Origin of the sequence: Meridianimarinicoccus marinus, from assembly GCF_040689105.1 — a bacterium.
Classification (GTDB): Bacteria; Pseudomonadota; Alphaproteobacteria; order Rhodobacterales; family Rhodobacteraceae; genus Meridianimarinicoccus; species Meridianimarinicoccus marinus.
The window spans coordinates 1-56,757 of record NZ_JBFBVU010000005.1 but is presented as its reverse complement, the minus strand read 5'-3'; the positions used below and the strand labels follow the sequence as shown (position 1 = coordinate 56,757).

General features: G+C 64.7%; 49 protein-coding genes, 2 tRNA genes and 2 pseudogenes (1 of these 53 only partly in view). 30 read left to right on the top strand and 23 right to left on the bottom strand.

The features are described from left to right. The 5 genes from AB0T83_RS05910 to AB0T83_RS05890 form a co-directional block, all read left to right on the top strand. Positions 1-1,643: the 3' portion of a sensor histidine kinase gene (locus AB0T83_RS05910; protein ID WP_366192122.1), read on the top strand. The gene continues 178 nt to the left of window position 1, outside the view; only the last 1,643 of its 1,821 coding nucleotides appear in the window; its start codon lies off the left edge, out of view; the stop codon is at positions 1,641-1,643. Next, positions 1,640-2,863: a sigma-54-dependent transcriptional regulator gene (locus AB0T83_RS05905; protein ID WP_366192121.1), complete on the top strand. Its 1,224-nt coding sequence runs from the start codon at positions 1,640-1,642 to the stop codon at positions 2,861-2,863. The genes AB0T83_RS05910 and AB0T83_RS05905 overlap by 4 nt, the downstream gene beginning before the upstream one ends. Before the next feature lie 51 nt (positions 2,864-2,914). Continuing rightward, entirely contained in the window at positions 2,915-3,832 is a 918-nt protein-coding gene (rarD, locus tag AB0T83_RS05900; RefSeq protein ID WP_366192120.1) for an EamA family transporter RarD, read from the top strand. Positions 3,833-3,929: 97 nt separating this feature from the next. After that, positions 3,930-5,252, top strand: coding sequence for a LysM peptidoglycan-binding domain-containing protein (locus tag AB0T83_RS05895; RefSeq protein WP_366192119.1), 1,323 nt, complete (start codon positions 3,930-3,932; stop codon positions 5,250-5,252). Between the two features lie 52 nt (positions 5,253-5,304). After that, positions 5,305-7,158: an ABCB family ABC transporter ATP-binding protein/permease gene (locus AB0T83_RS05890; protein WP_366192118.1), complete on the top strand. Its 1,854-nt coding sequence runs from the start codon at positions 5,305-5,307 to the stop codon at positions 7,156-7,158. A gap of 65 nt (positions 7,159-7,223) precedes the next feature. On the opposite strand, the gene AB0T83_RS05885 is transcribed toward AB0T83_RS05890, so the two are convergent. Further along, a complete protein-coding gene (locus AB0T83_RS05885; protein WP_366192117.1) occupies positions 7,224-10,832 on the bottom strand; it encodes an efflux RND transporter permease subunit in 3,609 nt (1,202 codons plus the stop codon). Beyond that, the gene (locus AB0T83_RS05880; protein ID WP_366192116.1) at positions 10,829-11,956 is read right to left on the bottom strand and encodes an efflux RND transporter periplasmic adaptor subunit; all 1,128 of its coding nucleotides are present in this window, start codon (positions 11,954-11,956) and stop codon (positions 10,829-10,831) included. Before AB0T83_RS05880 ends, AB0T83_RS05885 begins: the two co-directional genes overlap by 4 nt. Before the next feature lie 210 nt (positions 11,957-12,166). Between AB0T83_RS05880 and AB0T83_RS05875 the strand changes: the two genes are divergently transcribed. From AB0T83_RS05875 to der, 3 genes are read left to right on the top strand one after another with little or no spacing between them, the layout of a single operon-like run. Further along, positions 12,167-12,817 (top strand): hypothetical protein, encoded by a 651-nt coding sequence (locus tag AB0T83_RS05875; protein WP_366192115.1) that lies wholly within the window; start codon positions 12,167-12,169, stop codon positions 12,815-12,817. A 2-nt stretch (positions 12,818-12,819) separates the two neighbouring features. Continuing rightward, positions 12,820-14,247, top strand: a complete 1,428-nt coding sequence (locus tag AB0T83_RS05870) for a PQQ-like beta-propeller repeat protein (RefSeq protein WP_366192114.1) — start codon at positions 12,820-12,822, stop codon at positions 14,245-14,247. Positions 14,248-14,298: 51 nt separating this feature from the next. Continuing rightward, positions 14,299-15,741 (top strand): ribosome biogenesis GTPase Der, encoded by a 1,443-nt coding sequence (der, locus tag AB0T83_RS05865; RefSeq protein WP_366192113.1) that lies wholly within the window; start codon positions 14,299-14,301, stop codon positions 15,739-15,741. A 37-nt stretch (positions 15,742-15,778) separates the two neighbouring features. Here der and serS read toward each other — a convergent pair whose 3' ends face one another. Beyond that, positions 15,779-17,071 (bottom strand): serine--tRNA ligase, encoded by a 1,293-nt coding sequence (serS, locus tag AB0T83_RS05860; RefSeq protein WP_366192112.1) that lies wholly within the window; start codon positions 17,069-17,071, stop codon positions 15,779-15,781. A gap of 450 nt (positions 17,072-17,521) precedes the next feature. On the opposite strand from serS, the gene yajC reads away from it, so the two are divergent. Genes yajC through AB0T83_RS05810 form a run of 10 tightly spaced genes read left to right on the top strand, consistent with a single transcriptional unit; the run spans position 17,522 to position 24,380 of the window. Further along, positions 17,522-17,803 carry a preprotein translocase subunit YajC gene (gene yajC, locus AB0T83_RS05855; RefSeq protein ID WP_366192235.1) on the top strand — a complete coding sequence of 94 codons (282 nt, stop codon included), beginning with the start codon at positions 17,522-17,524 and terminating at the stop codon, positions 17,801-17,803. A 34-nt stretch (positions 17,804-17,837) separates the two neighbouring features. Beyond that, a complete protein-coding gene (secD, locus tag AB0T83_RS05850; RefSeq protein ID WP_366192111.1) occupies positions 17,838-19,505 on the top strand; it encodes a protein translocase subunit SecD in 1,668 nt (555 codons plus the stop codon). A 1-nt stretch (position 19,506) separates the two neighbouring features. Next, the gene (gene secF / locus AB0T83_RS05845; RefSeq protein WP_366192110.1) at positions 19,507-20,478 is read left to right on the top strand and encodes a protein translocase subunit SecF; all 972 of its coding nucleotides are present in this window, start codon (positions 19,507-19,509) and stop codon (positions 20,476-20,478) included. Next, complete coding sequence (locus AB0T83_RS05840) at positions 20,471-21,223, top strand: sulfite exporter TauE/SafE family protein (protein ID WP_366192109.1); 753 nt, start codon at positions 20,471-20,473, stop codon at positions 21,221-21,223. Before secF ends, AB0T83_RS05840 begins: the two co-directional genes overlap by 8 nt. A gap of 4 nt (positions 21,224-21,227) precedes the next feature. Then, complete coding sequence (locus AB0T83_RS05835; RefSeq protein ID WP_366192108.1) at positions 21,228-21,587, top strand: Mth938-like domain-containing protein; 360 nt, start codon at positions 21,228-21,230, stop codon at positions 21,585-21,587. A gap of 49 nt (positions 21,588-21,636) precedes the next feature. Continuing rightward, the gene (gene ccmA, locus AB0T83_RS05830) at positions 21,637-22,251 is read left to right on the top strand and encodes a heme ABC exporter ATP-binding protein CcmA (RefSeq protein WP_366192107.1); all 615 of its coding nucleotides are present in this window, start codon (positions 21,637-21,639) and stop codon (positions 22,249-22,251) included. Then, a complete protein-coding gene (gene ccmB / locus AB0T83_RS05825; RefSeq protein ID WP_366192106.1) occupies positions 22,248-22,904 on the top strand; it encodes a heme exporter protein CcmB in 657 nt (218 codons plus the stop codon). The genes ccmA and ccmB overlap by 4 nt, the downstream gene beginning before the upstream one ends. A gap of 51 nt (positions 22,905-22,955) precedes the next feature. Then, on the top strand, positions 22,956-23,684 hold the full coding sequence (locus tag AB0T83_RS05820) for a heme ABC transporter permease (RefSeq protein ID WP_366192105.1): 729 nt from the start codon (positions 22,956-22,958) through the stop codon (positions 23,682-23,684). After that, on the top strand, positions 23,681-23,842 hold the full coding sequence (ccmD, locus tag AB0T83_RS05815) for a heme exporter protein CcmD (RefSeq protein ID WP_366192104.1): 162 nt from the start codon (positions 23,681-23,683) through the stop codon (positions 23,840-23,842). Before AB0T83_RS05820 ends, ccmD begins: the two co-directional genes overlap by 4 nt. Next, a complete protein-coding gene (locus tag AB0T83_RS05810) occupies positions 23,835-24,380 on the top strand; it encodes a DsbE family thiol:disulfide interchange protein (protein ID WP_366192103.1) in 546 nt (181 codons plus the stop codon). Before ccmD ends, AB0T83_RS05810 begins: the two co-directional genes overlap by 8 nt. Positions 24,381-24,745: 365 nt before the next feature. Here AB0T83_RS05810 and acnA read toward each other — a convergent pair whose 3' ends face one another. Further along, the gene (gene acnA, locus AB0T83_RS05805) at positions 24,746-27,436 is read right to left on the bottom strand and encodes an aconitate hydratase AcnA (protein ID WP_366192102.1); all 2,691 of its coding nucleotides are present in this window, start codon (positions 27,434-27,436) and stop codon (positions 24,746-24,748) included. 218 nt (positions 27,437-27,654) lie between these two features. Here acnA and AB0T83_RS05800 point away from each other — a divergent pair, with 218 nt between their 5' ends. Continuing rightward, complete coding sequence (locus AB0T83_RS05800) at positions 27,655-28,359, top strand: DUF1223 domain-containing protein (RefSeq protein WP_366192101.1); 705 nt, start codon at positions 27,655-27,657, stop codon at positions 28,357-28,359. Here the strand turns inward: AB0T83_RS05800 and AB0T83_RS05795 are convergent. The 4 genes from AB0T83_RS05795 to purB all read right to left on the bottom strand — a co-directional run bounded on the left by AB0T83_RS05795 (position 28,311) and on the right by purB (position 31,984). Then, positions 28,311-29,228, bottom strand: a complete 918-nt coding sequence (locus AB0T83_RS05795; protein ID WP_366192100.1) for a lysophospholipid acyltransferase family protein — start codon at positions 29,226-29,228, stop codon at positions 28,311-28,313. The genes AB0T83_RS05800 and AB0T83_RS05795 overlap by 49 nt on opposite strands. Positions 29,229-29,301: 73 nt before the next feature. Beyond that, positions 29,302-30,378, bottom strand: a complete 1,077-nt coding sequence (locus AB0T83_RS05790) for a flagellar motor switch protein FliG (protein WP_366192099.1) — start codon at positions 30,376-30,378, stop codon at positions 29,302-29,304. 74 nt (positions 30,379-30,452) lie between these two features. Next, the gene (locus AB0T83_RS05785) at positions 30,453-30,617 is read right to left on the bottom strand and encodes a hypothetical protein (protein WP_366192098.1); all 165 of its coding nucleotides are present in this window, start codon (positions 30,615-30,617) and stop codon (positions 30,453-30,455) included. A 65-nt stretch (positions 30,618-30,682) separates the two neighbouring features. Further along, positions 30,683-31,984: an adenylosuccinate lyase gene (purB, locus tag AB0T83_RS05780; RefSeq protein ID WP_366192097.1), complete on the bottom strand. Its 1,302-nt coding sequence runs from the start codon at positions 31,982-31,984 to the stop codon at positions 30,683-30,685. A gap of 135 nt (positions 31,985-32,119) precedes the next feature. Here purB and AB0T83_RS05775 point away from each other — a divergent pair, with 135 nt between their 5' ends. Beyond that, positions 32,120-32,677, top strand: coding sequence for a pyridoxamine 5'-phosphate oxidase family protein (locus AB0T83_RS05775; protein WP_366192096.1), 558 nt, complete (start codon positions 32,120-32,122; stop codon positions 32,675-32,677). A gap of 64 nt (positions 32,678-32,741) precedes the next feature. On the opposite strand, the gene gltA is transcribed toward AB0T83_RS05775, so the two are convergent. Next, complete coding sequence (gene gltA, locus AB0T83_RS05770) at positions 32,742-34,037, bottom strand: citrate synthase (RefSeq protein ID WP_366192095.1); 1,296 nt, start codon at positions 34,035-34,037, stop codon at positions 32,742-32,744. A 79-nt stretch (positions 34,038-34,116) separates the two neighbouring features. Then, positions 34,117-35,520 (bottom strand): glutamate--tRNA ligase, encoded by a 1,404-nt coding sequence (gene gltX, locus AB0T83_RS05765; RefSeq protein ID WP_366192094.1) that lies wholly within the window; start codon positions 35,518-35,520, stop codon positions 34,117-34,119. Positions 35,521-35,673: 153 nt separating this feature from the next. On the opposite strand from gltX, the gene AB0T83_RS05760 reads away from it, so the two are divergent. Then, positions 35,674-37,767: a ComEC/Rec2 family competence protein gene (locus AB0T83_RS05760; protein WP_366192093.1), complete on the top strand. Its 2,094-nt coding sequence runs from the start codon at positions 35,674-35,676 to the stop codon at positions 37,765-37,767. Here AB0T83_RS05760 and lexA read toward each other — a convergent pair. From lexA to AB0T83_RS05730, 6 genes are all read right to left on the bottom strand, one after another. After that, the gene (gene lexA, locus AB0T83_RS05755) at positions 37,761-38,462 is read right to left on the bottom strand and encodes a transcriptional repressor LexA (protein WP_366192092.1); all 702 of its coding nucleotides are present in this window, start codon (positions 38,460-38,462) and stop codon (positions 37,761-37,763) included. The genes AB0T83_RS05760 and lexA overlap by 7 nt on opposite strands. A gap of 77 nt (positions 38,463-38,539) precedes the next feature. Further along, positions 38,540-39,718: a molybdopterin molybdotransferase MoeA gene (locus AB0T83_RS05750; RefSeq protein WP_366192091.1), complete on the bottom strand. Its 1,179-nt coding sequence runs from the start codon at positions 39,716-39,718 to the stop codon at positions 38,540-38,542. A 2-nt stretch (positions 39,719-39,720) separates the two neighbouring features. Further along, a complete protein-coding gene (gene moaC, locus AB0T83_RS05745; RefSeq protein WP_366192090.1) occupies positions 39,721-40,197 on the bottom strand; it encodes a cyclic pyranopterin monophosphate synthase MoaC in 477 nt (158 codons plus the stop codon). Next, positions 40,194-40,997 carry an indole-3-glycerol phosphate synthase TrpC gene (trpC, locus tag AB0T83_RS05740; RefSeq protein ID WP_366192089.1) on the bottom strand — a complete coding sequence of 268 codons (804 nt, stop codon included), beginning with the start codon at positions 40,995-40,997 and terminating at the stop codon, positions 40,194-40,196. Before trpC ends, moaC begins: the two co-directional genes overlap by 4 nt. Continuing rightward, the gene (gene trpD / locus AB0T83_RS05735) at positions 40,994-42,016 is read right to left on the bottom strand and encodes an anthranilate phosphoribosyltransferase (RefSeq protein WP_366192088.1); all 1,023 of its coding nucleotides are present in this window, start codon (positions 42,014-42,016) and stop codon (positions 40,994-40,996) included. The genes trpC and trpD overlap by 4 nt, the downstream gene beginning before the upstream one ends. Continuing rightward, positions 42,013-42,594, bottom strand: coding sequence for an anthranilate synthase component II (locus AB0T83_RS05730; protein ID WP_366192087.1), 582 nt, complete (start codon positions 42,592-42,594; stop codon positions 42,013-42,015). The genes trpD and AB0T83_RS05730 overlap by 4 nt, the downstream gene beginning before the upstream one ends. 725 nt (positions 42,595-43,319) lie before the next feature. Between AB0T83_RS05730 and AB0T83_RS05725 the strand changes: the two genes are divergently transcribed. Further along, a complete protein-coding gene (locus AB0T83_RS05725) occupies positions 43,320-43,757 on the top strand; it encodes a hypothetical protein (RefSeq protein WP_366192086.1) in 438 nt (145 codons plus the stop codon). Position 43,758: 1 nt separating this feature from the next. Here AB0T83_RS05725 and trpE read toward each other — a convergent pair whose 3' ends face one another. From trpE to fabI, 5 genes are all read right to left on the bottom strand, one after another. Next, positions 43,759-45,267 (bottom strand): anthranilate synthase component I, encoded by a 1,509-nt coding sequence (gene trpE, locus AB0T83_RS05720; protein WP_366192085.1) that lies wholly within the window; start codon positions 45,265-45,267, stop codon positions 43,759-43,761. Beyond that, entirely contained in the window at positions 45,264-47,108 is a 1,845-nt protein-coding gene (locus tag AB0T83_RS05715) for a peptidylprolyl isomerase (protein WP_366192084.1), read from the bottom strand. The genes trpE and AB0T83_RS05715 overlap by 4 nt, the downstream gene beginning before the upstream one ends. Positions 47,109-47,210: 102 nt before the next feature. Next, the gene (gpt, locus tag AB0T83_RS05710) at positions 47,211-47,714 is read right to left on the bottom strand and encodes a xanthine phosphoribosyltransferase (RefSeq protein WP_366192083.1); all 504 of its coding nucleotides are present in this window, start codon (positions 47,712-47,714) and stop codon (positions 47,211-47,213) included. Between the two features lie 25 nt (positions 47,715-47,739). Next, complete coding sequence (locus AB0T83_RS05705) at positions 47,740-48,354, bottom strand: LysE family translocator (RefSeq protein ID WP_366192082.1); 615 nt, start codon at positions 48,352-48,354, stop codon at positions 47,740-47,742. Then, complete coding sequence (gene fabI / locus AB0T83_RS05700; RefSeq protein ID WP_366192081.1) at positions 48,351-49,157, bottom strand: enoyl-ACP reductase FabI; 807 nt, start codon at positions 49,155-49,157, stop codon at positions 48,351-48,353. The genes AB0T83_RS05705 and fabI overlap by 4 nt, the downstream gene beginning before the upstream one ends. A gap of 157 nt (positions 49,158-49,314) precedes the next feature. Between fabI and pdxH the strand changes: the two genes are divergently transcribed. The 6 genes from pdxH to AB0T83_RS05670 all read left to right on the top strand — a co-directional run bounded on the left by pdxH (position 49,315) and on the right by AB0T83_RS05670 (position 52,449). Then, the gene (pdxH, locus tag AB0T83_RS05695; RefSeq protein WP_366192080.1) at positions 49,315-49,920 is read left to right on the top strand and encodes a pyridoxamine 5'-phosphate oxidase; all 606 of its coding nucleotides are present in this window, start codon (positions 49,315-49,317) and stop codon (positions 49,918-49,920) included. A gap of 114 nt (positions 49,921-50,034) precedes the next feature. Beyond that, complete coding sequence (locus tag AB0T83_RS05690) at positions 50,035-50,568, top strand: cold-shock protein (protein WP_366192079.1); 534 nt, start codon at positions 50,035-50,037, stop codon at positions 50,566-50,568. A gap of 5 nt (positions 50,569-50,573) precedes the next feature. After that, the gene (locus AB0T83_RS05685) at positions 50,574-51,044 is read left to right on the top strand and encodes a DUF192 domain-containing protein (RefSeq protein WP_366192078.1); all 471 of its coding nucleotides are present in this window, start codon (positions 50,574-50,576) and stop codon (positions 51,042-51,044) included. A 46-nt stretch (positions 51,045-51,090) separates the two neighbouring features. Continuing rightward, positions 51,091-51,167 (top strand) — tRNA-Pro (locus AB0T83_RS05680). Between the two features lie 83 nt (positions 51,168-51,250). After that, positions 51,251-51,334, top strand: a tRNA-Leu gene (locus tag AB0T83_RS05675). A 131-nt stretch (positions 51,335-51,465) separates the two neighbouring features. Further along, entirely contained in the window at positions 51,466-52,449 is a 984-nt protein-coding gene (locus tag AB0T83_RS05670) for a tyrosine-type recombinase/integrase (protein WP_366192077.1), read from the top strand. A gap of 208 nt (positions 52,450-52,657) precedes the next feature. Here AB0T83_RS05670 and AB0T83_RS05665 read toward each other — a convergent pair whose 3' ends face one another. Further along, positions 52,658-53,071, bottom strand: a complete 414-nt coding sequence (locus AB0T83_RS05665; RefSeq protein WP_366192076.1) for an ester cyclase — start codon at positions 53,069-53,071, stop codon at positions 52,658-52,660. Positions 53,072-53,240: 169 nt separating this feature from the next. Between AB0T83_RS05665 and AB0T83_RS05660 the strand changes: the two genes are divergently transcribed. Then, positions 53,241-56,015, top strand: a complete 2,775-nt coding sequence (locus AB0T83_RS05660) for a helix-turn-helix transcriptional regulator (RefSeq protein WP_366192075.1) — start codon at positions 53,241-53,243, stop codon at positions 56,013-56,015. Between the two features lie 182 nt (positions 56,016-56,197). Here AB0T83_RS05660 and AB0T83_RS05655 read toward each other — a convergent pair. After that, positions 56,198-56,365, bottom strand: a pseudogene (locus AB0T83_RS05655) (integrase core domain-containing protein); the annotation flags it as partial. 79 nt (positions 56,366-56,444) lie between these two features. Between AB0T83_RS05655 and AB0T83_RS05650 the strand changes: the two are divergent. Next, positions 56,445-56,681: pseudogene (locus tag AB0T83_RS05650) on the top strand (transposase); the annotation flags it as partial. Positions 56,682-56,757 lie beyond the last annotated feature (76 nt).

Sequence of the window (56,757 nt, the reverse complement as noted above, 5' to 3'; positions counted from 1 at the left end):
TTCAGGAACTGGCGGTGCTGATCTCGGATCACCCGACACTGGCGGCACGGCTGCGGGCCGGGGATGCGGCCTCGTCCGAGCTGTCCGCCGATGCGGGGGCGCTGCTGCTGTCGGTGGCCGACAAGACCGGGGTCTACAACATCATCCTGCTGGATCAGTTGGGGCGCATTCAGGCCGCCGCCCACCCGCAAGCGGCCGCACGGATCGATCACGTCGACCAAAGCTACTTCCAGCGGGCCATGAGCGGGGCGTTGGGAACTTACCATTCGGTCCTGCCGGGCGAGAGCCGCCGCAGTTTCTCGGTCGCGGCGCCGGTGCACGGGGTGGGCGGGCCGCCGCTGGGCGCGGTGGTGGTGGTGGCCGACATCGAAAGCACCGAGGCCGAGTGGCGCGGCGACGCCCCGGTGGTCATGTTCCGCGACGAATTGGGCGTGGTCTTCCTGTCGTCCCGCAGCGAGTTGGTGCTGACCCGCGACCTGTCGGTGCCGCTGCCGCGCGCGTTGTCGGCCAGCTATGACCCCGATCACCTGAAACCTTTTCCGGACTACCGCAGCCGCATGGTCGGGGAGTTCGAGGTCTGGAACATCAACTCTGGCCCCTATGTACCTGAAACAGCGATACATATTTCCAAGGATTTGCCGGTGATCGGCTTCGTGGCCGAGGGTCTGGCCAATGCCGCCCCGGCGCGGCGGCTGGCGTTGTTGCAAGCACTACTGGCGGTCGGCCTGTATGTGACCGCCTTCGCCCTCGGCCTGTACCTGCTGAACCGGCGTCGGCGCATCAACAAGCGGCTGTCGGATCAGGCCGCGGCACAAGAAATGCTCGAACGCCGGGTGGCCGAACGTACCGTGGAGTTGTCGCGCACCAACCGGGCCTTGCGCAGCGAGGTCGATGACCGCATCCGGGTTGAAGAGGAATTGCGCCGCACGCAGGCCAGTCTGGTGCAGGCGGGCAAACTGTCGGCGCTGGGGGAAATGTCGGCGGGCATCAGTCACGAGTTGAACCAGCCGCTGATGGCGATCCAGACCTTTGCCGAAAACGGCACCCAGTTCATCGAGATGGGCAAGACCGAGGTGGCGGCGGCCAATCTTGGCAAGATCTCGGAACTGGCGCGCCGCATGGGACGGATCATCAAGAACCTGCGTGCCTTCGCCCGGCAGGAGGATGCGCCGCTCAGCAACGTCGATCCCGTTGCGGTGGTGGATGCGGCGCTGGAAATCAGCGCCGCGCGCCTGGCCCGCGCCGGGGTCGAGGTGCTTTGGCAACCGCCCGAACAGACCTTCATCGTGCGGGCGGGCAGCGTGCGGCTACAGCAGGTGGTGATGAACCTCGTGTCCAATGCCGCCGACGCTATGGAGGGTCAGCCCGACAAACGGTTGGAGATTACCATCGCGCCGGAGGGCGACGCGCAGGTGGTGGTTGCGGTGCGCGACACCGGGCCGGGGCTGGACCAGCCCGAAAAGATCTTCGATCCTTTCTATTCCACCAAATCGGTGGCACAGGACTCCATGGGTCTGGGGCTGTCGATCTCTTATGGGCTGGTGCAAAGCTTCGGCGGTGATATCGAGGGAGAAAACCATCCCGACGGCGGCGCCATCTTCACCGTGCGCCTGCCGCGCGTGGCAGAAAGGAGCGCCGCATGAGCCGACGCGTGTTGCTGGTCGAAGACGACGCCCCCGTGCGCGAGGCGCTGGCCCAGACCCTGGAACTGGGCGGCTACAATGCCATCAGCGCGGGCAGTTTCGTGGTCGCCAAGGATCACATCAGCCGCGGCTTCGACGGGGTGATCCTGTCCGACATCCGGATGCCGGGGCGCGATGGCTTCCATCTGCTGGACTATGCCCAGAAGCAGGACAAGGATCTGCCGGTGATCCTGTTGACCGGTGAGGGCGACATCCCCATGGCGGTGCGGGCCATGTCGGAAGGGGCCTTCGACTTTCTGGAAAAGCCCTGTGCCCCCAAGACCCTGATCGCCGTGCTGGAACGGGCCTTGCGGCTGCGGGCGCTGGTGCTGGAAAACCGTGCCCTGAAAGCGCGGGCGACCGAAGGCGACGCGGCCACGCGGATGATCTTCGGCATCTCGAAACAGGCCGAGGCGCTGCGCAACGCCGTGCGCAACGTGGCGGCCAAACCGGTGGATGTTCTGGTGACCGGCGATCCGGGCACCGGCACGCCCAAGGTGGCCGAAGTCACGCATCTGTTGTCGCCGCGCGCGCGCCATCCCTTCGAAAAACGCGCCTCGGCGGGGTTGGGTCCCGACATGCTGTTGGCGGCGCTGGCCGAGGCCGGGCAGGGCAGCCTGTTTCTGGACGAGATCGCCGCCCTGCCGCCCGAGTCGCAATACGTCCTGCGCGAGAAGCTTGAGGAAACGGGCCGGGCGCGGGTGCTGGCCGGGACCTATCGCGACCTTGCCTCGGTCGCCGCCGAGGGCCGGTTCGATCCGGATCTGGGTCTGAAGCTTGGCGCGGTGCAGGTGCGCATCCCGGCGCTGCGCGACCGGCCCGAGGATATCCCGGTGCTGTTTCGCCACTATGTCGCCAATGCCTGCGAACAGGCCGCGCTGGAGGAGCCGCAGGTCACGCCCGACCACATCGCCCGCCTGATGGCGCAGGACTGGCCCGGCAATGCCCGCGCGCTGATGAACGCGGCGATGCGCTTTGCTCTCGGCCTGACCGATCAGGACGAGGCCGAGGGCGAAGGGCTGGCCGAGCGCATGGCACGGGTGGAACGCTCGTTCCTGGTGGATGCGCTGACGCGGGCGCGCGGCAATGCTTCGGAAGCGGCCAAGGATCTGCGCCTGCCGCGAAAAACCTTCTACGACAAGCTTTCGCGCCATGGACTAAAGCCCGAGGATTTCCGATAGCAGGGCGTCGCGCCCCCGGCGCGGACATGCCCCTCGGACAAGGACGCCAGAATGGCATGCTCGCCACAATTGCAAGGCCTTGCGGCCATGATCGCGGCCAGCACCATCTGGGGGCTGTCCAGCCTGTTCTACAAGCTGCTGGCCGATGTGCCGCCGCTGGAGGTGCTGGCGCATCGCACCCTGTGGTCGCTGGTGGCACTGGTCGGGGTGCTGGCGCTGCAGGGCCGGGCACGGCAGATCCTGGCCTGCCTTGCGACACCGCCGCTGTTCCTGCTGACGGTGCTGGCCTCGGTGCTGATCGGCTGCAACTGGCTGGGGTTCATCTATTCGGTGCAGGTGGGCAAGGCGCTGCAGGCCAGTCTGGGCTATTACATTTTCCCGCTGGTCACGGTGATCCTGGGGAGGCTGGTGTTCGGCGACCGGCTGCGCCCGGTGCAATGGGTGGCGGTGGCGCTGGCGGCACTGGCGGTGACGCTCCTGACCGCCGGTCTGGGCATCGTGCCGCGCATCGCGCTGATGCTGGCCACGACCTTTGCGCTGTATGGTGCCCTGAAACGCATGGTACCGGGCGGGGCCGGGGCCTCGGTCGCCGCCGAGGTGCTGGTGCTGGCGCCCTTCGCGCTGCTCTGGCTCGCCGGCGTGCATCTGTGGGGCTGGACCGGGCTGACCGGGCGGCCGGGCGGGGTTTTCGGCACTGATCTCGGTGTCTCGCTTCTGCTGATCCTGTCGGGACCGCTGACCGGGCTTCCCTTGTTGCTGTTTTCCTATGCCGCGCGGCGGGTGTCGCTGCCGACGGTCGGGCTGGTGCAATACCTCAACCCGACCTTGCAGTTCCTGATCGCGGTGCTGATTTTCGGAGAGCCGTTCACGGTCTGGCACATGATTGCCTTCGCGCTGATCTGGAGCGGTCTGACGCTCTATTCCCTCGACAGTCTGCGGTTTCGGCAGCATAGCCGCCCGCCGGTCTGAGCGAAATTCCGGCCATCGGTTGTGACCTGTGGTAAACTACAGGATACAGGGCGAAATTTCGCCCTGACCTTGGACAACCGCAACAGGACCCCGCCCCATGGACCACCGCCCCGCAGAGCAGACCCGGCACCGCTGGCCATTGTGGCTGGCGGCGGCGGTGGGGCTTGGCGTGGGCGGGCTGCTGGTCAGCGGCGTGATCCCACGGCTGGAGGCACCCGAAACGGAGGTGGCCGCGATCCCGCCACAATCGGGGGCGGACGCGGTGCCGGATGATCCCACCAGAACCCCATCGCAGGGCGAACCGAGCTTCGATCTGGTGCGGGTCGAGCCTGATGGCATCACGGTGGTGGCCGGACAGGCCCGGCCCAACGCGCGGGTGGCGGTGGTGCTGGACGGGCAAACCCTGGCCGAAACCCGCGCCGATGCCAGCGGCAGCTTCGTGGTCTTCGTGGCGCTGGAGGCGGGCGATGAGCCGCGCATCATGTGGCTGATGGCCGAAACCGCCGAGGGCGACATGCTGGCCTCGGTGGACACGGTTCTGATCGCCCCGGCGCAGCATAGCCTTGACGCCAGCGCCACTCTGGCCGGGACGCTGGCGCAACGGCCCGGAGAGGATCTGTCGGTGCAGACGGGGCAGACCGATCCGCGTGTCCGCATAGACCAACCGGCGGATCTGGCGTCCTTGCCGAACGGGGATGCGGTGCCAGAGGTTGGACATGTGCCGGAAGTGGCGCAGCAGGCCGTGAACGGGGCCGCCCAGCCGGACGCCAGCCCTGCAGCGCAACCTGAACAGGCGTCTCTCGTCGCGGACACTCCGACCGCCGCCGAAACGGACACTCCGCCGAAAGCCACAACCGAAATCGCTCCGGTCCCCCCCAAAGCCGCCCCCCGCGTGTTGCTGTCCAGCCGCGAAGGCATCGCGGCGCTGGACGTGCCTCGGCTTGATGCGGCGATGGCGCTACGCATCGACACCATCGACTATGGTGCCGACGACACTGTGGTGCTGAAGGGCCGCGCGGGCGCTTCCGGCCCGGTGCGGGTGCGGCTGAACGGCACCCTGCGCGGCACCGGCACCGTCACCGAAGACGGGCTTTGGTCGCTGGTGATTTCCGACGTTGCGCCGGGGCTTTACGACTTGCGCGTCGAAAGCCTCGATCCATCCGGGGCGGTTCTGGGACAGGCCGATGTGCCCTTCCGCCGTGAAACCCCCGGCATCGTGCAACAGGCGCTGAATGGATCCGGCGCCCGGATCGTGACGGTGCAGCCCGGCGCCACGCTGTGGGCCATCGCGCAGGACCGCTATGGCGAGGGCACCCGCTATGTGCAGGTGTTCGAGGCCAATCGCGACCAGATCCGCGACCCCAACCTGATCTACCCTGGCCAGGTGTTCGATCTTCCAGAACCTACCGGCCAGCCGTGACATTCCCGGCCCGAGACCCTAGGTCTTGCGGGTAGTCACTGGCGGAGCCCCCATGAGATCCGATGCATATTCCAGCCCCGCGGGCCTGTCGAAATCGGCCGATAGCGCCGCCGGAGAGCCCACGGCCACCGATCCGGCGGTGATCGCGCGCGTGGCGCCGTACCTCTGGCCGAAGGACGCGCCCGAGATCCGCATCCGCGTGGTGCTGGCGCTGACCGCGCTGATCGTGGCCAAGCTGGTCGCCGTCGGCACGCCGTTCTTCTACAAGGAAGCCGTGGATGCCCTGGCCGGCGATGGCGGCGACGGGCCGCGGATGCTGGCACTGGGAGCGGTGGGGCTGACCGTGGCCTACGGGGTGGCGCGCATCCTGACCGTGGGGTTCCAGCAGTTGCGCGACGCGGTCTTTGCCCGCGTTGGGCAGCGCGCCCTGCGCGCCGTGGCGCTGCAGACCTTCCAGCACATCCACGCCATGTCGCTGCGCTATCACATCACCCGCAAGACCGGCGGGCTCAGCCGGATCATGGAGCGCGGGGTCAAGGGCGTCTCCTTCCTGCTGCGCTTCATCCTGTTTTCCATCGGCCCGCTGGTGCTGGAACTGGCGCTGGTGGGCATCGTTCTGGCGACGCTGTTCTCGGTTTGGTACCTGGTGGTCGTGGGGGTCACGATCGTGGCTTACGTGGCCTTTACCTTCAAGGTCACCGAATGGCGCGTGACGATCCGGCGCGAGATGAACCGGCAGGACACCGACGCCAACCAGAAGGCCATCGACAGCCTGCTGAACTTCGAGACCGTCAAGTATTTCGGCGCCGAGAATCGCGAGGCCGAGCGTTATGACAGCGCCATGGCGGGCTATGAGGACGCGGCGATCCGCACCTCCTATTCGCTGGCCTTCCTCAACTTCGGGCAATCGCTGATCATCTCGGCCGGGCTGATCGCGGTCATGGTGATGGCGGCCCTGGGGGTGCAGAAGGGCACGCTGACCGTGGGCGATTTCGTCATGGTCAACGCCTATATGATCCAGATCACCATGCCGCTGAACATGCTGGGCATGGTGTACCGCGAAATCCGGCAAAGCCTTGTGGACATGGGAGAATTGTTCGGCCTGCTGGACCAGCCCGCCGAAATATCGGATGCGCCCGATGCGGGGGCGCTGAGGGTGACCGAAGGGGCGGTCAGCTTCGACAATGTGGCTTTCGGCTATGACCCGGAGCGGCCGATCCTGAAGGGCGTCAGCTTCAGTATTCAGCCGGGGGAAACGCTGGCCATTGTCGGACCTTCGGGGGCGGGGAAATCCACCATCGGGCGGCTTTTGTTCCGCTTCTATGACGTGTCCGGCGGGGCGATCCGCATCGACGGGCAGGATCTGCGCAGCGTCACGCAGGACAGCCTGCACGCTACCATCGGGATCGTGCCGCAGGACACGGTGCTGTTCAACGACACGCTGTTCTACAACATCGCCTATGGCCGCCCCGAGGCCACCCGGGAGGAGGTCTATGCCGCTGCCCGCGCCGCACATCTGCACGCCTTCATCGCGGATCTGCCCGACGGCTATGACACCCAGGTCGGTGAACGCGGTCTGAAGCTGTCAGGCGGCGAGAAACAGCGAGTCGGCATCGCCCGCACCCTGCTGAAAAACCCGCCCATCGTGCTGCTGGACGAGGCCACCAGCGCGCTGGACACCGCAACCGAACGCGACATTCAGGACAGCCTGCGCGCCATCGGCGAGGGCCGCACGGTCATCACCATCGCGCACCGCCTGTCCACGGTTGTCGAAGCCGACCGTATTGTGGTGCTGGAAGATGGCACCGTGGCAGAGCAGGGCACCCATGCCGACCTTCTGGCGCAGGGCGGCCGCTATGCCACCCTGTGGGAAGCCCAGGCGCGGCAGGGCCGGGACGAGGCCTGACACTGCACGCGTGGCGGACGCGACCAGAAAAAAGGGCGGCCCCGCAAGGCCGCCCGTTTTCCCGTCTATTCCGCCGCGCGCAAGGGGGGTGATCCGTGCGGCTCGATCCGCGTGGCCTGATCCCGCCCGGCCACGTCCCAGACGATTTCCGAGGATTTCATCTTGGCGGCCTTGCGCCGCAGCATCCAGTCCTCGGCAGCGCGCGACCCGCGCCCGCCGGTGACCCTTGCCAGCATCCGGAACAGGGCGTTGACATAGGTCCAGAACCACACCCGCAGCGCCAGCAGGGCCGGGGTGACCACCAGCGTCAGCATGGTCGCGACGCCAAGGCCGAAGACCACCGCTGTGGCCAGCTGCTTCCACCACAGCGCCGTCGGGCTGTCGAGCGTCGAGCCACCGCCAAGGAAGTCCAGCGACAGCCCGAACATCATCGGCGTCAGGCCCGCCATGGTGGTCAGCGTGGTCAGCAGAACCGGGCGGATGCGGGTTTCGGCGGTGCGGATGATCGCCTCGATCCGCGGCATGTAGCGGCTGTATTCCTGATAGGTGTCGATCAGGACGATGTTGTTGTTCACCACGATCCCGGCCAGCGCGACGATCCCGGTGCCGGTCATGATGATCGAGAATGGCTGGTTCATCACCAGCATCCCGATCAGCACCCCGGTGGTGGACAGGATCACCGCCAGCAGCACCAGAACCGAGTTGTAGAAGCTGTTGAACTGCGCCAGCAGGATGATGAACATCAGCCCCAGCGCCCCGGCAAAGGCATTGCCCAGAAAGGCCTGGCTTTCGGCCTGCTCCTCCTGATCGCCGGTCCATTGCCAATCCACGTCCGCGGGCAGGGGGCGGTCGTTCTGCAGCCAGTCGGTCAGTACCGTGATGCGTTCGTTGGCGGTGATCGGCTGGCCGGCGTCATTGGTCAGCCCCGGCAGCACATCGGCCTTGATGTCGTAATAGCGCTTCTGGTCGACACGGTTGATTTCGGCCAGTTTCTTGACCGGGGTGATGGTGATGAAATTGGCCAGCGGCACCAGCCCGTCGCCGGTGCGTACGCGCAGGGTGTCCAGCGTGGACAGCACGCGGTCTTGTTCCGGCAGGCGCACGCGGATGTCGATTTCCTCGTCCGAGCTGTCGACGCGCATGGTGTCCAGCAGCACACCGCGTGTGACCAGTTGCACCATGGTGCCGACAATGGCCACATCGGCGCCAAAACGGCCGGCCTTTTCCACGTCCACGTCGATCTGCCAGTCGATGCCGGGCAAGGGCAGCGTGTCCTCGATGGCGGTGATGCCTTCCATCGATTGCAGCTTGGCGCGGACGGTTTCGATGGATTGCTCCATCGGGCCCCAATCGGTGCCAGAGATCCGAAGATGCACCGGCTTGCCCGAGGACGGGCCGCGCGACAGATCCAGAACTTCGGTCTGAATGCCGGGGATCTCGTCCAGCTGGGCTTGCAGTCGTGCCAGCACCGCGTCGCCGTCGTAATGGGGATCGACCTCTTCGCGCAGGAACAGCTGCTTGAACCAGCCGCCTTGCGCCGCGACGCGGGGGCGGTCGTTCCACGGGGTGATCTCGATCTGGACCTGGCCCACGGTGTCATTGGGCGCTTCGCCGCCACCGGTGTTCTGGTTCAGCCCGCCGTCGCCGGCAAAGGCAAAGGCGCTGTCGACACCATCGGTGGCCAGCACCACCTGTTCGACCTCGTTGACCAGCGCGTCGCGCTCGCGGAGCGACAGGTTGCCCCGCGCCTTGACATAGATGATGGCCTGTTCGGGTTCGCTCTCGACGAAGAATTCGACGCCGTTGTTGTTCTCGCCGAAGTAGGAAAACACCGACATGACGATGAAGCCGACACCGACGATGGTGACCACCGGCATGATCGGGTTGCCCGCGATGAAGGTGATGAACCGGCCAAACGGCGTGCGGCGATAGCCAGCGCGGATCTTGCGCTCGGTCCGCGAGGGTTTGACAGCGGCCATGGCGATGGAGGCGAATGAGGTGCCCACCGAAAACAGGATCAGACCGGGCAACACGCCCATGATCCCCGACGGCGCCCCGTCACCCAGCAGATAGGCGGGGTTCAGAAGCTGCATCGCGCCCATGAAGGCCAGGTACAGGCCCACCGGCACCAGCACGATCCGCAGCAGCAGCGGCCAGCGGCGTAGCCCGTCCGAAATGTGGCCATAGGAGCGCGCCAGACGTCCCGACACGCCGCCCATCACCGGCAGGTAGACCAGCGCCACCACCAGCGAGGCCGACAGCACGAAGATCAGCGTCACCGGCAACATGCCCATGAACTCGCCCGGAACGCCGGGCCAGAACAGCATCGGCAGGAAGGCGCACAGCGTGGTCGCGGTCGAGGACACCACCGGCCAGAACATACGCTTGGCGGCTTCCACATAGGCGTGCATCGGGCCGGTGCCTTCGGAAATGCGCCGGTCGGCGTATTCCACCACCACGATGGCGCCATCCACCAGCATCCCCACGGCCAGGATCAGGCCGAACATGACGATGTTCGAGATCGATATCCCCATCACCGCAAGCAGTGCGAAACACAACAGGAACGAGGTCGGAATGGCAAAACCGACCAAAAGCGCCGGACGCGCGCCGAGAGAGGCCAGCACCACGATCATCACCAGCGCGATGGCGGTCAGGACCGAGCCTTCCAACTGCTTGACCATGGAATCCACCGTGGTGGACTGGTCGTTCGAGGTGGTGACCGACACGGCGTTCTGCAATTCGGGTGGCCAGGTCTCGACCTCGGCGGCAACCTCGGCGCGGACCAGTTCGGCGGTGTCGATCAGGTTGAAGCCCTTGCGCTTGACCACCTGCAACGCCACCGTCTGTTCGCCGTTGAAGCGCGCGGTGCCGGCGCGATCTTCGAAGGTCAGGCGGATATCGGCCACATCGTTCAGCGTCACCACCCGGTCGCCGTTGGTCTTGACCGGCAGGTTGAACACGTCGCGGCTCTCGTCGAAGGACGAGGGGATCTTGACCGAGAACGCACCGCTTTCCATTTCCAGCTCGCCCGCCGCGATCAGCTGGTTGTTGTTGACCACGGCGTTGACCAGATCGGCGGCGGTGATGTTGTAGGCCTCCAACCGCACCGGATCGATGATGACTTCCAGCATCTCGTCGCGATGCCCGGCCAGCGGCGCCTCAAGAATGGCTTCCAGCCCTTCCAGGCGATCCTGAAGATCCTTGGACAGGTGCAGCAACTGCCGCTCGGGCACATTGCCGGTCAGGCTGACGATGATGATCGGGAACTCCGAGAAGTTGATCTCGTTGATCGAATATTTGTCCGCACCTTCGGGGAACTTGCCCTCGGCGGTGTTCATCGCGGCGCGCACATCGGCCAGCGTCTTGGACTTGTCCCAGCCGAATTCGAACTCCAGCCCGACCCCGGCATAGCCTTCCGAGGCGGTCGCGGTCATGGATTTCAGGCCGTCCAGATCGGACAGCTCGGTCTCCATGGTCTTGACCAGCAGTTTTTCGCTGTCCTCGGCGGAAATGCCGCTGAACGGCACCGACACGAAAATGGCCGGAATCTCGATGTCCGGTTCGCCCTCCTTGGGCAGTTTGGAATAGGCAAAGCCCCCCACGGCGAGGGACAGGACGATGAAGGCCATCACCATCCGGGCGCGGGCGGCGGCCCAGTCGACAATTCCGGTCATGCGTTGCTCCCGCGCTTGCCGATTTTCACCCGGACGCCTTCGGTCACATATTCCTGGCCCACGGTGATGATCGCCGCCGTGTCCGGCACGCCGGTGATGATGACGCCGTCCAGCGTGTCGCGCTCAATGCGCACGGGGTAGAATTGCACCACATCGTCATCGCCGACCACGCGCACGCCCATGGTGCCCTGATCGTTCAGGGTCAGGGCCGAAGCCGGGATCAGATGCGCCTTCACGCCGTCCGCGGCAATGGCGATATTGGCGGTCAGCCCGTCGCGGATGCTCAGATCGTCGTTTTCCACCGAGACCTCGACCCGGAAGGTGCGGGTCTGCGGATCGGCGGAGCGGGCGATGAAGGTGACACGGCCGGTGACCTCGCGGCCCGTGGACAGACGCGCCTGCGCCATGGCATCCAGCTTGACCGCATCCACCATGGTTTCGGGCAGATAGGCCACGATCTTGATCGGGTTGAGCTGGATCACGGTCGCGCAATGGGCGCCGGCCTGCATCAGGCTGCCCAACTCGGCGGTGTCGCTTTCCAGCAAACCTGCGAAGGGCGCGGTGATTTTCAGGCGGTCGATCTCGGTCTTGGCGGCTTCGACGGCGGCCTGCGCGGATTGCAGGGTCGCCTTGGCACCAACCGCGCGGGTTTCGGAGGCAAAGCCGCCTTCCGCCAGTTTCGACGCGGCGGTGTTGGAGATCTGCGCTTCGGCCAGACGGGCTTCGGCCTCGGCCAGTTGCGCGGGCCGCGTGCCGGGATCGATCTCGCACAACACCGTGCCCGCCTCGACGAAGGCGCCTTTCTGCAGGGGTTCCGAGATGACCAGCCCGCTGATTTGCGACTTCACTTCGATCTCGCGGTCGGCCTGGGTCTGGCCGCGCAAAACGACCGAGGTCTCGACCAGATCCGCGACACTGTCCAGAACCACCACCGAGACCAGTTCGGCCTGCGTCATGTCACCGGCAATGGTGGTCGGGGCTGCGGGTGCCGCTTCGGGCGTTCCCGAGGCTTGCTCTTCCGCCGGCGGTTTTCCGGCAATCGCCAGAACCCGGTCCCGTTCGAACACGATGGCATACAGGGCAATGCCGACCACAATCGCCGTCAGAATGGAAAGAAACCTCATCGCACAACCTATTTGGGATTCATATACAGGACAATCAGGGCGCAGCATCACTGCTGAACCGACCAGTTTAGATTAGGGCGAGTTAACCCTGTCTTCAAGGGATGTAGCGCGCAGATTTCCAAGGAAAGAGGTGCGGCCATGACCCCTTGACCTTGGCAAAGCGGTCAACGACACGTAGAACCCGATCCATCCGCTTGTGGAGGCAGGAAATTGAGCCAGGCAGACAGCTTTATCGAAGAGGTCACGGAAGAGGTCCGTCGCGACCGTCTTTTCGCATTGGCCCGCAAATACGGCTGGATCCCGATCCTTGCCGTGGTGCTGATCGTGGCCGGCGCCAGCTACCTGGAATGGCAGAAGGCCCGCGAACAGGCCGCTGCCGAGGCTTTGGGCGACTCGATCTTCAGCGCGCTGGAGCGGGACACGGCCCTGTCGCGGCTGACCGCGCTGGAAAGCATCGATGCCGAGGGCGACGCGAAGTCGCTGGTGGCGCTGCTGGCGGCCTCTGAAGCTGCGCAGGTGGATGCGCAGCGGGCCGGGGCCTTCCTGAAGTCGGTGATTGACACGCCGGACCAGCCGCAGATCTATCGCGATCTGGCGGCGCTGAAACTGGCGGGTCTGACCGACTATCCGCTGATGACCGCCGACCGGATTGCCCTGCTGGAACCGCTGACCGCCCCCGGCGCGCCGCTGCGTCTGCTGGCGCAGGAACAGATTGCCCTGCTGCAGATGGAACGCGGCGAGATCGATCTTGCCCGCGATCTGTTGCAACAGGTCTCCGATGATGCCGGCACCGGCTTTGCCCAGCGGCAGCGGATCGAACAGATCCTGATCGTTCTGGGCCCCGCCGACGGAGATTCGTGATCTTGATTCGGACCAAGACGAGTGTTTCGAGGCGCCCGCGCGGGCGCTCGCTTGCCCTGCTGGCCGGTGTGCTGGCCGGGGTGACCGCCTGTGGTCCGGATGAAGTACTGTTGCCCGGCGACCGCTTCGACCTTCGCGAGGTGGATGAAGCGCAAAGCGCCTATGCGGAAGCCGTTAGCGACGGCAGCCTTGCCAACCAGCAGGAACCCGCGCCGCTGCCCAAGGTCATCCCCAATGCTCCTTATACGGTGACCGGCGAAAGCCGGGCCACGGGCTTGCCCGGTGCGCGGGTCAATGCCGATTGGCCGACGGTCAATGGTTCCAACACCCATCAGATCACGCAGCCCGCGCTGGGATCGCCGCTGACCCAGGTCTGGAGCACCAAGATCGGCTCGGCCAGCACGCGCCGTGCGCGCATGACCGCCGATCCGGTGGTGGGCGGCGGCCGGATCTATACCCTGACCGCCTTTGCCCAATTGCAGGCCACCGCGCCCAGCGGGGCGGTGCTGTGGCAGCGCGACCTGACGCCTGAGGGCGAGCGTCCGGGCGAGGCTGCGGGCGGTGGCGTCACCTATGCCGACGGGCGGCTCTACGTGAACTCCCCTTACGGCCGGCTGCAAGTCATTGATGCCACCAGCGGCGCCCCGATCTGGGAGCAGCGGTTGGGCTCGGTCCCCAATGGCGCGCCCGTGGTGTCGGGCGGCATCGTCTATCTGACCACCCGCGACAGCCAGGCCTGGGCCATCGACATCAGGAATGGCCGGGTGCTGTGGCAGGTGCTGGCGCAGGAATCCGGCTCGGTCGTGAACTTCGGCGCGACCCCGGCGGTGACCAGCCGGTCGGTGATCTTCCCGTTCGGCTCCAATGACGTGATTTCGGTGTTGCGGCAGGGCGGCGTGCGGCTGTGGTCCACCACCGTATCGGGCCAGCGTCCCGGGCGCGCTTATACCGCCGTCAGCGACATCAGCGCGTCCCCGGTGGTGGTGGGCAATCGCCTGTACGTCGGCACCAACAATGGCCGTCTGGCGGCCCTGAATGCCGCCTCGGGCGAACGTATCTGGACGGCACAGGACGGCGCGGTCAGTGCGGTGTGGCCCGAAGGCAATTCGATCTACTTCCTGTCCGATCAGGCCGAACTGATCCGGATCAACGCGGCCGACGGCCAGAAGATCTGGTCGGCCAGCCTGCCGCTGTTCACCAAGGATAAGGTGAAGAAACGGCGCGGGGTCTTTGCACATTACGGCCCGGTTCTGGCCGGCGGACGGCTGATCGTTGTCTCCAGCGACGGGCTGCTGCGCGAGGTCGATCCGGCCTCGGGCCAACTGCTGCGCACCATGGATCTGGGCGCGCCGGCGGCGGTCAACCCGATTGTTGCGGGCCGGACGCTCTATGTTGTCACCACCGATGGGCAGCTACACGCTTTTCGTTGACGCGCGAAGGGTGTAAGGCTGCGCGCCTGAGCGCAGTCAGCGGAGTCGCAGATGTTCACCCTAGCCATCGTGGGCCGCCCCAATGTGGGCAAATCCACCCTGTTCAACCGGCTTGTCGGCCGGAAACTGGCGTTGGTCGATGATCAGCCCGGTGTGACCCGTGACCTGCGCGAGGGCGAGGGCCGCCTGGCCGACCTGCGCTTCACCGTGATCGACACCGCCGGGCTTGAAGAAATCACCGACGACAGTCTGCAAGGCCGCATGCGCCGCCTGACCGAACGCGCTGTGGACATGGCCGATGTCTGCCTGTTCATGATCGACGCGCGCACCGGCATCACGCCGTCGGACGAGGTGTTTGCCGACATTCTGCGCCGCCGTTCCAGCCGGGTGATCCTGGCGGCCAACAAGGCCGAAGGCTCGGCCGCCGACGCCGGTGTCATCGAAGCCTATTCGCTGGGCCTTGGGGAACCGCTGCGGGTGTCCGCCGAACATGGCGAGGGCATGAGCGAGTTGATGTCGATCCTGCGCCCGATCTCGGAAGAATTCGAAGAGCTGGCGGAACGCACCGCGCCCGAGACCGAGGTCGCGGTGGACGAGCACGGGGTTGCCGATCTGGACAAGGGCAAGCCCATGCAGATCGCCGTGGTGGGCCGCCCCAATGCCGGAAAGTCGACGCTGATCAACCGGCTGCTGGGCGAAGATCGCCTGCTGACCGGTCCCGAGGCCGGGATCACCCGCGATTCGATTTCCGTGCCGATGACGTGGAAGGGCACCCCGGTGCGGATGTTCGACACCGCCGGGATGCGCAAGCGCGCCAAGATCCAGGACAAGGTCGAGAAACTGTCGGTGTCCGACGGGCTGCGGGCGGTGAAATTCGCGGAAGTGGTGATCGTGCTGCTGGATGCGGATATCCCCTTCGAACAGCAGGATCTGCGCATCGCCGATCTGGCCGAACGCGAAGGCCGTGCTGTGGTGATCGCCGTCAACAAATGGGACGCGGTCGAAGATCGGCAAGCGCGGTTGGCCGAATTGAAAGAGGCGTTCAACCGCTTGCTGCCGCAATTGTCCGGCGCGCCGCTGGTCACCGTCTCGGCCCTGACCGGACGCGGGATGGAGCGGTTGCAGGAAGCGGTGTTCCGCGCCCATGACGTCTGGAACCGGCGGATTCCGACCGCCAAGCTGAACCTGTGGCTCAGCGGCATGCTGGAGGCGCATCCGCCTCCCGCGCCGGGCGGCCGCCGGATCAAGATGCGCTACATGACCCAGGCCAAGACCCGCCCGCCGGGGTTCGTGGTGATGTGTTCGCATCCCGACAAGGTGCCCGAAAGCTACAAACGCTATCTTGTCAACGGGTTGCGCGCCGACTTTGACATGCCCGGCACGCCGATCCGGCTGGTGCTGCGCAGCCAGGCGGACAAGAACCCCTACAAGGACAAGAAGAAAAAAGGGCCCTCGAAGCTGCGCAAGCATCTGGGCCCCAAGCGGGTGGACTGAAATCGGGGCGGCCTTGCGGGGCCGCCCGTTTTCGTTGTCAGACCAGCGTGCCGTCGGCGGCCAGCCGGGTCTTGCCGCCCAGATAGGGATGCAGGCAAGCGGGCAGATCGACACTGCCATCGGCCTGCTGCCCGTTTTCCAGAACCGCGATCAGGGTGCGGCCCACCGCCAGTCCCGAGCCGTTCAGCGTGTGCACGAACTCGGGCTTGCCGCCGCCTTCGGGACGGAAGCGGGCGTTCATGCGCCGCGCCTGGAAAGCGCCGCAGTTGGACACCGACGAAATCTCGCGATAGCTGCCCTGACCCGGCAGCCAGACCTCGATGTCATGGGTGCGCACCGCGCCGAACCCGGTGTCGCCCGAGCACAACACGACGGTGCGATAGGGCAGGCCCAGCCGTTCGAGGATATCCTCGGCACAGCGGGTCATGCGGTCGTGTTCGTCGGCCGAGGCCTCGGGGCGGGTGATCGACACCATTTCGACTTTCTCGAACTGGTGCTGGCGCAGCATGCCGGCGGTGTCGCGGCCCGCCGATCCGGCCTCGGAGCGGAAGCACTGGGTGTGGGCGACGTAGCGGCGCGGCAGGCTCGCATCCTCGACGATCAGCCCGTTGACGATGTTGGTCAGTGTCACCTCGGCGGTGGGCACCAGCCACCAGCCTTCGCGGGTCTGGTAGCTGTCCTCGCCGAATTTCGGCAATTGGCCAGTGCCATAGAGCATCTCTTCGCGCACCAGCACCGGGGTCCAGGTTTCGGTCAGCCCGTTGTCATCCACATGGGTGTTGACCATGAATTGCGCCAAGGCGCGATGGATGCGCGCCACGGCGCCGGACAGCACCACGAAGCGCGCGCCCGACAGCTTGGCGGCGGTCTCAAAATCCATGCCGGGTTTCACGCCGTCCAGATCGTAATGTTCCTTTGGCGCGAAGTCCAAATCACGCGGTGTGCCCCAGCGGCGCAACTCGACGTTCTCGGCTTCGTCGGCGCCATCGGGAACCTCGGCGTTCAGAAGGTTCGGCAGCGACATCAGCAGCGCGCGCAGGTCTTCGTCGGCTGCCTTGGCGGCGGCATCCAGATCCGCGATCTCGGCCTTCTTGGCGGCGACCAGATCGCGCAGGCGGGTGAATTCGGCCTCGTCGCCGCGCGCCTTGGCGGCGCCGACCTGTTTCGAGGCGGCGTTGCGCTCGGCCTGGGCGGTCTCGGAGGCGGTGATCTTCTCGCGTCGGGCGCTGTCGAGCGCCAGAACCTGGGCGGAAACGCCGGACAGGCCGCGGCGTGCCATGGCGGCGTCGAAGGCGTCGGGGGTGTCGCGGATGAAGCGGATGTCGTGCATGGGTCTTTCCGTCTGGCGAGGTCCGGGGGCCTTATGGACGAGATCGACGGGCGGGCCAAGGGCGGTTTGTGGACTGGGCGCACTGCTGCAGGCGGTTGCGCGGTTGTGAGGTGGCGCTGTGAGTATTTTTGCCAAGAAAAAGTCAGGGACGCGGGCGCAGCGCGGCCGCAGGACGCGCTGCCGGACCCAACGGGAGGAGGCGCCCCCAGGGGCGCTGACGACGGGCGGGAGGGCACCAGGAATGGGGGCAGGGCGCGGCCAACTGACCCCACCGTAACGGCAGGTCGGGATCGCCTTGCCAATGGCGCGGGCTGTGCCTAGGTTGCGCGCTAATTCCGGGGCCGGGTGCCGGCCTGCTCACATCTAGGAGATCCCATGTCCGCACGTCTTGCCACGGCCGCTCTGGTCGCCATCGCCGCTACGCCCGCTTTCGCACAGACGAGTGGACCGATGGGCGCCATTTCCAGCTTCGTCCCGCTGATCCTGATCTTTGCCATCATGTACTTCCTGCTGATCCGTCCGCAGCAGAAGAAGGTGAAGGATCATCAGAAAATGGTCCAGGCGCTGCGCCGGGGCGACCAGGTCGTCACCCAGGGCGGCATCATCGGCAAGGTCGTCAAGGTCAAGGACGATGGCGAGCTTGAGGTGGAACTGGCCGAAGGCGTCAAGGTGCGCGTCATCCAGAGCACCATCGCCCAGGTTCTGAGCAAGACCGAACCGGCCAACAACTGAAGCTGAGCCCTCGTCGGGGCCGCGGAGCGCGTTCATGTTACAGATTAGCCTCTGGAAGCGGGTGGTCATCTGGGCGGTGGTAGCCGCCGGGTTGATCCTGGCGCTTCCCAACCTGTTCTATGGACGGGTGGAAGTTCACAATGACGCGCTGGCGGCCATCGAGGCGCAGGGTGGGGTGGCAACGCCCGAGCAGGAGTTGGACGCCGGGTTCTGGCCGTCGTTCCTGCCCTCGGGCATCGTCAACCTGGGGCTGGACCTGCGCGGCGGCGCGCATCTGCTGGCCGAGGTTCATGTCGAGGACGTCTATGCCGACCGGCTGGACGGCATGTGGCCCGAGGTGCGCAACGCGCTGCGCGCAGAACGCGCCGCCATCGGCACGATACGCCGCCAGGACAGCGCCCCGGACGAATTGCGGGTGCGGATCGGCGAACCGGCCGGCATCGATCGGGCCGTGGGCGTTGTCCGTGACCTGGCCCGGCCGATCGTGTCGTTGACCGGGGTTGGGGCGTCAGACATCGAAGTTTCCGCCGAGGGCAGCGATGTCGTCATCCGGCTGTCGGAAGCCGAGCGCGCCGCCACAGACGCGCGCACAGTTCAACAAAGCCTTGAAATCATCCGCCGCCGTGTCGACGAAGTCGGCACGCGCGAGCCGACCATCCAGCGCCAGGGCGAAGATCGGATCCTGATCCAGGTGCCGGGCATCGGCTCGGCCGAGGAGTTGAAGGGTCTGATCGGCACCACCGCGCGGCTGACCTTCCAGTCGGTCGTGGGGCGCACCACCGATGCCGACAGCCGTCCCGGCGCCGGCAACGTGCTGATGCCTTCGCTGGACGAGCAGGGCACCTATTACATTGTCGAGGATCGCGTGGTCGTTTCGGGCGAGGAGTTGACCGACGCGCAGCCCGCCTTTGACCAGAACGGACGCCCGGCGGTGAATTTCCGGTTCAATCCGCAAGGCGCGCGCAAGTTCGGCGAATACACCGCCGAGAACATCGGCAGCCCTTTTGGCATCATCCTGGACGGCGAGGTCATCTCGGCCCCGGTAATCCAGAGCCATATTCCCGGCGGGTCCGGTATCATCACCGGCAATTTCTCGGTCGAGGGGTCCACGGAACTGGCGGTGCTGCTGCGCGCCGGGGCGCTGCCCGCGGGCATGACCTTCCTGGAAGAGCGCACCATCGGTCCCGAACTGGGGCAGGACAGCATCGATGCGGGCAAGGTGGCCAGCGTTGTGGCCTTTGCCGGGGTGCTGGTGTTCATGGCGCTCAGCTATGGGCTGTTCGGACTGATCGCCAACCTCGCACTCATCATCAATGTCGGGCTGATCTTCGGCCTGCTGTCGCTGATCGGCGCCACGCTGACCTTGCCGGGCATCGCCGGGATCGTGCTGACCATCGGCATGGCGGTGGATGCCAACGTGCTGGTGTTCGAGCGGATCAAGGAAGAACTCAAACGCGCCAAGGGCCCGGCCCGCGCCATCGAATTGGGCTATGAAAAGGCCCTGTCGGCCATTCTGGACGCCAATGTCACCACATTCATCACGGCAGCGATCCTGTTCGTCATGGGCTCGGGTCCGGTGCGCGGCTTTTCCGTGACCCTCGGGCTGGGCATCCTGACCTCGGTCTTCACGGCGATCTTCGTGACGCGTTTGATGATCGTGATCTGGTTCGAACGCCGCCGTCCCAAAGTTCTGGAGGTCTGAGATGCGCCTGCGACTTGTTCCCGCAGAGACCAACTGGGATTTCTTCCGCACCTGGAAGATCACCTTCGGCCTGTCGGTACTGGCCGTTCTGGCCTCCCTCGTCGCCTTCGCGGTGATCGGGCTGAACTATGGCATCGACTTCCGGGGCGGCACCACGATCCGCACCGAAAGCAGCCAGCCCATCGATGTGGCCGCCTATCGCGATGCCATCGCGCCGTTGGGTCTGGGCGATGTGTCGATCACCGAGGTCTTCGACGCCGGCTTCGGCGAAGACGAACATGTGGCCCAGATCCGGATCGAGGCCCAAGGCGATGGCGATGCCAGCGTTGCGGCCGAAACCGTGCTGGCGGTCGAGGCGGCCTTGCAGGAGCTGGACCCGTCGATCACATTTCCGTCAGTCGAATCGGTCGGCCCGAAAGTATCGGGCGAATTGGTGCAATCGGCGGTTCTGGCCGTGGTTCTGGCCATCGGCGCGGTGCTTTTCTACATCTGGCTGCGCTTCGAATGGCAGTTCTCGGTCGGTGCTGTGGCCGCGCTGATCCACGATGTGATCGTGACCATCGGCATCTTCTCGGTGCTGCAGATCAAGTTCGACCTTGCGATCATCGCGGCCCTTCTGACCATCGTCGGCTATTCGCTGAACGATACCGTGGTGGTCTTCGACCGGGTGCGCGAGAACCTGATCCGCTTCAAGCAGATGGAGCTGAAGGACGTTCTGAACCTGTCGATCAACGAGACCCTGAGCCGGACAGTGATGACCTCGGTCACCACGCTGCTGGCGCTGATCTCGCTGTTCGTGCTGGGCGGAGACGTGATCCGGGGCTTCGTCTTCGCGATGATCTGGGGCGTTGTGATCGGCACCTATTCGTCGATCTTCGTGGCCTCGGCGGTGTTGCTGAAGCTGGGTGTGAAACGCGACTGGTCCAAACCGGACGCCAAGGCCGGGACGCAGTTCGCCGATATCGATGCCTGACATCCCCTTCCAGGTTCTGGCCTCGCCGGGCCTGGGATGGTTGATCGCAGCGGCGTTCGTCGGCGGAATCGTGCGCGGGTTTTCGGGGTTCGGCACCGCGCTGGTCTTCATGCCTGTGGCGGCGCGGTTTCTGGATCCATTGTGGGCGATCATGGCGTTGATGGTGATGGATATCTTCGGACCGCTTCCCAACCTGCCGCGCGCGGCGCGGATCGCCAACCGGCGCGACATTGCGCTGATGCTGGCGGCAACGCTGATCACCTTGCCACTAGGGCTTTGGGTTCTGGTGCAGGTGCGAGCGGATGTCTTTGCCTGGGCGGTGTCGGGCCTTGCCCTGTTCATGCTGGTCTGCCTGCTGAGCGGTCTGCGCTATCGCGGGCCGGTGGGGCCACGACTGGTGACGGCAACAGGCGGGCTGGCCGGATTTCTGGGCGGGCTGACCGGCATGCCCGGGCCGCCGGTGATCCTGCTGTATCTGGCCGCACCGCATCCGGCGCCGGTGGTCCGCGCCTCGACCATGGTTTACCTGTTTCTCTACGATGTGCTGCTGGTGGCGGCGTTGTGGGTGAAGGGCGCACTGGCGCTGGTGCCGCTGGGTCTGGGGTTGATCCTGACCGTGCCCACGGTGCTGGGCAACATGCTGGGCGGCTGGATCTTCCGGCCCGCGCACGAGCGGCTGTATCGCGGGGTGGCGTTTTCGGTGATCGGGGCGTCGGCCCTGTCCGGGCTGCCGATCTGGAGGTGAACGCATGCGTCTGAATGAAATCCGCTTCAATGACGGACTGCCCGTCGAAGGTTATGGCCCCGGCTTTTTCCGGGTCGGCGGCAAGGTGCTGACCGGCGGGCTGCTGCTGTTGCCCGACCACGATCCGGCGATCTGGCAGGGGTATGACGAATTGGATCCGCTGCTGACGGCATCCGGCGATCTGGATGTGCTGTTCGTCGGCACCGGGTCCGAGATGGCCTATCTGCCCACCGCCTTTCGCGAGGCTCTGGAAGGCGCCGGGATCGGTCTGGAACCGATGGCCAGCCCGCAGGCCTGCCGCAGCTACAACGTGCTGCTGTCGGAAGGACGGCGGGTCGGTCTGGCGGCGAGGCCGGTGACGTGACCGAGCACGGCGCCTGCGAATGGTCCACCCCGAAACAGGTCCTCCGGACATGCTGAGCGTGCGCGGGGTCTGCGTGGCGCGCGGTGGGGTGCCGGTGCTGGAAGGGGTCGATCTGGACCTTGAGGCCGGGCAGGCGCTGGTGCTGCGCGGGCCGAACGGCATCGGCAAGACAACCTTGCTGCGCACTTTGGCGGGCTTGCAACCGCCGGTCGAGGGCCGGATCGAGATCTCGCCGGATCTGGTCGCCTATACCGGCCATTCCGACGGCGTGAAGGCCACCTTGACGGTGGTCGAGAACCTGGAATTCTGGGCGCGGGTGTTCGGGCAGGGCGATATTGCCCCGGCACTGGCGGCCTTCGATCTGGAAGGGCTGGTCGAACGGCAGGCACAGAACCTGTCGGCCGGTCAACGGCGGCGGCTGGGTCTGGCGCGGCTGATGGTGACGGGACGGCCGATCTGGATGCTGGACGAACCGACAGTGTCACTCGATGCGGCCAGCGTGAAGATGTTCGCGGCCTCAGTTCAGGCCCATTGCGACGCGGGCGGGGCTGCCATCATGGCCACGCATATCGACCTGGGGTTGGATGGGCAGGTGCTGGACCTGTCGCCCTATCGCGCCATCGGCCGGATGGCCGCCGGCGGGTTCGAGGAGGCCTTCGAATGATCGCGCTGCTTCGCCGAGACCTCGTGCTGGCGGTGCGGGCCGGGGGCGGTTTCGGCCTTGGGCTGGCGTTTTTCCTTGTTCTGTCGGTACTGGTGCCTTTCGGCGTGGGGCCCGAGGCCGATGTGCTGGCGCGGATCGCGCCGGGCATCCTGTGGATCGGCGCGCTGCTGTCCTGCCTTTTGTCGCTGGACCGCATTTTCGCGCTGGATTTCGAAGACGGCTCGCTGGACCTGCTGGCCACGGCGCCGGTGCCGCTGGAGGGCGTGGCCGTGGTCAAGGCGCTGGCGCATTGGCTGACCACCGGCCTGCCGCTGACCCTTCTGGCGCCGGGTCTGGGGGTTCTGCTGAACCTGCCGCCCGCGGGCTTTGGCTGGCTGGTGATCTCGCTGGCGGTGGGCACCCCGGCGTTGAGCCTGATCGGCGCGTTCGGCGCGGCCCTGACTGTGGGGCTGAAACGCGGCGGGCTGCTGCTGTCGCTGCTCGTCCTGCCCCTGTACGTCCCGACGCTGATCTTCGGCGCGCAGGTGGCCACGCAGGGGGCGGCGGGCCTTGAAGTTGGCACACCGCTGGTGCTTTTGGCCGGGATCAGCGCCGGAACGCTGGCATTGATGCCCTTTGCCGCAGCCGCAGCCCTGCGCATCAATTTGCGCTAACATGCGTGCTTGCATAGAACAGACCCGTGATCTGTAGCACCGGTTTTTGACATGTCGTTCTGGGAATTCGCAAATCCGAAGAGGTTCATGCAGCTGTCGTCACGGCTGTTGCCCTGGGTTGCCGGGGTGTCCTTGGCATGTCTGCTCGTCGGCCTGATCTGGGGCTTTTTCTTCACGCCCGAGGATTACCGGCAAGGCTCGACCGTCAAGATTATCTATCTGCATGTGCCGGCCGCCCTGATGGCGATCAATGCCTGGCTGATGATGCTGGTGGCCTCGCTGGTCTGGATCATCCGCCGCCACCACGTCAGCGCGCTGGCTGCCCGCGCCGCGGCCCCGGTGGGTCTGACCTTTACCGTGATCGCGCTGATCACCGGGGCGATCTGGGGTCAGCCCATGTGGGGCACCTGGTGGGCCTGGGACCCGCGCCTGACATCCTTTCTGATCCTGGCGTTGTTCTACATGGGCTATATCGCCATGTGGGAAGCGGTGGAAAACGGCGACACGGCGGCGGATCTGACCTCGGTGCTGTGCCTTGTGGGATCGGTATTCGCGATCCTGTCGCGCTATGCGGTGCTGTTCTGGAACCAGGGGCTGCACCAGGGGGCTTCGCTGTCGCTGGACAAGGAAGAGAACGTGGCGGACGTCTTCTATCTGCCGCTGCTGGTCTGCATTGCCGGGTTCATCCTGATGTTCCTGGCGCTGGTGCTACTGCGGACCCGGACCGAAATCCGCGCCCGCCGTCTGAAAGCCCTGCTGAACCGGGAGCGGATGGCATGATGCCCGACCTGGGAAAATACGCCGCCGAGGTGGTCTCGGCCTATGCGGTCTCGCTGGGCCTGCTGATCGGCCTGGTCGCGCTGAGCCTGCGCCGCAGCGCCCGGCTGCGCGACGCGCTGCGGCAGGTGGAAGACCGGCAAAGGAAAACCAATGGCTAGGATGTCTCCCTTGATGGTGGTGCCGCCGGTCCTGTTTGCCGGGCTGGCCGCGCTGTTCTTCTTTGGCATGCAGCGGGACAATCCCGATGCCCTGCCGACGGCGCTGGCCGGAAAACCCGCGCCCGTGGTGCAGGTCACGCAACTGGGCGACAAGCCGGTGTTCACAGCCGAGATGCTGCAAGATCCAGGCGTGAAACTGGTCAACTTCTGGGCCAGCTGGTGCGCGCCCTGCCGGGTGGAGCATCCGATCCTCGAGGCGCTGGCCGCCGAGGGCGTGGTGATCCACGGGGTGAACTACAAGGATACCGATGCCAAGGGGCTGGGGTTCCTGGCCGAACTGGGCGATCCCTATTCCTCGATCGGGGCGGATGGATCCGGGCGCATGGGGCTGGAATGGGGCCTGTACGGCGTCCCGGAAACCTTTGTCATCGATGGTAACGGCCGCATCGTGACCCGCTTTGCCGGTCCGGTGACCGAGCGCGCGTTGGAAAGCACAATCCGACCGGCGATGGAAAAAGCGGCTCAATCCGGGGGCTGAACCGGCGCGATCCTGCCGCGATGATCTCTGTGGAGCGCTCATTCGCCTCCCGCAATCCGCATCTCTGGCCCTGCGACGATCTGGGTGACACTCCTATGTCCAGGCAGCTTTCTGGCTGAGTGCATCCTGCGCCGCGCAGAACGTCTTTGGCGACTGTTCCCGGCAGACCTTCTTGCATGGATATTCCTGGACTGCGTGTTCACCCCGGCACGCTCAAATCGGGATTGTTCGCCGGACGGCACGCCACAACGACCTCGGTTTGGATTTCCCGGGCCCATCGGGGCTCGCACCGTCAAGCACAACGAAAAACGCCCCGGAGATGTCTCCGGGGCGCTTCGTTGTGCGGGGTGCGGATTGGCCGCGGATCAGGACGCCTTGGCGAGGTTGCGCAGCACGTAGTGCAGCACGCCGCCGTTTTCGATGTATTCGATCTCGACCGCGGTATCGATCCGGCATTTCAGCGTGATGACCTTGGTGGAGCCATCCGCGAAGGTGATCGTGCAGGGCACTTCCTGCAGCGGCTGGATCGTGTCCAGACCCGAGATCGACACGGTTTCATCGCCCTTCAGACCCAGCGACTTGCGGGTGTCTCCGCCGGTGAACTCGAACGGGATGACGCCCATGCCCACCAGGTTGGAGCGGTGGATCCGCTCGAAGCTTTCCGCGATCACGGCCTTGACGCCCAGAAGGGCTGTGCCCTTGGCTGCCCAGTCTCGCGACGAGCCCGCGCCGTACTGTTCGCCGCCGAAGATCACCAGCGGGGTGCCGGCTTCCTGATAGGCCATCGAGGCGTCGAAGATCGAGGTCTGTTCGCCATCGGGGCCCTTGGTGTAGCCGCCCTCGACGCCGTCCAGCATCTCGTTCTTGATGCGGATGTTGGCGAAAGTGCCGCGCATCATGATCTCGTGGTTGCCGCGACGCGAGCCATAGGAGTTGAACTCCCGCACCGGCACCTGACGGTCGATCAGGTATTTCCCGGCCGGGGTGGTGTCCTTGAACGACCCGGCGGGCGAGATGTGGTCGGTGGTGATCATGTCGCCGAGGATCGCCAGAACCTTGGCATTCTCGATGTTCGAAATCACGCCCGGCTCCATACCCATGCCCTGGAAGTACGGCGGGTTCTGGACGTAGGTCGAGGTCGCCGGCCAGTCGTAGGTCAGGCTGTCGGTGGTTTCGACGCCCTGCCACTTCTCGTCGCCCTTGAACACATCGGCGTATTTCGACTGGAAGGCTTCACGGGTCACGGTTTCCTCGACCAGATCGGCAACTTCCTTAGAGGTCGGCCAGATGTCCTTCAGGTAGACGTCGTTGCCATCCTTGTCCTGACCCAGCGGCTCGGACGTGAGGTCGATGTCCAGGGTGCCGGCCAGGGCATAGGCCACCACCAGCGGCGGCGAGGCCAGGTAGTTGGCGCGCACGTCCGGGCTGATCCGGCCTTCGAAGTTGCGGTTGCCCGACAGCACCGAGGTCGCGACCAGATCGCCTTCGGCGATGGCTTGCGACAGCTCCGCCTGGATCGGGCCCGAGTTGCCGATACAGGTGGTGCAGCCATAACCGACAAGGTTGAAGCCGATCTTGTCGAGGTCTTCCTGCAGGCCGGCGGCCTCGAGGTAGGCCGACACCACCTGAGATCCGGGCGCCAGCGAGGTCTTGACCCAGGGCTTGCGGTTCAGCCCCAGTGCCGCGGCCTTGCGCGCTACCAGACCCGCGCCGATCATGACGTAGGGGTTCGATGTGTTGGTGCAGGAGGTGATCGACGCGATAACGACCTTGCCCGAGTCCATGGAGTAGTCTTCACCCTTGACCGGCACCTGCTTGCCCATCGGACGCTTGAAGGTCTCGGCCATTTCCTTGGTGAAGGCGGCCTTGGCATTGTCGAGCGCCACGTAGTCCTGCGGGCGTTTCGGGCCCGAGATCGCCGGAACGATGGTGCCCATGTCCAGGTGCAGGGTGTCGGTGTAGACCGGTGCGTAATCGGCACCGCGCCAGAACCCGTTTTCCTTGGCGTAGGCTTCGACCAGGGCCACGCGATCTTCGTCACGGCCGGTGTTACGCAGGTAGCGCAGGGTTTCGTCGTCGATCGGGAAGAAACCGCAGGTGGCGCCGTATTCGGGGGCCATGTTGGCGATCGTCGCACGATCGGCCAGCGGCAGCTTGTCCAGCCCGGCGCCGTAGAATTCGACGAACTTGCCGACAACGCCCTTGGCGCGCAGCAGTTCGACGACTTTCAGGACAAGGTCGGTGCCGGTGGTGCCTTCCATCATTTCGCCGGTCAGCTCAAAGCCGATGACTTCGGGGATCAGCATCGAGATCGGCTGACCCAGCATCGCGGCCTCGGCCTCGATGCCACCGACGCCCCAGCCCAGAACAGCCAGGCCGTTGACCATGGTGGTGTGGCTGTCGGTGCCGACCAGTGTGTCGGGGTAGGCAACGGTTTCGCCGTTCTGATCCTCATCGGTCCAGACGGTCTGGGCCAGATACTCCAGGTTCACCTGGTGGCAGATGCCGGTGCCCGGCGGCACCACGCGGAAGTTGTTGAAGGCGCTCTGACCCCATTTCAGGAAGGTGTAACGCTCCATGTTCCGCTCGTATTCGCGGTCCACGTTCATCTGGAAAGCGCGCGGATTGCCGAATTCGTCGATCATCACCGAGTGGTCGATAACCAGGTCGACCGGGTTCAGCGGGTTGATCTTGTTGGCGTCGCCGCCCAGGGCAACGATGCCGTCCCGCATGGCGGCCAGATCGACCACGGCCGGAACGCCGGTGAAGTCCTGCATCAGAACGCGGGCCGGGCGATAGGCGATCTCGCGGGGGTTCTTGCCACCTTTGGCGCCCCATTCGGCGAAGGCCTTGATGTCGTCGACGGAGACGGTGAAGCCGTCGTCTTCGAAGCGAAGCATGTTCTCCAGCACCACTTTCAGCGCGGCGGGCAGCTTGGAGAAATCCCCGAGGCCTGCGTCTTGCGCGGCGGGGATCGAATAATAGGCGATGGACTTGTCGCCGACGGTAAGGGTCTTACGCGTCTTGGCTGTGTCTTTGCCGACGATGACGGTCATGGAATTGGCCTCCCAATATCTGACGGGCTCTTGCTGATCGCGATCCGCCCCGACGAGTCGGAACGGTGTGGCGCGGGGTCTCGCGCGCTTTGTATACCAATGCACACAATGTGCAACCCTGCCTGAGTGCGACGCATTTTCTCTCGCGAAACGGTGATTGGCTCCCAGGCACCGGCTGGCCTAATGTGCACCCTTACAGCCTGGGGACGAAACGAGACATGATGATGCGGTTGGCGGTTTTGCTGGTGGTGATTTCGGGATGGCTCAGCCCGGTGGCGGCGCAGCCTCAACCCGGCCCGGTGGTGGTGGAACTGTTCACCTCGCAGGGGTGTTCCTCCTGCCCACCCGCCGATGCGCTGCTGATGGAATTGTCCTCGCGCGAAGACGTTCTGCCGCTGGCGTTGCATGTGGATTATTGGGACTACATCGGCTGGCCGGACGCGTTCGCTTCGCCGAAGTTCACCAAGCGGCAGAAGGCCTATGCGCATCAGGCGGGGCGGTCGATGATCTATACGCCGCAGATGATCATCGGCGGTCAGACCGATATTGCCGGGTTCAAACCTGTCGAGACCATGGCCGCGATCGACGCCCACAAGACCCTGTCCAAGCAGGCCGAACTGTCGGTGTCCCGCACCGGGGACCGGCTGGAGGTTTCGATGGCGCCGCACGGCAAGGGGCCGGGTGCGGTGCGGGTGGTGCTGGTGCGCTATACCCCTCACGCCCGGGTCAGTATCCGCGCCGGCGAGAACGCGGGGCGGGTGATGGACTATGTCAACATCGTGACCCAATGGACAGCGTTGGCCGAATGGGAAGGCACGGCGCCCGCCCACCTTGAAGCGCCCTATCAGGGGGACGAGAAAGGCGCGGTGTTGCTTCAGGCCCCGGGTCCGGGTCCGGTCTTCGCGGCGGCGCGCGTGCGCTGAAGCTCGGGCTTCCAGCGCCGATGAATCCATAGCCACTGATCCATGTGCGCACGCACCCGTGCTTCGAGGCTGTCGTTGATGGCCTGTGTCATGGTGATCGCGTCGCTGGGCGGGATCGGCTCTTCGGCAATGATGTCGAAACCGTCCCCGGTGCGGATGCCATAGACCGGGATCAGCAAGGCCCCGTATTTCAATGCCATCTCGGCGGCAGAGGTCGAGGTCGGTGCGGGTTTTCCGAAGAACGTCACCTCGGCCCCTTCATGGACAAATTGATCCAGCAGGATCGCCACGGTGTTGCCTTTGCGCAGGAACCGCAGCATCGCGCCCAGCCCCTTGCGACCGCGCGGAAACACCGGGGCGGCGATACGGCTGAGCACGGTGTGAAACTCGGTGTCCAGCACCGGATCGTCCACCGGGCGATACAGCGCGCCGATCTGGTGTCCGCGTTGCGCAAGGGCGGCGCGGGCGGCGTCGAAATTGCCGAAATGGCCCGAGACCACGATGATCGGCCGGCCTTCGGCGCGGGCCTGATCCAGCGCGGGAAGGCCGGGGCCCTGCATCTGGATCTTGGCGATCCGGTCGGTGAATCTATCCCCCGAGGCGATCTCGATCAGCATCCGGCCCGTGTTGGCCGGGACCGCGCGCGACAGGCGCTTGACCTCGGCGGGGTCGAGATCGGGCAAGACGTAATTCAGGTTGTCGATGACCCGCTGATCGTAGCGCGCGATGGGCGCCACAACGCGCGACATCAGCCAGCCGACCACCGGTCCGCGCAGACCGTAAGGCAGTAGCAACGGCGCGCGTACCAGCGCCAGAATTGCCCAGCGATGCAGAGGGTTGGGCGCGTCGTCCTTGCGGTTCTTCCCCATGGTGTTCCCGATCCGATCCCTGCCGTTGCCGATGCTATACGCGGGTCGGCAGGGCTGGGCAACGGGGCGGCGGCTATCCCTCGGGGGTGACGAGCGTCAGTTCTCCGGCCTGTTCCATATCGCGGATGGCCCCGACCACTGCCGCCATGGCGGTTTCCCCGTCCTCGGGTTTGACGCGGCCCAGATCCTCGGCATCCTCGCGGATCTGTTCCGACATGCGTTTGGACATGGAATTGAGGATGAATTCGGCGGACGCCCGCTCTTTCTCCGAGGCCAGCGCGGCGGCAATCGCCGTCACAAGTTGCTGCTGGTCCACGGCGCGGGTGATCTTGGGCACATCGCGCGGCGTGATCCGGGTTTCGATGTCGTTGAAGGTGAAGATGGCCTTGCGCACCTGCGTGGCAAAGCTCTCGTCTTCCTCGACCAGCCCGTCCAGCACCCGGTCGCGGGTCTCGGCCCGCGAGAAATTCAGCATGGCACCGACCCGGCTGACCGGTTCTTCCTCAAAGGCCTTCAGTTCCGCCGTGGCAATCTCGGTCGCGATGGCATGGCCGATGGTGCGCACGGTTTCAGGATCGACAGCCCCTGTGGTGGAGACCGCGTAAGTGATCCGCCGCGCCAACTCGCCCGGCAGATGGCCAAGGATCGCGGCGGAGGTCGGCACCGGCAGCTTGGCCAGCACCACGGCAGAGGTTTCGATGCTTTCCTTCTGCAGGATCTCGGCGAGATGCGGCACTTCAAGCCCTTCGATCATCTTCCAGGGATCGCCCTGGACCACGACCCCGGTTTGCAGCCGCAGGCGGCGCAGGGCGTCGGGGCTGAGCGCGCCATTGAGCAACTCAAGCGCGTTTTCGATGCCGCCGGGAAAGGCCGCGCCAACATCGTTCACATCCTGGATGAATTCCGCGACCACCGCATCAAGGGTATCTTTGTCGATGCTGCGCAGGGCGCCCATTTCATGGGTCAATTCGATCTGCAACGCCTCGGGCAGATCATCGAGCGAGAATTTCGCCCCTTCTTTCAGCAACAGTCGCACGATCACGGCGGCCTTCTGCCGTTTGGTCAGGACTTGCCGGGGCCGGCGGGCCGGTATGGGCGGGACGCCGGTGGCGCCGGCAACAGGTGACTGGGAAACAACAGGTTGAGACATGAACCCTCCGCGTTCTGCAGGTGGGGCGAGCCTAGTCTCAACAGGTTTAACCTGCCGTTACTTGCGGCAGATAATCAGCTTGTGGTGCCGGGGGTGCAGCGTTGCGTCGCGGAATCCCACGTTGTGCCTTCGGCGCAAGAGGACGCGCGCTGTTCCTTGCCGTGTTGGCAATACTCGGCCACGGCAAGCCCGGGCAGAGTGGCCAGCGCCAAAGCCACGAGGGCGGTCTTGATCTTCATGGTCGTCTCCCATCCTTGAACGAGGAGAAATGTAGCACGAAGGGCGCTGGCGTCCAAATTTCCGCTTACCCGAAGACGCGGCTGAAGATCGTGTCGACGTGCTTGGTGTGATAGCCAAGGTCGAACTTGTCCTCGATCTCGGCCACGGACATCACCGCGGTCACATCCGGATCGCCCTTCAGTTCTTTCATGAAATCAGCGCCTTGCTCCCAGACCTTCATGGCGTTGCGCTGCACCAGACGATAGCTGTCCTCGCGGCTGACGCCCTTCTGGGTCAGGGCCAGCAATACGCGCTGTGAATGCACCAGACCGCGGAACTTGTTCATGTTGGCGATCATGTTGTCGGGGTAGATCACCAGTTTGTCGATCACCATGGTCAGGCGCGCCAAAGCGAAATCCAGCGTGATGGTGGTGTCGGGGCCGATGTTGCGCTCAACCGAGCTGTGCGAAATGTCACGCTCGTGCCAGAGGGCGACGTTCTCCATCGCCGGAACCACGGCCATGCGCACCAGACGGGCAAGACCGGTCAGGTTCTCGGTCAGCACCGGGTTGCGCTTGTGCGGCATCGCCGAAGACCCTTTCTGGCCCTTCGAGAAGAATTCTTCGGCCTCAAGAACCTCGGTGCGCTGCATGTGGCGGATTTCGGTCGCGACGTTCTCGATAGAACTGGCCACAACGCCGAGGGCGGCGAAGAAGGCGGCGTGGCGGTCGCGTGGGATCACCTGGGTCGAGATCGGTTCGACCTCCAGCCCCAGCTTGGCGCAAACGTGTTCCTCGACCGCCGGGTCGATGTTGGCGAAGGTGCCGACCGCGCCGGAAATGGCGCCGGTGGCGATCTCCATCCGGGCTTTCTTCAGGCGGTTCAGGTTGCGGTCCATCTCGGCGTAGAAGCGCGCGAAGGTCAGGCCCATGGTGGTCGGCTCGGCGTGGATGCCGTGGCTGCGGCCGATGCGGATGGTCATCTTGTGTTCCAGCGCACGACGCTTCAAGGCGGCCAGCAGTTTTTCCATGTCGGCGATCAGGATGTCGGCGGCGCGGACCAGCTGCACGTTGAAGCAGGTGTCCAGCACGTCGGAACTGGTCATGCCCTGATGCACGAAGCGGGCTTCATCATTGCCGATGATCTCGGCCAGATGGGTCAGGAAGGCGATGACGTCATGCTTGGTGACGGCCTCGATCTCGTCGATGCGGTCGACGTTGAACTCCACGTCCTTGGCTTTCCAGACGGCCTCGGCGTTTTCCTTCGGGATCACACCCAGATCGGCCTGGGCGTCGCAGGCATGGGCCTCGATCTCGTACCAGATGCGGAACTTGGTTTCCGGGGACCAGATGGCGACCATCTCGGGACGGGAGTAGCGGGGGATCATGGGCGCGCCTTTCAGGAATGTCGTGGAATCGCGGTCTACCTAGACAAAGCCGGACGCGGCGGCAAGGCGGCAAGGGTTCTGTGCCTGCGGCGAATGCGGTAGGGCTGGTGCAGCACAAGCGTGAAAGGCCCCAAGATGGCAAAGCAGTATCCCCGCCTGACCGAAGCATTCAGGACATTTATTGCCCGGCAGCACATTTTCTTCGTGGGCACCGCCGCGCGCGAAGGCCGGGTCAATGTCTCGCCCAAGGGCATGGACAGCCTGCGGGTGCTGGATGACAACCGGCTGTTGTGGCTGAACCTGACCGGCAGCGGCAATGAAACCGCGGGCCACTTGCGCGATACCGACCGGATGACGCTGATGTGGTGCGCCTTCGACGGCAAGCCGCTGATCCTGCGGGTCTATGGCACGGCCCGCGCGATCCATGACTTCGATGCCGATTGGGACTGGGCCTACGGCCATTTCCCGGACGTGGCAGGCGCCCGTCAGGTCTTCGACCTGCGGATCGATCTGGTGCAAAGCTCCTGCGGGATGGGGGTGCCGCTGATGGACTTTGTCGAGGATCGCGTGGACGACCAGCTGGTCGCGCATTTCGTGGCGCTTGGCCCCGAGGGTACCCAGGCCTACCAGGAGCGCAAGAACCGGCAGACCATCGACGGGGCGCCCACGGGGATCAGGCCCGACGCGGGCTGAGGCCGGAAACGAAAAAAGCCCCGGCCAATGCCGGGGCTTTCCTGTTGGTCGCCGGGCCGCCGGATCAGCGGTTTTCCACGTCGATGTAGTCGCGCTCGGTGGCGCCCATGTACAGCTGACGCGGGCGGCCGATGCGCTGTTCTGGATCGCCCAGCATTTCCTTCCACTGCGAGATCCAGCCCACGGTACGCGACAGCGCGAAGATCGGGGTGAACATCGAGGTCGGGAAGCCCATGGCCTCAAGAATGATGCCCGAATAGAAATCCACGTTCGGGAACAGCTTCTTGTCGGCGAAATATGGATCGGCAAGGGCGGCGGCTTCCAGCTCCTTGGCCACCTGCAGGGTCGGGTTGTCCTCGATGCCCAGCAGATCCAGCACTTCGTCGGCCGATTGCTTCATCACCTTGGCGCGCGGGTCGAAGTTCTTGTAGACGCGATGGCCAAAGCCCATCAGGCGGAACGGATCGTCCTTGTCCTTGGCGCGGGCGATGTATTCCGGAATGCGATCCGGGGTGCCGATTTCCTTCAGCATCTCCAGGCAGGCCTGGTTGGCGCCGCCATGGGCCGGACCCCAGAGGCAGGCAATGCCGGCCGCGATACAGGCAAACGGGTTGGCACCGGAAGACGACGCCAGACGCACGGTCGAGGTCGAGGCGTTCTGCTCGTGATCGGCGTGCAGGGTGAAGATCCGGTCCATGGCGCGGCTCAGGATCGGGTTCACTTCGTATTCCTGTGCGGGCACGGAAAAGCACATGCGCAGGAAGTTCGAAGCATAGTCCAGATCGTTGCGCGGATACACGAAGGGCTGGCCCACGTGATACTTGAACGCCCAGGCTGCGATGGTCGGCATCTTGGCGATCAGGCGGATCGAGGCGACTTCGCGCTGCCAGGGATCGGCAATGTCGGTGCTGTCATGGTAGAAGGCCGACATCGCGCCGACGATCCCCACCATGATGGCCATCGGATGCGCGTCGCGGCGGAAGCCCGAGAAGAAGTTCCGCATCTGCTCGTGCAGCATGGTGTGCTGGGTGACACGGCGTTCGAAGTCTTCCAACTGGGTGCCGGTGGGCAGTTCGCCGTACAGCAGCAGGTAGCAGACTTCCAGGTAATGCGACTTGGCCGCAAGCTGGTCGATCGGATAGCCCCGATGCAGCAGAACGCCTTCTTCACCGTCAATATAGGTGATGGTCGAACGGCAGGCCGCGGTCGAGGTGAAACCCGGATCGTAGGTGAAGACGTGGCCCTGACCATAGAGCTTGCTAATGTCAACGGCATCCGGCCCGATGGAAGGCGAGTGAAGCGGCAACTCCAGTGTGGTGTCGCCGAAACTCAGGGTCGCGGTCTTAGTCGTGTCAGCCATGATTGTCCCTTTGTATGACGCGCGGCACGCGCTAGTCGTATCGCTCGTGTCTGTCGGTGACCAAGGCCGGAAATCGGCCTTAGCCAGTCACATCTGCCAGCCGGGCCAAAGTCTCCTCCCGCCCGATGACCAGCATCATGTCAAAAACGCTTGGGGATACAGCGCGACCAGAAAGCGCGGCCCGCAAAGGCTGTGCGATCTTGCCCATCTTGATGTCCCCTGCCTCTGCAAACGCGGCTACAGTTTCCTCCAGCGCATTGCGCGTCCAACTAGCATTTTGCAGATGCGGCGTCAATTCTTTCAGTATACCAATGGATACCGGATCGAGCGCCTTGGACGATTTCGGGTCATGTTCCAGGGGCCGCTTCGCCAGTACGAAATGCGCCTTTTCAAGCAGTTGCGGAATGGTCTTCGCGCGATCCTTGAGGCAATAGAGCGCAGCCCCCAGACCCTCGGTCTGCGCGGGCGTGAGACGATCCGCCCCGGTCACATTCAAATATGCCTCAATTTCATGCAACAGTGCAGCATCGTCTGTCATGGCCATCTGGTGCCCGCAGACGTTTTCCAGCTTCTTGAAGTCGAACCGGGCCGGAGATTTGCCGATTCCATCCAGGTCGAACCACTCCAGCGCCTGCGCCGTGGTGAAGACCTCGTCGTCGCCGTGGCTCCAGCCCAGCCGCGTCAGGTAGTTGCGCATGCCTTCGACGGGATAGCCCATCTTCTGGTATTCATCGACGCCAAGCGCGCCGTGACGCTTGGAGAGTTTCTTGCCGTCGGGACCATGGATTAGCGGGATATGCGCCCAGATCGGCAGCGGCCAGCCCATGGCCTGATAGACCAGCGTCTGACGCGCGGCATTGGCCAGATGGTCATCACCCCGGATCACATGGGTGACGCCCATGTCGTGGTCGTCCACCACCACGGCCAGCATGTAGGTCGGGGTTCCGTCCGAGCGCAGGCAGATCATGTCGTCCAACTCGGTGTTGCGGAAGGTGACCTTGCCCTGCACCTGATCGTCGATCACCGTTTCCCCCGCGCACGGCGCCTTCAGGCGAACCACATAGGGCGCGTCCGGGAAGGTCGCCGGATCGGCATCGCGCCAGGGCGAACGGAACAGGGTCGATTTGCCCTCGGCACGGGCGGTATCGCGGAAGGCGGCGATCTCTTCCTGCGTCGAGAAGCACTTGTAGGCGTGCCCCGAGGCCAGCATCGCATGCGCCACCTCGGCATGTCGGTCGGCGCGGGCGGCTTGGCTGATGACCTCACCATCGTGATCCAGCTTCAGCCAGGACAGGCCCTCCAGAATGGCCTGCGTCGCCTCGGGGGTCGAGCGGGCGCGGTCGGTGTCCTCGATCCGCAGCAGGAACTGGCCGCCGCGCGCCCGTGCGTACAGCCAGTTGAACAGCGCGGTTCTGGCCCCGCCGATGTGAAGATAGCCGGTGGGGGACGGGGCGAAACGGGTCACGACGTGCGGGGCGGTCATCTGGGGCTCCTTGGCTGCTGAGGTGTCCCTTAAAGCGGATGCCGGGGGGGGTAAACCCGCCCGGACCCCGGCGGCGTTAACCGCTTGGCAACCAAGACCGGAAACAGTTGCGGGGCAACGGAGGCGCAAGACCATGACCGGGCGGGCCGGCACGTGACAGGCAATCCGATCGCCGCCCAGATCGCGGCGCAACGCGGGCATCTGTTCCTCTGGGTGCCGGTGGCGATGGCCGTGGGCATCGGCGCCTATTTCGCCGTGCCGGAGGAACCGTCGGGTCTGATGCTGGGCGTCGCCTGTACTTTGGGACTTCTGGCAGCGGTACTGTCGCGGCGCGGGTCCGAAACCAGCGGGCCGCTCTGGGCGGCCCTTGCGCTGATCCTTCTGGCCTTCGGTTGGGCGGGCGCGCGGGCCCATCTGGTGGCCGCCCCGGTGCTGGAGTTTCGCTTCTACGGCCCGATCGAGGGGCGCATCGTGCAGATCGACCGGTCGATCAGCGACAAGCTGCGGCTGACGCTGGATCAGGTCACGCTGGGCGATCTGTCCCACCGTCGCACACCGGCCCGGGTGCGCATTTCGCTGCACGGGCTGCCGCATGACGTGGCGCCGGTGACCGGGCTGCGGGTGATGACCACTGGCCACCTCGGCCCGCCCTCGGCACCGGTGGAGCCGGGCGGCTTCGACTTCCGTCGCCACGCGTGGTTTCAGCAGATCGGCGCGGTGGGCTATACCCGCAACCCGGTTCTGGTCGTCGCGCGGCCGGACGCGCACAGCCCTGCGGTCTGGCTGGGGCAGGTGCGGCTGTCCCTGTCGGCGCGTTTGCAGGCACGCATCCCCGGACAGGCTGGCGCCATGGCCGCCGCCATCGTGACCGGCGACCGCTCGGCCCTGTCGCGCGAAACGATGGATGCCATGCGCAACAGCAATCTGGCGCATCTTCTGGCGATTTCAGGGCTGCATGTTGGGCTGTTGACCGGCGTGGTCTTCGGCGCGGTGCGGGCCGCCATCGCACTGATCCCGCCGCTGGCCCTGCGATGGCCGGGAAAGAAGATCGCGGCGGTTTGCGCGCTGCTGGCCGCCGCCGGATACCTGGCCTTGTCAGGCGGGTCGGTGTCGACCCAGCGGGCCTTCATCATGGTGGCGGTGATGCTGGCTGCGGTGCTGGCGGACCGGCGCGCCATTACCCTGCGCGCCGTGGCACTGGCGGCCACCATCGTGTTGGTGCTCAGGCCCGAGGCCCTGATGGGGCCGGGGTTCCAGATGTCCTTTGCCGCCACGACCGCGCTGGTCTGGACCTTCGGCTGGCTGCGCGAGATTGATCTGCCGCGGGTCTGGCGGCCTTTGCGGGTGATCGGCACGCTGGTGTTGTCGTCTGCGGTGGCCGGACTGGCGACCGCGCCCTTCGCGGCAGCGCATTTCAACCAGATCGCGTCCTATGGGCTGATGGCCAACCTGCTGGCCGTGCCGGTGATGGGCAGCATGGTCGCACCGGCAGCGGTGCTGGCCGGGCTGCTGGGGGTGATGGGGCTGGCCCAGCCGGCTCTGTGGATCATGGGGCAGGGCATCACCTGGATACTGGCGGTGGCCGATCATGTGGCGGGCCTGCAGAACGCTCTGAAATTCGTGCCCAGCCCGCCCGCGTCCTTCCTGCCAGTCTTCGCGCTTGGCGCGCTGTGGCTGATGCTCTGGCGCAGTCGGGCGGCGGTGATCGGCCTTGCGGTGATCGGGCTGGCCTTCGGGCTGTGGAGCCGTGTCGAACGCCCCTTCCTGCTGATTGCCGAAACCGGGGGGCTGGTGGGCGTGATGACCGAGGCGGGACGCGCCCTGAACAAGCCGCGGGGCGATGGCTATGCGGCGCTGGCGTGGCTGGAGAACGATGGCCGGAACCGGGATCGGATTGCTGCCTTCGACCGGGCCCAGGAAAACCTTGACGGCAAGGCCCTGCGGATGCCGCTGGGCTTGGGCGAGATGCGATGGGCGTCCGGGCGCAAGGCAGACTGCGCGCAGGCGCGCGTGCTTGTCACCCCGACGTCGGACATCATCGGTTCCTGCCTGATCCTGGATCCCGATGCCCTGCGCAAAAGCGGGGCGCTGGCGGTCTGGCGGCGGCAGGACGGCTGGCACGTCGCCGCCGCCAAGATCCGGGCCGGAAATCGGCTGTGGAGTCATGCCGGGCAAAAGGATGCGGCACAGGCCACCCAGGTTGTCGACGCGGTGCGGATGGCGCTGAACGCGCCGCCCGGTCAGTAGCTGCGGATCAGACCGACCAGACGGCCTTGCACCTCGACCTGATCGCGCGGCAGGATGCGATCCTCGTACCGTGGATTGGCGGCTTTCAGGGCCACCCGGCCATCGCGCAGGTAGAACTTCTTCAGCGTCACCACGTATTCGTCATGATCCTGAAAGGCGGCCACGACGATATCGCCGTTCTGGGCGGTTGTGCCTTCGCGGATGACGACCACATCGCCGGGGTTGATCCCGGCCTCGATCATCGAGTCGCCATCGACCTCCAGCGCGTAATGCGGCCCCTTGCCTGCCAGCAGGTTCGGCGGCACTGTGATTTCCGCCTTGGCTTCGGAAATCGCGTGGATCGGCCCCCCGGCCGCCACCTTGCCGAGCAGCGGTACAAGGTTGCCCGCGCTGCTTTCGACCGACACCGAGCCGCGCGGCCGAGGCCCGTCAGGCCTGTCGCCGTCAATGACCTTGGGCCGGAAGGACTTGTTTTCAAGGTTTTCGGGCAGCTTCACGATCTCGATCGCGCGCGCCTTGTGGGCCAACCGCCGGATGAACCCACGCTCTTCCAGCGCGGTGATCAACCGGTGGATCCCGGATTTCGAGCGCAAATCCAGCGCCTCTTTCATCTCGTCGAAGGAGGGCGGAACGCCCTCCCGCTGCAATCGCGTGTGTATGAATTGCAGAAGATCCAGCTGTTTCTGGGTCAACATGGGGCTGCTCCGCCTAACGCCTTGAGGACACGTTTCTTTCTGAGATACGTTCTACAGGTGTTCACGTTTTGTGTCAATCACGGGCGCAGTGGAACAGCCTCGATCATTTCCCCGGCCTTGCGAGCGGGATCGCGCGGGGGACGGACGATCAGCGCGTCGGCCTCGGAGAGGATTTTTTGCAGGCTGCTGTCCTGGCTGGTGAAGGGGGTGACCCCCTCCGGCCCCAGCCGCGCCCGCATATAGTGTTCGCGCCCGCCATTTTCGGGCAGATCCACCGCAAGCCGCAGGCGGTGACGCGGCGCGGGTCGCGGCGGTAATCCGGCCAAAGCATGTATCGCCGGTTGCATGAAAATAATCCCGCAAACCATTGAGGATACGGGGTTCCCCGGCAGGCCGATCATCGGGGTTCCGCGCAACGTGCCCGCCATCAGCGGTTTGCCCGGACGCATCGCCACCTTGTAGAAATTACGCGTCAGCCCAAGCTCTGACAGGTCGCGCCCCAGCAGGTCATGATCGCCGACCGAGGCGCCACCGCTGGTCACGATCAGATCGGCCCCGGCGCAGAGGTCAAACGCGGCCTCCAGCGCCTCCATCCGATCGCGCACCACCGGCAGCAACCGCGCCCGCGCCCCGGCCTGTTCCGCCAAAGCGGCCAGTCCAAAGCCGTTCGATGCGATGATCTGGTCGGCGCGCGGCGTTTCGCCGGGCAGAACCAGCTCGTCGCCGGTCGACAGGATCGCGACCTCAGGGCGGCGGGTCACGCGCACCTCGGCCGTATTCATTGCGGCCAGCAGCACCACGTCCATCGGCGTCAGGCGGCGCGCGGCTTTCAGGTGATCTCCGGCCTGGAAATCGCTGCCCAGCGGGCGGACGAAACGGTTCTCCGGGTCGTCTTCCCCAATCGTCACGGTCGCGCCGCCGGCGCGGGTGTCTTCCTGCATGATGACGCGGCAGGTGCCGGAGGGCATCGGCGCCCCGGTGAAGATCCGCGCGGCCTCGCCTGGACCGATGCGCCGCTCCAGCGCATGCCCGGCAGCGGCTTCGCCCACCACGCGCAGGGTTTGCCCGACAAGCGAGCCTGCGTCCGCCACCGCGTAGCCATCCATCACGGCGGCGTCGAAAGGCGGTTGGTCCCGCGCGGCCACGGCGTCTTCGGCCAACACCCGGCCCGCTGCGGCGCGCAGCGGCACGGTTTCCGCAGGCAGGGGGGTCAGCAGGTCGAAAATTCCGGTCAGCGCCTCGGAAACAGAGATCATGCTCAGACCGCCTCGTAGCGTCCGGACTTGCCGCCGTCCTTCATCTCAAGACGAATATCGCTGATTTCCATGGATTTCTCGACCGCCTTGACCATGTCGTAAAGGGTCAGCGCGGCGGTGGAGACCGCTGTCAACGCTTCCATCTCCACCCCGGTCTGGCCCGAAGTCTTGACGGTGGCTTCGATCCGCACGCCGGGAAGGCCGTCGTCCGGAGTCAACTCGACGGCGACCTTGGTGATCGGCAGCGGATGGCACAGGGGGATCAACTCGGCGGTTTTCTTCGCGCCCATGATGCCGGCCAGCCGTGCCACCGCCAGGACATCGCCCTTCTTCGCGCGACCTTCCGTAATGATTGCAAGGGTTTCCGGCGCCATCTTCACGCAACCTGACGCCACGGCCATGCGCGACGTCACCGGCTTTTCCGAGACATCCACCATATGCGCCTGTCCCTGCGCATCGAAATGGGTCAGCCCGCTCATGCGCTCACCGGGTCCGACAGCAGCGCGCGCGTGGCAGCTTCCACATCGTCCTGCCGCATCAGGCTTTCACCGATCAGGAAGGTGCGCACGCCGGTCTCGGCCATCGAAGCCAGATCCTCGCGGGTGAACAAGCCTGATTCCCCGACGACCAACCGGTCATCCGGCACGCGCGGCGCCAGATCGCGGGTGGTGTCCAGCGAGGTCTCGAAGGTCTTGAGATTGCGGTTGTTGATCCCGATGAGGGGCGACTTCAGGTCCAGCGCGCGGTCCAGTTCGGCGGCATCATGCACTTCGATCAACACATCCATGCCCCAGCCGAACGCCGCGTCTTCCAGTTCGGCGGCCTGACCGTCCTCGACACTGGCCATGATGATCAGAATGCAATCGGCGCCCAGACCCCGGGCCTCGGCCACCTGATAGGGATCATACATAAAATCCTTGCGCAGCGCGGGCAGCGAGACCGCGTCACGGGCAGCGGTCAGGAACCCGTCCGCGCCCTGGAAAGACGGGGCGTCGGTCAGCACCGACAGGCACGTCGCGCCGCCGGCCTCATAAGCACGGGCCAGAGCGGGGGGATCGAAATCGGCGCGGATCAACCCTTTGGAGGGGCTGGCTTTCTTGATCTCGGCAATCAGGCCATAGCCGTCCTGCTGCGCCGCCTTCAGCGCCGTGGCGAAGCCGCGCGTGGGGCTGGCGGCGCGGGCGCGGACCTCCTGCTCGGCCATCGACAGGTCGCGCTTGCAGGCCGCCACATGTTCCAGCTTGTAGGCCTTGATCTTGTCCAGGATGGTGGTGCTCATGCCGCAAGCTCCGTTGTGACGCGGGCCAGATCCTGCACTTTCTTCAGGGCCTTGCCGCTGTCGATGCTCTCTTGTGCCATGACCGCGCCGTCTTTCAGGTCGGCAGCCTTGTCGGCGATGACCAGGGCTGCGGCGGCGTTCAGGCAGACCGCATCCCGGTAGGCGCCCGGCGCGCCGTCCAGCAAGGCGCGGAACGCCACGCCATTTTCCTCGGGCGAGCCGCCGAGGATGGCTTCAAAGGGATGTACGGGCAGCCCGGCGTCTTCGGGGTGAAGGGTGCGGTCCTCGATGCGGTCATCTTCCAGCGCGGCGACATAGCTTTCACCACAGATCGACAATTCGTCGGTGCCGTCGCTGCCGTGCACCAGCCAGGCGCGTTCTGACCCCAGCGCCGCCAGCGTTTCCGCCATCGGCCGGATCCAGTCGCGGGAAAAGGCGCCGGTCAACTGGCGCTTGACGCCCGCGGGATTGGTCAGCGGGCCGAGCAGGTTGAACACCGTGCGGGTGCCAAGCTCCTGCCGGGTGGGCATGACGTGCTTGATCGCCGGGTGATGCATCGGCGCCATCATGAAGCAGATACCGACCTGCTCCAGCGCCTTCTCAGTGGCTTGCGCGTCGATCATCACGTTGATGCCCATCTGCCCCAGCGCATCTGCCGCGCCGGATTTTGAACTGAGGTTACGGTTGCCGTGCTTGGCCACCGGCACACCGGCACCCGCCACGACGAAAGCCGTCGCGGTGGAAATATTGAGCGTGCCCATGCCATCACCGCCGGTGCCGACGATATCCATCGCGCCCTTGGGTGCGGCCACCTTGGCGCAGCGGGCGCGCATCACGGCGGCGGCGGCGGCGATTTCGTCCACGGTTTCGCCCCGCGTCCGAAGCGCCATCAGGAAGCCGCCGATCTGGCTGGGCGTGGCGGTGCCGTCGAACAGGGTCTCAAAAGCGGCCAAGGCCTCGTCTGCGGTCAGCGGGCGGTCTGCGGCCAGACCGATCAGCGGTTTCAGAATGTCACTCATGCGGGCACCTTGGCACTGTCGAGAAAGGTTTTCAGCATGGCGTGCCCATGCTCGGAACGGATGCTTTCGGGATGAAACTGCACGCCTTCCACCGGCAGATCGCGGTGGCGTAGCCCCATCATGGTGCCGTCTTCCAGCCAGGCGGTGACTTCCAGACAGTCGGGCAGGCTGTCACGGTCGACGATCAGCGAATGATAGCGCGTGCCGGACAGCGGCGAGGGCAGGCCGGCAAACACGCCCTTGCCCTCGTGCAGGATGGTGCCGGCCTTGCCGTGCACGATCTCGTGGCAGCGCACGACCTTGCCGCCGAACGCCTCGCCGATGGTCTGATGGCCAAGACAGACCCCCAGCAGCGGCACCCCGGCTTGTGCGGCGGCGCGGGTCAGGTCCAGGCAGATGCCCGCCTGCGCCGGATCACAGGGACCGGGCGACAGCACGATGGCCGATGGGTTCAGCGCCAGGGCATCCTCGACCGTGATCTTGTCGTTGCGATGCACTGTCACATCGGCACCCAGTTCGCCCAGATAATGCACGAGATTATAGGTGAAACTGTCGTAGTTATCGATGAGAAGCAGCATGTCCCCGGTCCTTCAAAGCCTGGCACATCTGCCCAGTTAAGGCGCGGGTGGTCAAGGGGGGAACAAGGCGCTACCAGTGAGGACACAGCAGGATCGGAGCACGGGCAGGCGTGGGACGCGGATTTCTGACAGGAGCTTTCTGGGGCGTCATCGTGGGCGGGATCATCCTGTTCACGGCCGCCTTGGTTCTGGAATCGCAGCGTGGCGATGATCCTGTCGCGGTGTTTGAACCGTCTGATCCGATGCCCGTAGATTTCCGGGACCTAGAGCCCCCGCAGGACGTAAGATGGGAGGCCGTGACCGGCGCGCCCGCGAAGGCTGTGGAACGGGGATCTTTGGCCAAGGTTGCGGCGCCTTTAGGTTCGGGTGCCCAAGCCGTGACACTGTCAGATCAGGTGCCAGAACGTCCCGAAGAGCCGCACGTTCTGGAAGCTGGGGTTGGGACTATCGCCGAGGTACTGCCCGCCGCAATACCCCCTGCGGACCCAGAGCCAGTCGCCGTGAATGATGCCGAACCGTCTCGGCCAGACCTTGCGCTACCTGCCCGCCCGGTTCTGGAACCAAAACCCCACGCCACTCCGATACTCGAGATTTCAGCGCCGCAACGGGGGCTGCCTGCGCGCGGGCTGTCACAGGTGGAGATGATTGCACAGGCCCCGGACCCCGTTACGGGTGTGAGCGTTGCGTCATCAGTGGCGGCGGTACCGACATCGGCTGTACCGCAGGTGTTCCGCGTTTCTCTGGCAACCACGCCGAATGTGGATCTGCCTGCGCCAACACCGATCTGGCGGCGGCCGGATGGCCCGCTGGTGGCGTTCATTGCCGAGGGTGCAGGGCGCGCGCTGCCAGACTGGGTGATGAGCGTCGCGGTGCGCGATGCAATCGGGGACGGCGAAGTGCTGGAACGGGTCCGCCTCGACGGTTCCGCGCGAGCCTCACTTCTGAGCGATCCTTCCACGCTGGTGCCGCTCTATCGCCGGTTTACCGAGCCAGGTGCCGTGATGCCCGAAAACCTGCAAGCCTTGCGTCTGCGCGCCCAACGCGATGGCCGCGTGGCGGTTCTGCTGGGCGAGGATCCTGCGGTGTTGCAAGCCGTTGGCGACTGGCTGGCGAAAGAGGGCGCCGGGGTGACCCCGGTGCCCCTGTCCTGGTTGACGCGCTGACCTAGCTGTTGGAGCCGTCGAAGCGCGCGGCATCCTCGGCCGCCATGCGGATCGCCTTGGATTTGTTGACGGTTTCTTGCCACTCTGCCTCGGGATCGCTGTCGTAGACCACGCCGCCACCGGCCTGGATGTACAGGTTCTGATCCTTCAGCACGGCGGTGCGCAGGGCGATGCACATGTCCATATCGCCATTGGCCGCGAAGTAACCCACACCACCGCCATAGATGCCGCGCTTTTCCGGTTCCAGCTCGTCGATGATCTCCATCGCGCGGACCTTGGGCGCGCCGGACACGGTGCCCGCCGGAAGCCCGGCCAGCAGCGCCGACAGGGCGTCGTGATCTTCGCTCAACTCGCCCACCACATTTGACACGATGTGCATGACGTGGCTGTAGCGTTCGATGATGAATTCCTCGGTCGGGCGCACGGTGCCAATCTTCGACACCCGTCCGGTGTCGTTGCGGCCAAGGTCCAGCAGCATCAGATGCTCGGCCAATTCCTTGGGGTCTGACAGCAGATCCCGTTCCAGCGCCTTGTCCTCGGCGGGCGTGGCGCCGCGTGGGCGGGTGCCGGCGATGGGGCGGATGGTGACTTCGCGCCCGAAGACCCGCACCAGAATCTCGGGGCTGGCGCCGATCACCTGGAAGCCGCCGAAGTTGAAAAAGAACATGAAGGGCGACGGATTGGTGCGCCGCAACGACCGATACAGCGCGAAGGGCGGCAGGTCGAATTTCTGGGTCCAGCGCTGTGCCGGGACCACCTGGAAAATATCGCCTGCGCGGATGTAGTCCTTGGCCTTCTCGACTGCCGCTAGATAGCCGTCCTTGGTGAAATTCGACACCGGTTCGGCGCTGGTGGCGGGCGCACCCAGATTGCGGCTTTCCCCCGCAACCGGGCGGGACAGGTCGCGCACCGCATCCATGACGCGTTCGGCGGCCTGGGCATAGGCGGCGCGGGCCGACAGGCGGTCGCGAGTCCAGACCGGCGAGACCACGGTGACCTCGCCCTTCACACCGTCCAGCACCACCACGACCGAGGGCCGCATCAGCATCGCATCGGGCAGACCCAACGGGTCGGGATTGACGCCCGGCAGGTGTTCGACCAGCCGGATCATGTCATAGCCCAAATAGCCGAACAGCCCGGCGGCCGAGGCCGGCAGGTCGTCGGGCATCTCGATCCGGCTTTCAGCGATCAGCGCGCGCAGCGACTCCAACGGAGCGGCCTCCTCGGGCACGAAGCCGTCGCGATCATAGCGGGCGGCACGGTTCAGGCGCGCCTGCGTGCCGCGGCAGTCCCAGATCAGGTCGGGCTTCAGACCGATGATCGAATAGCGTCCGCGCACCTCGCCGCCGGTGACGGACTCCAGCATGAAGGTGTCGGTGCCCGCGTCGCCCAGCTTCAGCATCAGCGATACGGGGGTATCCAGATCGGCGGCCAGCCGGGTATAGACCAGCTGGTTGCGCCCGGCGGCATGGCCTTCCGTGAAAGCCTCGAAGGACGGGGTCAGGCTCATGGCAGTTGCGCGTGCACCGCGTTCAGGGCGGCCTGGTTGATGGTGATCCCGGCGCGGATTTCCATGGCGCGGGCGATCTCGTTCAGCACGTCCTGCGCCATCTGTTCGCTGGCCTGCTGGCCCAGAACCTGGCGCAGCATGGCGGCATTGGGATCATCCTCGGAAGGCGGCAGGATCTCGTCGTTGCGGAGCAGCACCAGTGCTGCGCCATCCTCGATGACCTCGATCTCGCCTTCTTCCAGCGTGAAGATGCGCTCGGCTGCCTCCAGCGGAACCCCTTCGGGGACCGAGGTGCGGGTGATGTTGTTCACCACCAGCGGCTCCAGCCCCAGATCGGTGGCCGACAGGCCCGACGACAGGGCTTCTTCCAACTCGGTCACGCGAACGCGCAGGGCGTCGCGCACGGCGGCCTCGCGGGCTGCCTCTGTGGCCGCATCGATCACGTCGTCGAGCGGTTGCACCGTCGGCGGGATGATCTCATCCACGCGGATCGCGAACAGCGCGCCATCGTCCAACTGCCGCACTTCGGGGAAATCGTCGGGAGTTGCCTGGGCGGCCAACTCGTTGAAGGTCGCATAGGCGGCGATACCTTCCGGCGCCGGGCCGAACCATTCCACCGTGCCCAGCTCCATCGGGGTTTCCGTGGCCAGGTCTTCCAGCGTGGCGCCGCCGGCAAGAAGATCTTCCAGCGGTTCCAGTTCGTTGTCCAGCTGGCTGAGGGCGGCTTCGACCTGCAATTCGGCTGCAAGCAGGTCGCGGGCGTCTTCGAAGGTCGTGCTCTGCGGCGACAGGATGGCAGAGACGCGGAACAGCGCCGGGCCGAGGGTGCTGGGCAGGGGGCCGACCACACCGGCTTCAGTCAGGGCAAACACGCCGTCGGCGGCGGCGCCCAGATCGTCACGGGACACGGCGCCCAGATCCACGTCATCCACGGTCAGCTCGCGCTCGGTCAGGAAATTATCGAACTCGGCGGTGCCGTCTTCGATCGCGGCCATAGCCTCCCGTGCGGCGGTCTCGTCGGCAAAGGCCAGACGTTCGACCAGACGGCGCTCGGGGATGTTGAACTCCTCGGCGCGGGCGTCATAGGCGGCGCGCAGCGTGGCCTCTTCGACCTCGATGGTTTCGGCCAGCATTTCGGGGGTCAGCCAGGAGTAAGTGATCGCCTTGCGCTGGGGCAGGGTATAGGCGTCGATGTTGGCCTCGTAATGTGCCTGAATGGCGGCGGCATCGGGGGCCGCCACCGGGGCTTCAAGATCGTCCTCGGTCATGCGGATCAGGCTGAGCGTCCGGCGTTCCGCGATGAAGCGATAGATCGCGTCGGCATAGGCAGGCTGCGGCGACAGACCCGAGACCAGTGCCGCCTGAAACAGGTTGCGGGCCAGATCCTGACGCACCGAATCTTCGAACTGTTCCACCGACATCTGGTTGCGATCCAGAGCGAATTCATAGGCTTCGCGGTCGAACTTGCCGTCGAGCCCCTGAAAAGCCTCGATGTCGCGGATCTGGCTGCTGACACGTTCGTCGCCCACCGACAGGCCGGCCAGACGGGTGGCTTCATCCAGCGCGGCGGTGCCCAGAAGCCCTTGCAGCACGGCCACGTCGCGGCCTTGTGCCTGAAGATCGGCCATCGAGGCGGGCTGGCCGGTGGCGGCTTCCAGTTCCTGCATGTCGCGCTGCAAGGCGCGGCCATAGGTGTCGATGTCCACCTCGGTTTCGCCAACCGTGGCCACATTGGTGATGGTGCCGCCGAAATTGCCCACGCCGAAGCCCGCGAGCCCGACGATAAGCATCGCCATCAGCACCCAGACCACGAGTTGCGAGGCCTTGCCTTTTTTAGCCATGAGATCTGCCCTGTCTCTAGTGTTCAGCCGGGTGTAGGCCCTTTCGCAGGGGCCAGCAACCAAGTCGTGGCGCCGGGTAATCCGGCGCGGGTGGGGGCGGCGTCAGGTGCCGCGGTAGGGCTCGACGTACTGCAGGGCCATGTCCCACGGGAAGAAGATCCAGGTGTCCTGGCTGACGCCGGTGATGAAGGTGTCCACCATCGGCTCGCCCTTGGGTTTGGCATAGACGGTGGCGAAATGCGCCTTGGGATACATGGCGCGCACAACTTCCAGCGTCTTGCCGCTGTCCACCAGGTCATCGATGACCAGAATACCGGTGCCGTCGCCCATCAGATCCGGGTCCGGCGTGTTCAGCACCTGCGTGTCGCTTTGGGTCTGGTTGTCGTAGCTCTTGATCGAGATCGTATCCACGGTGCGGATGTCCAGTTCGCGCGCGATGATCATCGCCGGGGCCATACCGCCACGGGTGATCGCGACGATGGCCTTCCAGCCGCCGTCCGGGCCGGGGCCGCGCTTGTCCAGCCGCCAGGCCAGCGCCCGGCTGTCGCGGTGGATCTGGTCCCAGCTGATGTGGAACCCTTTCTCGTGTGGCAGACGATCCGTCATCTTCGACCTCCCTTGTCCGGGGTTCCTACCCGGCTGCGAGTTTCACGGCCAGCGCCGCCATCAGCCCGCCGAACAGGCGGTCCAGATGGGTCTTGGCCTTGCGATAAAGCGTCTGGGCCGGTCGCCCAGACATCAGGCGCGACACCGCGATGTACCACAGCGCCTCGTTCAGGAAGACCACTGCCAGCAGAAGGGCCTTGACCCACAGCGCGGTATCGCCCGGCACCAATCCGACGAAGACCGCGCCGAAAAAGACGGCGGGCTTGGGGTTGGCCAGTTGCGTCGTGATCCCCAGCCGGAAGGCCGAGGCACTTCCGCGCACCGGCACGTCGGGTGCGGACTGGGGCAGGGGCTTGCGGGCGTGTTTCCACATCATCACCGCCAGCCATATCAGGAAGGCCGCCCCGGCAAAGCGCAGGACGGTCAGGGCCATGGGCAGAACCTCGAACAGAACCGCCAGTCCGGCCAGTGCCGCGAAGGCCCAGAGGGTCGCGCCCAGACCCATGCCCAGTGACAGCGCCACCGCCGGGCGGAACCCTTCGGCGACCGACACCCGCAGGCACATCACGAAGGCCGGTCCCGGACTGATGGCGGCCAGCAGGTGCAGCGTGGCCACGGTCAGGAAAGCGACCAGCGTCATCCCTTGGCGATGTCCGGCGCGTCGACAGCCTTCATGCCGACCACGTGATAGCCCGCGTCCACATGAAGCACCTCGCCGGTGGTGGCCGAGCCCAGATCGGACAGCAGGTACAGCGCCGATTTCCCGACCTCTTCCTGGGTCACGGTCCGGCGCAGCGGCGCGTTGTATTCGTTCCACTTCATGATGTAGCGGAAATCGCCGATCCCGCTGGCAGCAAGGGTCTTGATGGTGCCGGCCGAGATCGCGTTGACGCGAATGCCGTCCTTGCCAAGATCCTCGGCCAGGTAGCGCACTGAAGCTTCAAGCGCTGCCTTGGCGACGCCCATGACGTTGTAATGCGGCATGACTTTTTCGGCGCCGTAGTAGGTCATGGTCAGGCAGGAGCCACCGTCGGTCATCAGCTTTTCGGCCCGCTGGCACACGGCGGTGAAGGAGTACACCGAGATGTCCATCGTGGTCTGGAAATTCGCCGGGCTGGTGTCGACATAGCGGCCCCGCAACTCGCTCTTGTCGGAAAATCCGATGGCGTGGACCACGAAATCCAGCTTGCCCCATTTCTCTTCCAGCGTCGCGAACAGCGCATCCAGCGAAGCCGGGTCGGCCACGTCGCATTCCAGCACCAGATCCGAGCCGAGTTGCGCCGCCAGAGGCTCGACCCGCTTCTTCAGCGGCCCGCCCTGATAGGAGAACGCCAGCTCCGCCCCGTGCTCGACACAGGTCTTGGCGATACCCCATGCAATCGATTTGTCATTGGCCAGACCCATGATCAGGCCACGCTTTCCTTGCATGAGTTTAGTTGACATTCTTTATTCTCCGCGCACGATAGGGGTTAGGGTCGTTTAGGCGATCAGTGGCGGGGCTTCAAGGCTGTGAAGCGGCAAGGTATTGCCTAGGCAAGTGTGCTAGTATCGTCGGAATTTCGGCGAAAGGTTTCGTGTATGTTCCGTGGGGGGGCGGCCGATGAGTGAAAGGTCCGGCATTTTTTCCGGAGAGGATCCGTTCGCGATCTCGCGCCAGTGGCTGGAAGAGGCCCGCAAGCACGAGGTCAACGATCCCGACGCCGCGGCCCTGGCAACCGTGGATCCCGAAGGGTTGCCCAATGTCCGGGTTGTTCTGATGCGGGGGATCGAGGACAACGGATTTGTCTTCTACACCAACTATCAAAGCGCCAAGGGTCAGGAGATCGCGGCCACGGGCAAGGCGGCCTTCGTGCTGCACTGGAAGTCGCTGAAGCGGCAGATCCGGGTCCGGGGACCGGTCGGCCAGGTGTCGCCGGAACAGTCGGACGCCTATTTCGCTTCGCGCCCCTTGCAAAGCCGGATCGGCGCCTGGGCCTCGGAGCAGTCGCAACCGTTGAAAAGCCGGGCCAGCCTGATGGCCGATGTGGCGCGCCTTGGCTTGAAGCTTGGCCCGCACCCCGCGCGCCCGCCGCATTGGGGCGGCTACAGGATCACGCCGGTCGAGATCGAGTTCTGGGCAGATGGAGAGTTCAGACTGCACAACCGCTTTCAGTGGCGGCGCGAGGAGGAGGGAAGTGGATGGACGGTCACGCGGTTGAGCCCGTAGACTGTTCACCTTGAACGCGTACCGGGATAGGCACTTGGAAAAAGCAGGTTTATAGACCAAAATCAAGTGCCTAGACCAAACGGATAGAAAACGAAGAGTATGCCATTTAGTGATATGAGTTCCGAAGACGAAACCGAGATTCTGATTGGTCAGGTCAAATGGTTCGACCCGGCCAAGGGATTTGGTTTTGTCGTTGCGGATGCGGGTGGGGCCGACATCCTTTTGCATGCAAATGTGTTGCGGAACTTCGGGCAAAGTTCCGTCGCCGACGGTGCCGTGGTCGAAATCGCCGTGCATGAAACGCCACGCGGACGGCAGGCGGTCGAAGTTTTACGGATCGATCCGCCTTTGACCACTGAGATCGAGGCGCATGGCACCTTCCATGCCGAGGAATTTGATGATGCCGAGGCCGGGCCGCTGGAACCGGCGCGGGTCAAGTGGTTCGACAAGTCCAAGGGCTTCGGCTTTGCCAATGCCTTCGGTAAGGCCGGCGACATCTTCATCCACATCGAGGTTTTGCGGCGCTCGGGACTGGCCGATTTGCAACCGGGTGAAGCCGTCTGTGTTCGCGTGGTCGAAGGCCGCCGCGGGTTGATGGCGGTCCTGGTCACCTCGTGGGAATTCGCCCTGCAATCGGGCGAGGAATAGCTCCGATGCGCAAGATTCTGGCCCTGCTGCTGGCCATTTCCATCGCGGGGCCTGCGTTGGCCGATCAGGGGTGCGCGACGGACCGGGTCGATCTGCGCGGCCCCTGGGGGCAGGCGAGCTTTTCCGTCGAGGTCGCCGATGATCGGCAGGAGCGAGCGCAAGGGCTGATGCATCGCAAGTCCCTGCCGCGGTCTTCCGGTATGCTGTTTGTCTATGAGCATCCGCAACGCGTGTCCTTCTGGATGCGCAACACCCTGATCCCATTGGACATGATCTTCGTGGGCGCGGATGGCCGCGTGCGCCGGATCCACGAAAACGCCATCCCGCTGGATGAAACCGGCATCCCCGGCGGCACCGACATTCTGGCCGTGCTCGAGATCAACGGCGGGCTGAGCGGTGTCCTTGGCCTGGCGCCCGGAACCGAGATGCGGCATCCGGCATTCGATCCCGAACACGCCGCCTGGCCGTGCCCGTGATTTGGTCTTTTCATTTCTGACGCCCAGCGATAAGCACTGCCGGTGTCGGGGCGTAGCGCAGCCTGGTAGCGCGACGGTTTTGGGTACCGTAGGTCGCAAGTTCGAATCTTGCCGTCCCGACCATTTTCCACGGCCTTGGCCGGTTGAGCATCCCGCTTGAACCTGCCAGACCGTGGAGGCGCAGACCGCACCCTTTCGCGGTCCGGGCCCGAGTGGCGGAATGGTAGACGCAGGGGATTCAAAATCCCCCGCCGCAAGGCGTGCCGGTTCGAGTCCGGCCTCGGGTACCAGCAGCGTTTGGCTGTGCGCTCGCGCTGCGTGCATCGCGCTGTAAATGCGGTGGTTTTCACTACCCTTGCTCCAAAATGATCGCCAAACGCGCGCATGAACGCGTATCAATCTTCGCAGGATTTACCCATTCGTGCGTAAAGGGGGCGGGATCGCACCGTTTGTGCTGAGCAAAGGCAAATGGCGGGCGCATGTCTGCGTCGACGGGGTGCGTCGGACCCGGCTGTTTCCGACCAGGCGCGCCGCGCGGGACTGGGCTGCCCGGACGGAATACGAGATCCACAACAGCAGCACGATAGCCTCGGGCACGCTGTTCGGCGATGTGCTGGATCGCTATGCGCGCGAGGTCAGTCCCGCCAAGCGCAGCCACGCCTGGGAGGTTCGGCGGATCGAGCGGTTCCGCAGCGATCCCCTAGCTGCCATCCCGATCGGTGAGCTGACGGCGGGCGACATCGCCCTGTGGCGCGGTGACCGGCTGCGCGATGTGTCCGCGGCCACGGTTCTGCGGGACATGAACCTGCTGGGCGCGGTCCTGACGCAGGCCCGGCGCGAGTGGCATTTGATCGAGAAAAGCCCGCTACCGGACGTGCGCCGTCCGAAAGCGGCGCCGCCACGCGACCGGCTGCCCACGGCGGATGAGTTCGAGCGCCTGGCGATCGCGGCCGGGACGGATCTGGCCCGGCCCACGGCGCGCGCGCTCCATGCGTTCCTGTTCGCCTGCGAAACGGCCATGCGGGCCGGTGAGATCGTCGGCCTGACGTGGGGCCACATCGATCTGGAAGCCCGTGTCGCGCATCTGCCCATGACCAAGAACGGCCGGCCGCGCGATGTGCCGATGACCGGGGCGGCGGTAGAGCTGCCGGGGCAACTGCCGCGCTGCGATCCGGTGTTCGGCCTGTCGTCAGCTCGGTTGGACGCGCTGTGGCGGAAGCTGCGCGACCGGGCGCTGGTGGCCGGCCCGCGGTTCCATGACAGTCGTGCATATGCGCTGACCAACCTGTCGCGGCGCGTGGATGTGATGACGCTGACCAAGATCAGTGGCCACCGGGATCTGAAGATCCTCCTGAACACCTATTATCGGGAGACGGCGGCGGATATTGCAAAGAGGCTAGGGTAGGGGCGCTCATGGCGCACTGGGCGGAAACCGAACTTTCTCCGCGCTTGCGGACCGGTTAGTTCAGCAAGGTCTAATCTGCCTAGACCCCTTCAAACCGATCCATCCCTTCTGCTTATCCCCGACCGCCAACGCATCGAGGGCCGCAAATCATGCAGCCCTCGAGTTTCGGTCGGATTGGCGCTTCTTCTTCGTTGGCGCAGGCTCGACACTAGGCCCAGCCGAGTTGACGCATCGCGATCCCGTCGTTCCAGATTTTTGTCAGGTGACGAATTTTGCCACCTTCGAATTCCATCGAGTAGGCGTAATCCGTCGCGATAGTTTTTCCGGTCGGAGGAACCGGGCCGCCCTCGCCGGTTTGTGTGCCGTGGAAGACCGATGTTGCAACCACCGTGCCGCGTTCCTCGTCAGCCGCAAACCCCTTCAGTTCATAGTGCCCGTCAGGCATCGGCGTGAGGATGGCCTTCGTCCAGTTCGTGTATGCCTCCAGGGTCGAGGTGTCGGCGAGGGCATCCGACTGGCAGTCAAAGGATGCGTCGTCGTGGCAGTACTGTTTGCATACGTCCCAACCCTTTCCGGTCTCACAAGCTTCAAAGAACTCACGTGCGGTTTTAGCGATGGTCATGATTCTAACCCCTTGATTTCTATCCGGGAACACCCCGAACATCCTGATGTGAGTTAGGTTTACGGCCGTTCGAACCGTCGAACATCTGCCAGGTGGCATATATCGCGCAAAAAAAATCCTATACCCCTTCCGGATTGTGCCAAACTGTCGGGAGGCCGGGGGGATCAAATTGAAAAGACATACCAATCTGCCGCTGGAGTTGTCTTCGCTTGTGGGGCGCGACGCAGAGCTATCGGAGCTTCGCCAGCTTGTGAATGCCGAGCGACTGGTCACACTCAGCGGCACGGGGGGCACCGGAAAGACCCGCATCGCTAAGAAACTGGCCCGGATGCTGGTCGAGAGCTATCGGCACGGAGTCTGGTTCATCGATCTGACGGGTGTATTTCGGGATAGCGGCGTAGCGGGTGCAGTATCCAGGGTCCTGGGACTTCTGGAGGAAAACCAGATTCCCTTATCCGAGACGATTGCACAGCAACTGAGCGATCAACGGGTGTTACTGGTCCTCGACAATTGTGAACAAGTTCTTGCCGGTTGCGCGGAACTGGCGCAGCAAATTCTCGCGACTGCGCCAGATGTCCATCTGCTGGCCACGAGCCGGGAACCCCTACGTCTCTCAGGCGAATTTATCCATCAAGTGCCACCGCTCAGCATTGAAAGCGGAGTTGCGCTTTTTGAAGAGCGGGCGCGCCAAGCCGGATCTCGATTGGCCGCCGACGGAATTTCTTCCGCCACTGCGCGCGAAATCGTGGCGCGACTGGATGGCATTCCACTGGCAATCGAGTTGGCGGCTGCGCGAACGTCAATGATGGCACCGGCGCAGATCCTTGAGGGCTTGCACAGCCGTTTTGATCTGCTCACAGGCGCGGCGCGGGACGCGATCGGACATCACCGGTCGCTGCGGGCCTCTGTCGCCTGGAGCTATGATCTTATGACACCGGCTGAACGGGCATTGGCGCGACGGCTCTGTGTGTTTCGTGGATTTACACTCGATTCAGCGCAGATTATTGGCGCCGAGGTCGACACAGGAGACGACATCGTACTTGACCTGACCCAACGGCTCGTCGACATGTCTATCGTTCAGGTCGACCATTCAACGCCCGAGCCACGCTATCGCTTTCTGGAAACGGTGCGGGAGTATTTCGTGGAGCGGCTGGAGGCGGCGGGCGAAACAAGCGCGGCGCGAGCGGCGCACCTTGCGCATTTCATAGATTTTGCCGAATACCGGGCGCAAAGGCTGATCCTTGGGGATGGGCCCGAGCTGATGACCCAGATCCAGAGCGAATTCGACAACTTGGAAGATGCGCTGGTTTTTGCGGAAAGTCAGGATGATCCGGCGAGTTTGCTTCGGTTGCTGACGGCCTTGACAGGGTATTACGAGATCTGGGGTCAGCACCAGCATGGAATGCGTTGGTTCGACACGGCCTTGGCAAAGGACGCCGCGTCAGAAGTCTTGACGGCCCGCGCGCTTTGGGGAGCCTCTCACGTGTGTGCCTATGGCGGTCGTATGGATCTCGCTTTTCCAAGAGCCATGCAAGCCCTGGAGATGTCGCAGGAGATTGGCGACAAATGGACCGAATCCCGCGCTTTGGACATCATCGGTTTCGCGCAAGCCGTCTCTGACCCGCAGGGCGCATCGGAATCCCTGAACCGCAGTATCCAACTGGGCGGCGAGATAGCAGACGACTGGGCAGAACCCCACGCGATAAAGATGCTGACCGCCGTCTATATGTTCTCGCATGAGATTGCCGGCGGCAGCAGGTCGATCGAAAAACTGCTCGCCGTCGCCCGCAAACATAAAAGCCGATACCTCACGGCCTGGGCCAATGCCTTGAAGGGATATTTTGCTCGGGACGGCGGTGATCTGGATGCAGCCGAGAAGGCTCTTGGCATCTCAATTGAAAATGCGACCGGTGTGCGCGACCCAGCAACCGGCGGCTTCGCCAAGGTATGGTTCTCAGCGCTGAAGGCGGATCGCGGGCAGGTCGAGGAAGCGCGCAGCGAAATGATCGGCGCGATGAAGACGGCCACCGTCACGGGGACATTTCTGGCGGTCCCGGAAATCATGTTTCAGTTGGGCACGATCGAGGTTGCAGCCGGGCGTCCACAAGCGACACTCGATTTGATCGACGGGCATGTCGAGGCGTTGAAGGCGGCAGGTATACCCGTCTGGGCCGCCCAGTTGGCGATTGCCTCGGCAGCGGCTCAGATTGACCTTGGCGGTCTTGACGAAGCCCAAGCTTTGCTCGATGAGGCCGCCGAAATGTCGGTCTCTCTCAAGAACCCGTTCCTAAATGGGCTGATCGGCTACATGCGAGGACGCCTCGCATTGGCCGGAGGAGATACAGGAAAAGCCGAGGTCGCTTATCATGAGGCACTGGAAATTCAAAGCGATGCCGGCTTGCTGCCGGGATTGCTTCGGACGACGGAGGGGGTTTCCGAAGTTCTGATCGCTAAAGAAAAATACGAAGATGCGGCCCGTGTTTTGGCCTTTGTGGATGCGTCCCGAAGTGACATGCGCCTTGTCCGCGGCAGCGCTGAAATTGAACAGCATGAACTGCGGATTGAGAAGCTCGAAAGAGCACTTGGGGCCGCGCACGATGAACTGAGGGCAAAAGCGGCTAAATCTGATCTTGAGGAGATTATCGGTATAATCTCCCGTATGCGGGGCAAACGGGCGCGGCCATTGATGGGCTGGGAAAGTCTGACGCCGACCGAACGTCGTGTGGTGTCCCTCGCGATAGAAGGTCTGTCCAATCCCGAGATCGCAGAACGTATGTTCATTGCCCGCGGCACCGTAAAGGTACACCTCTCGCACATTTATGAGAAGCTGGAGGTGAGGTCGCGCACCCAGCTTGCTGCAAAGGCGGTCACTGAGAAGTTTTTGACAGATGCAAGACCGACCAAGATAGGCACGCGGAATTCTCGCGGGCAGCAACTGTCTTAGTCAACATTCATGTTGTTTCGCGGATTCTAGCGCTCAGCGAAACCGGTGTTCCTTCAATCGCAGCGAAGGATTTCTTTGACCTGACCTGAGCCCCGACTTCCCTCCAGCTTTTCGGAGAATCCGTCGGTTGGTGCACTGCTCCCCAACCTTGGACCGCCGGAGGCTGGACTTTTCGGGCTGTCTCACGATGACGGGCTGGTGACGCCATCGGGATAATGCATGGCAATCGGGACTTTGTATCCGATCGCGCTGTGGGGTCTGTCCTCGTTGTAGTGTCTGCGCCAATCCTCCAGCTTTTCCCTCGCGACCGCAAGGCTCATGAACCAGTGCGCGCTCAGACATTCGGTCTTAGGTAGCAAATGCACCAAAGGCTTGATTGGCCGTCGGGATGGGAACATGGAGTGAACATCTATTCACTATTAGGTCGCCATGGCGCAGCATTTTCTCCTGTCGGCAGCTGCGAGAACGCTGTCGCTGAAGTCGAGCTTCTCGGAAGGCGAAGAGGCTGCGTATCAACGGTTTTGCCGTTTGCGTTGGCCGGCGACCAACGGGTCGCCGGTCTGCCCGGCCTGTGGGTGCGTCGACGTCTATAACCTTTCGACCCGGCGCCGGTTTAAGTGCGCAGCGTGCCATAAGCAGTTTAGCGTGACCTCGGGGACGATCTTTGGCCTGCTGCCGGTTTCGTGGACGGCAACTTAAGCTTTCATAGCTCGCTCCTCGAAGGTCATAGGACTTAGATAGC

Excerpts from the sequence above, each read along its gene's own strand:
- acnA (WP_366192102.1), bottom strand. The coding sequence starts at position 27,436 with ATGACCGTCATCGTCGGCAAAGACACAGCCAAGACGCGTAAGACCCTT.
- AB0T83_RS05795 (WP_366192100.1), bottom strand. The coding sequence starts at position 29,228 with ATGGGGAAGAACCGCAAGGACGACGCGCCCAACCCTCTGCATCGCTGG.
- rarD (WP_366192120.1), top strand. The coding sequence starts at position 2,915 with ATGGCATGCTCGCCACAATTGCAAGGCCTTGCGGCCATGATCGCGGCC.
- trpE (WP_366192085.1), bottom strand. The coding sequence starts at position 45,267 with ATGAGCCTGACCCCGTCCTTCGAGGCTTTCACGGAAGGCCATGCCGCC.
- AB0T83_RS05790 (WP_366192099.1), bottom strand. The coding sequence starts at position 30,378 with ATGTCTCAACCTGTTGTTTCCCAGTCACCTGTTGCCGGCGCCACCGGC.
- gltA (WP_366192095.1), bottom strand. The coding sequence starts at position 34,037 with ATGGCTGACACGACTAAGACCGCGACCCTGAGTTTCGGCGACACCACA.
- der (WP_366192113.1), top strand. The coding sequence starts at position 14,299 with ATGTTCACCCTAGCCATCGTGGGCCGCCCCAATGTGGGCAAATCCACC.
- AB0T83_RS05785 (WP_366192098.1), bottom strand. The coding sequence starts at position 30,617 with ATGAAGATCAAGACCGCCCTCGTGGCTTTGGCGCTGGCCACTCTGCCC.
- AB0T83_RS05800 (WP_366192101.1), top strand. The coding sequence starts at position 27,655 with ATGATGATGCGGTTGGCGGTTTTGCTGGTGGTGATTTCGGGATGGCTC.
- lexA (WP_366192092.1), bottom strand. The coding sequence starts at position 38,462 with ATGTTGACCCAGAAACAGCTGGATCTTCTGCAATTCATACACACGCGA.
- secD (WP_366192111.1), top strand. The coding sequence starts at position 17,838 with ATGTTACAGATTAGCCTCTGGAAGCGGGTGGTCATCTGGGCGGTGGTA.
- gltX (WP_366192094.1), bottom strand. The coding sequence starts at position 35,520 with ATGACCGCCCCGCACGTCGTGACCCGTTTCGCCCCGTCCCCCACCGGC.
- AB0T83_RS05890 (WP_366192118.1), top strand. The coding sequence starts at position 5,305 with ATGAGATCCGATGCATATTCCAGCCCCGCGGGCCTGTCGAAATCGGCC.
- pdxH (WP_366192080.1), top strand. The coding sequence starts at position 49,315 with ATGAGTGAAAGGTCCGGCATTTTTTCCGGAGAGGATCCGTTCGCGATC.
- AB0T83_RS05895 (WP_366192119.1), top strand. The coding sequence starts at position 3,930 with ATGGACCACCGCCCCGCAGAGCAGACCCGGCACCGCTGGCCATTGTGG.
- moaC (WP_366192090.1), bottom strand. The coding sequence starts at position 40,197 with ATGAGCGGGCTGACCCATTTCGATGCGCAGGGACAGGCGCATATGGTG.
- trpD (WP_366192088.1), bottom strand. The coding sequence starts at position 42,016 with ATGAGTGACATTCTGAAACCGCTGATCGGTCTGGCCGCAGACCGCCCG.
- AB0T83_RS05880 (WP_366192116.1), bottom strand. The coding sequence starts at position 11,956 with ATGAGGTTTCTTTCCATTCTGACGGCGATTGTGGTCGGCATTGCCCTG.
- AB0T83_RS05685 (WP_366192078.1), top strand. The coding sequence starts at position 50,574 with ATGCGCAAGATTCTGGCCCTGCTGCTGGCCATTTCCATCGCGGGGCCT.
- AB0T83_RS05715 (WP_366192084.1), bottom strand. The coding sequence starts at position 47,108 with ATGGCTAAAAAAGGCAAGGCCTCGCAACTCGTGGTCTGGGTGCTGATG.
- purB (WP_366192097.1), bottom strand. The coding sequence starts at position 31,984 with ATGATCCCCCGCTACTCCCGTCCCGAGATGGTCGCCATCTGGTCCCCG.
- ccmB (WP_366192106.1), top strand. The coding sequence starts at position 22,248 with ATGATCGCGCTGCTTCGCCGAGACCTCGTGCTGGCGGTGCGGGCCGGG.
- AB0T83_RS05885 (WP_366192117.1), bottom strand. The coding sequence starts at position 10,832 with ATGACCGGAATTGTCGACTGGGCCGCCGCCCGCGCCCGGATGGTGATG.
- AB0T83_RS05665 (WP_366192076.1), bottom strand. The coding sequence starts at position 53,071 with ATGACCATCGCTAAAACCGCACGTGAGTTCTTTGAAGCTTGTGAGACC.
- gpt (WP_366192083.1), bottom strand. The coding sequence starts at position 47,714 with ATGACGGATCGTCTGCCACACGAGAAAGGGTTCCACATCAGCTGGGAC.
- AB0T83_RS05775 (WP_366192096.1), top strand. The coding sequence starts at position 32,120 with ATGGCAAAGCAGTATCCCCGCCTGACCGAAGCATTCAGGACATTTATT.
- AB0T83_RS05705 (WP_366192082.1), bottom strand. The coding sequence starts at position 48,354 with ATGACGCTGGTCGCTTTCCTGACCGTGGCCACGCTGCACCTGCTGGCC.
- serS (WP_366192112.1), bottom strand. The coding sequence starts at position 17,071 with ATGCACGACATCCGCTTCATCCGCGACACCCCCGACGCCTTCGACGCC.
- AB0T83_RS05730 (WP_366192087.1), bottom strand. The coding sequence starts at position 42,594 with ATGCTGCTTCTCATCGATAACTACGACAGTTTCACCTATAATCTCGTG.
- AB0T83_RS05840 (WP_366192109.1), top strand. The coding sequence starts at position 20,471 with ATGCCTGACATCCCCTTCCAGGTTCTGGCCTCGCCGGGCCTGGGATGG.
- fabI (WP_366192081.1), bottom strand. The coding sequence starts at position 49,157 with ATGTCAACTAAACTCATGCAAGGAAAGCGTGGCCTGATCATGGGTCTG.
- AB0T83_RS05905 (WP_366192121.1), top strand. The coding sequence starts at position 1,640 with ATGAGCCGACGCGTGTTGCTGGTCGAAGACGACGCCCCCGTGCGCGAG.
- AB0T83_RS05690 (WP_366192079.1), top strand. The coding sequence starts at position 50,035 with ATGAGTTCCGAAGACGAAACCGAGATTCTGATTGGTCAGGTCAAATGG.
- ccmD (WP_366192104.1), top strand. The coding sequence starts at position 23,681 with ATGATGCCCGACCTGGGAAAATACGCCGCCGAGGTGGTCTCGGCCTAT.
- yajC (WP_366192235.1), top strand. The coding sequence starts at position 17,522 with ATGGGCGCCATTTCCAGCTTCGTCCCGCTGATCCTGATCTTTGCCATC.
- AB0T83_RS05810 (WP_366192103.1), top strand. The coding sequence starts at position 23,835 with ATGGCTAGGATGTCTCCCTTGATGGTGGTGCCGCCGGTCCTGTTTGCC.
- trpC (WP_366192089.1), bottom strand. The coding sequence starts at position 40,997 with ATGAGCACCACCATCCTGGACAAGATCAAGGCCTACAAGCTGGAACAT.
- ccmA (WP_366192107.1), top strand. The coding sequence starts at position 21,637 with ATGCTGAGCGTGCGCGGGGTCTGCGTGGCGCGCGGTGGGGTGCCGGTG.
- AB0T83_RS05835 (WP_366192108.1), top strand. The coding sequence starts at position 21,228 with ATGCGTCTGAATGAAATCCGCTTCAATGACGGACTGCCCGTCGAAGGT.
- secF (WP_366192110.1), top strand. The coding sequence starts at position 19,507 with ATGCGCCTGCGACTTGTTCCCGCAGAGACCAACTGGGATTTCTTCCGC.
- AB0T83_RS05750 (WP_366192091.1), bottom strand. The coding sequence starts at position 39,718 with ATGATCTCTGTTTCCGAGGCGCTGACCGGAATTTTCGACCTGCTGACC.
- AB0T83_RS05820 (WP_366192105.1), top strand. The coding sequence starts at position 22,956 with ATGTCGTTCTGGGAATTCGCAAATCCGAAGAGGTTCATGCAGCTGTCG.